General features: G+C 62.6%; 56 protein-coding genes (1 of these 56 only partly in view). 29 read left to right on the top strand and 27 right to left on the bottom strand.

What is annotated here, in order from left to right:
- Positions 1–353, top strand: partial view of a methyl-accepting chemotaxis protein gene (locus ACE04I_RS23590; RefSeq protein WP_046795480.1) — the end only. It extends 1,927 nt beyond the left edge of the window; the window shows 353 of its 2,280 coding nt (coding positions 1,928–2,280); the start codon falls outside the window, past its left edge; its stop codon occupies positions 351–353.
- Positions 354–448: 95 nt separating this feature from the next.
- Here ACE04I_RS23590 and ACE04I_RS23585 read toward each other — a convergent pair whose 3' ends face one another.
- Positions 449–2,518 (bottom strand): putative bifunctional diguanylate cyclase/phosphodiesterase, encoded by a 2,070-nt coding sequence (locus ACE04I_RS23585; RefSeq protein WP_046795481.1) that lies wholly within the window; start codon positions 2,516–2,518, stop codon positions 449–451.
- A gap of 284 nt (positions 2,519–2,802) precedes the next feature.
- On the opposite strand from ACE04I_RS23585, the gene ACE04I_RS23580 reads away from it, so the two are divergent.
- The 3 genes from ACE04I_RS23580 to pth all read left to right on the top strand — a co-directional run bounded on the left by ACE04I_RS23580 (position 2,803) and on the right by pth (position 6,842).
- Complete coding sequence (locus tag ACE04I_RS23580) at positions 2,803–3,411, top strand: 50S ribosomal protein L25/general stress protein Ctc (RefSeq protein WP_046795482.1); 609 nt, start codon at positions 2,803–2,805, stop codon at positions 3,409–3,411.
- 239 nt (positions 3,412–3,650) lie between these two features.
- On the top strand, positions 3,651–6,032 hold the full coding sequence (locus ACE04I_RS23575; protein ID WP_487207649.1) for a putative bifunctional diguanylate cyclase/phosphodiesterase: 2,382 nt from the start codon (positions 3,651–3,653) through the stop codon (positions 6,030–6,032).
- 87 nt (positions 6,033–6,119) lie between these two features.
- A complete protein-coding gene (gene pth / locus ACE04I_RS23570) occupies positions 6,120–6,842 on the top strand; it encodes an aminoacyl-tRNA hydrolase (protein ID WP_046795484.1) in 723 nt (240 codons plus the stop codon).
- A gap of 57 nt (positions 6,843–6,899) precedes the next feature.
- Here the strand turns inward: pth and clpS are convergent, their stop codons facing one another.
- The gene (gene clpS, locus ACE04I_RS23565; protein ID WP_046795485.1) at positions 6,900–7,208 is read right to left on the bottom strand and encodes an ATP-dependent Clp protease adapter ClpS; all 309 of its coding nucleotides are present in this window, start codon (positions 7,206–7,208) and stop codon (positions 6,900–6,902) included.
- 191 nt (positions 7,209–7,399) lie between these two features.
- Between clpS and ychF the strand changes: the two genes are divergently transcribed.
- The 3 genes from ychF (at position 7,400) to ACE04I_RS23550 (ending at position 9,519) form a co-directional block, all read left to right on the top strand.
- Positions 7,400–8,503 carry a redox-regulated ATPase YchF gene (ychF, locus tag ACE04I_RS23560; protein ID WP_046795486.1) on the top strand — a complete coding sequence of 368 codons (1,104 nt, stop codon included), beginning with the start codon at positions 7,400–7,402 and terminating at the stop codon, positions 8,501–8,503.
- 84 nt (positions 8,504–8,587) lie between these two features.
- Entirely contained in the window at positions 8,588–9,055 is a 468-nt protein-coding gene (locus ACE04I_RS23555; protein WP_046795487.1) for a MaoC family dehydratase, read from the top strand.
- Complete coding sequence (locus ACE04I_RS23550) at positions 9,052–9,519, top strand: MaoC family dehydratase (protein ID WP_046795488.1); 468 nt, start codon at positions 9,052–9,054, stop codon at positions 9,517–9,519. The genes ACE04I_RS23555 and ACE04I_RS23550 overlap by 4 nt, the downstream gene beginning before the upstream one ends.
- Before the next feature lie 13 nt (positions 9,520–9,532).
- Here ACE04I_RS23550 and ACE04I_RS23545 read toward each other — a convergent pair whose 3' ends face one another.
- The 4 genes from ACE04I_RS23545 to petA form a co-directional block, all read right to left on the bottom strand.
- Positions 9,533–10,069 (bottom strand): adenine phosphoribosyltransferase, encoded by a 537-nt coding sequence (locus tag ACE04I_RS23545; RefSeq protein ID WP_046795489.1) that lies wholly within the window; start codon positions 10,067–10,069, stop codon positions 9,533–9,535.
- A 114-nt stretch (positions 10,070–10,183) separates the two neighbouring features.
- Positions 10,184–11,068 (bottom strand): cytochrome c1, encoded by an 885-nt coding sequence (locus tag ACE04I_RS23540; RefSeq protein WP_046795490.1) that lies wholly within the window; start codon positions 11,066–11,068, stop codon positions 10,184–10,186.
- A 28-nt stretch (positions 11,069–11,096) separates the two neighbouring features.
- Complete coding sequence (locus tag ACE04I_RS23535) at positions 11,097–12,389, bottom strand: cytochrome b (protein ID WP_137326584.1); 1,293 nt, start codon at positions 12,387–12,389, stop codon at positions 11,097–11,099.
- Between the two features lie 7 nt (positions 12,390–12,396).
- Positions 12,397–12,975, bottom strand: coding sequence for a ubiquinol-cytochrome c reductase iron-sulfur subunit (petA, locus tag ACE04I_RS23530; RefSeq protein WP_046795492.1), 579 nt, complete (start codon positions 12,973–12,975; stop codon positions 12,397–12,399).
- 396 nt (positions 12,976–13,371) lie between these two features.
- Here petA and ACE04I_RS23525 point away from each other — a divergent pair, with 396 nt between their 5' ends.
- A complete protein-coding gene (locus ACE04I_RS23525) occupies positions 13,372–14,310 on the top strand; it encodes an endonuclease/exonuclease/phosphatase family protein (protein ID WP_487207648.1) in 939 nt (312 codons plus the stop codon).
- On the opposite strand, the gene ACE04I_RS23520 is transcribed toward ACE04I_RS23525, so the two are convergent.
- Positions 14,311–16,173, bottom strand: a complete 1,863-nt coding sequence (locus tag ACE04I_RS23520) for an ABC transporter ATP-binding protein (protein WP_046795494.1) — start codon at positions 16,171–16,173, stop codon at positions 14,311–14,313.
- Positions 16,174–16,346: 173 nt separating this feature from the next.
- Here ACE04I_RS23520 and ACE04I_RS23515 point away from each other — a divergent pair, with 173 nt between their 5' ends.
- Together ACE04I_RS23515 and ACE04I_RS23510 are read left to right on the top strand one after the other, a co-directional pair.
- On the top strand, positions 16,347–16,607 hold the full coding sequence (locus tag ACE04I_RS23515) for a CopG family ribbon-helix-helix protein (RefSeq protein ID WP_046795495.1): 261 nt from the start codon (positions 16,347–16,349) through the stop codon (positions 16,605–16,607).
- Positions 16,607–16,888 (top strand): type II toxin-antitoxin system RelE/ParE family toxin, encoded by a 282-nt coding sequence (locus ACE04I_RS23510; RefSeq protein ID WP_046795496.1) that lies wholly within the window; start codon positions 16,607–16,609, stop codon positions 16,886–16,888. The genes ACE04I_RS23515 and ACE04I_RS23510 overlap by 1 nt, the downstream gene beginning before the upstream one ends.
- Positions 16,889–16,941: 53 nt before the next feature.
- Here ACE04I_RS23510 and ACE04I_RS23505 read toward each other — a convergent pair whose 3' ends face one another.
- Positions 16,942–18,795, bottom strand: a complete 1,854-nt coding sequence (locus tag ACE04I_RS23505) for an ABC transporter ATP-binding protein (RefSeq protein WP_046795497.1) — start codon at positions 18,793–18,795, stop codon at positions 16,942–16,944.
- A 383-nt stretch (positions 18,796–19,178) separates the two neighbouring features.
- Here ACE04I_RS23505 and ACE04I_RS23500 point away from each other — a divergent pair, with 383 nt between their 5' ends.
- Positions 19,179–19,640, top strand: coding sequence for a tRNA (cytidine(34)-2'-O)-methyltransferase (locus ACE04I_RS23500; RefSeq protein WP_046795595.1), 462 nt, complete (start codon positions 19,179–19,181; stop codon positions 19,638–19,640).
- A 14-nt stretch (positions 19,641–19,654) separates the two neighbouring features.
- Here the strand turns inward: ACE04I_RS23500 and ACE04I_RS23495 are convergent, their stop codons facing one another.
- Positions 19,655–20,869, bottom strand: a complete 1,215-nt coding sequence (locus ACE04I_RS23495) for an MFS transporter (RefSeq protein ID WP_487207647.1) — start codon at positions 20,867–20,869, stop codon at positions 19,655–19,657.
- Complete coding sequence (locus ACE04I_RS23490; protein WP_046795498.1) at positions 20,869–21,438, bottom strand: NADPH-dependent FMN reductase; 570 nt, start codon at positions 21,436–21,438, stop codon at positions 20,869–20,871. The genes ACE04I_RS23495 and ACE04I_RS23490 overlap by 1 nt, the downstream gene beginning before the upstream one ends.
- A gap of 78 nt (positions 21,439–21,516) precedes the next feature.
- Between ACE04I_RS23490 and soxR the strand changes: the two genes are divergently transcribed.
- Together soxR and ACE04I_RS23480 are read left to right on the top strand one after the other, a co-directional pair.
- Positions 21,517–22,002, top strand: coding sequence for a redox-sensitive transcriptional activator SoxR (gene soxR / locus ACE04I_RS23485; RefSeq protein WP_046795499.1), 486 nt, complete (start codon positions 21,517–21,519; stop codon positions 22,000–22,002).
- 153 nt (positions 22,003–22,155) lie between these two features.
- Positions 22,156–23,808, top strand: a complete 1,653-nt coding sequence (locus ACE04I_RS23480) for a Na/Pi cotransporter family protein (RefSeq protein ID WP_046795500.1) — start codon at positions 22,156–22,158, stop codon at positions 23,806–23,808.
- Between the two features lie 16 nt (positions 23,809–23,824).
- On the opposite strand, the gene ACE04I_RS23475 is transcribed toward ACE04I_RS23480, so the two are convergent.
- Complete coding sequence (locus ACE04I_RS23475) at positions 23,825–24,082, bottom strand: hypothetical protein (protein ID WP_046795501.1); 258 nt, start codon at positions 24,080–24,082, stop codon at positions 23,825–23,827.
- A 159-nt stretch (positions 24,083–24,241) separates the two neighbouring features.
- Here ACE04I_RS23475 and hemF point away from each other — a divergent pair, with 159 nt between their 5' ends.
- From hemF to ACE04I_RS23460, 3 genes are all read left to right on the top strand, one after another.
- Positions 24,242–25,156: an oxygen-dependent coproporphyrinogen oxidase gene (gene hemF / locus ACE04I_RS23470; protein WP_046795597.1), complete on the top strand. Its 915-nt coding sequence runs from the start codon at positions 24,242–24,244 to the stop codon at positions 25,154–25,156.
- 127 nt (positions 25,157–25,283) lie between these two features.
- Positions 25,284–25,553 carry a hypothetical protein gene (locus tag ACE04I_RS23465; protein ID WP_046795502.1) on the top strand — a complete coding sequence of 90 codons (270 nt, stop codon included), beginning with the start codon at positions 25,284–25,286 and terminating at the stop codon, positions 25,551–25,553.
- A 105-nt stretch (positions 25,554–25,658) separates the two neighbouring features.
- On the top strand, positions 25,659–25,850 hold the full coding sequence (locus tag ACE04I_RS23460; protein WP_487207646.1) for a DUF1059 domain-containing protein: 192 nt from the start codon (positions 25,659–25,661) through the stop codon (positions 25,848–25,850).
- Positions 25,851–25,858: 8 nt separating this feature from the next.
- Here the strand turns inward: ACE04I_RS23460 and ACE04I_RS23455 are convergent, their stop codons facing one another.
- Genes ACE04I_RS23455 through ACE04I_RS23445 form a run of 3 tightly spaced genes read right to left on the bottom strand, consistent with a single transcriptional unit; the run spans position 25,859 to position 28,385 of the window.
- Positions 25,859–27,121, bottom strand: a complete 1,263-nt coding sequence (locus tag ACE04I_RS23455) for a CCA tRNA nucleotidyltransferase (RefSeq protein ID WP_487207645.1) — start codon at positions 27,119–27,121, stop codon at positions 25,859–25,861.
- Entirely contained in the window at positions 27,118–27,753 is a 636-nt protein-coding gene (locus ACE04I_RS23450) for a CoA pyrophosphatase (protein WP_046795505.1), read from the bottom strand. Before ACE04I_RS23450 ends, ACE04I_RS23455 begins: the two co-directional genes overlap by 4 nt.
- On the bottom strand, positions 27,750–28,385 hold the full coding sequence (locus ACE04I_RS23445; RefSeq protein WP_046795506.1) for a DUF1285 domain-containing protein: 636 nt from the start codon (positions 28,383–28,385) through the stop codon (positions 27,750–27,752). Before ACE04I_RS23445 ends, ACE04I_RS23450 begins: the two co-directional genes overlap by 4 nt.
- Before the next feature lie 172 nt (positions 28,386–28,557).
- On the opposite strand from ACE04I_RS23445, the gene ACE04I_RS23440 reads away from it, so the two are divergent.
- From ACE04I_RS23440 to ACE04I_RS23420, 5 genes are all read left to right on the top strand, one after another.
- The gene (locus ACE04I_RS23440; RefSeq protein WP_046795507.1) at positions 28,558–29,571 is read left to right on the top strand and encodes an AAA family ATPase; all 1,014 of its coding nucleotides are present in this window, start codon (positions 28,558–28,560) and stop codon (positions 29,569–29,571) included.
- Positions 29,572–29,603: 32 nt separating this feature from the next.
- On the top strand, positions 29,604–30,521 hold the full coding sequence (locus ACE04I_RS23435) for a DUF58 domain-containing protein (protein WP_046795508.1): 918 nt from the start codon (positions 29,604–29,606) through the stop codon (positions 30,519–30,521).
- Positions 30,521–33,337, top strand: a complete 2,817-nt coding sequence (locus tag ACE04I_RS23430) for a DUF4159 domain-containing protein (RefSeq protein WP_487207665.1) — start codon at positions 30,521–30,523, stop codon at positions 33,335–33,337. The genes ACE04I_RS23435 and ACE04I_RS23430 overlap by 1 nt, the downstream gene beginning before the upstream one ends.
- 13 nt (positions 33,338–33,350) lie before the next feature.
- Positions 33,351–35,417 carry a membrane protein gene (locus tag ACE04I_RS23425; RefSeq protein WP_046795510.1) on the top strand — a complete coding sequence of 689 codons (2,067 nt, stop codon included), beginning with the start codon at positions 33,351–33,353 and terminating at the stop codon, positions 35,415–35,417.
- A gap of 65 nt (positions 35,418–35,482) precedes the next feature.
- The gene (locus tag ACE04I_RS23420; RefSeq protein ID WP_046795511.1) at positions 35,483–35,905 is read left to right on the top strand and encodes a GNAT family N-acetyltransferase; all 423 of its coding nucleotides are present in this window, start codon (positions 35,483–35,485) and stop codon (positions 35,903–35,905) included.
- A 5-nt stretch (positions 35,906–35,910) separates the two neighbouring features.
- Here the strand turns inward: ACE04I_RS23420 and ACE04I_RS23415 are convergent, their stop codons facing one another.
- The gene (locus ACE04I_RS23415) at positions 35,911–36,888 is read right to left on the bottom strand and encodes a LysR family transcriptional regulator (RefSeq protein ID WP_046795598.1); all 978 of its coding nucleotides are present in this window, start codon (positions 36,886–36,888) and stop codon (positions 35,911–35,913) included.
- Between the two features lie 88 nt (positions 36,889–36,976).
- On the opposite strand from ACE04I_RS23415, the gene ACE04I_RS23410 reads away from it, so the two are divergent.
- Positions 36,977–37,951 carry an MBL fold metallo-hydrolase gene (locus tag ACE04I_RS23410; protein WP_046795512.1) on the top strand — a complete coding sequence of 325 codons (975 nt, stop codon included), beginning with the start codon at positions 36,977–36,979 and terminating at the stop codon, positions 37,949–37,951.
- Positions 37,952–38,006: 55 nt separating this feature from the next.
- On the opposite strand, the gene ACE04I_RS23405 is transcribed toward ACE04I_RS23410, so the two are convergent.
- Both ACE04I_RS23405 and ACE04I_RS23400 read right to left on the bottom strand, forming a co-directional pair.
- Positions 38,007–39,320 (bottom strand): MFS transporter, encoded by a 1,314-nt coding sequence (locus ACE04I_RS23405; protein WP_137326582.1) that lies wholly within the window; start codon positions 39,318–39,320, stop codon positions 38,007–38,009.
- Positions 39,321–39,393: 73 nt separating this feature from the next.
- A complete protein-coding gene (locus ACE04I_RS23400) occupies positions 39,394–39,894 on the bottom strand; it encodes a GNAT family N-acetyltransferase (RefSeq protein WP_046795599.1) in 501 nt (166 codons plus the stop codon).
- Between the two features lie 265 nt (positions 39,895–40,159).
- Between ACE04I_RS23400 and ACE04I_RS23395 the strand changes: the two genes are divergently transcribed.
- Positions 40,160–41,149 (top strand): glutathione S-transferase family protein, encoded by a 990-nt coding sequence (locus ACE04I_RS23395; RefSeq protein WP_046795514.1) that lies wholly within the window; start codon positions 40,160–40,162, stop codon positions 41,147–41,149.
- Positions 41,150–41,164: 15 nt separating this feature from the next.
- Here ACE04I_RS23395 and ACE04I_RS23390 read toward each other — a convergent pair whose 3' ends face one another.
- Positions 41,165–41,653 (bottom strand): NUDIX domain-containing protein, encoded by a 489-nt coding sequence (locus tag ACE04I_RS23390; RefSeq protein WP_046795515.1) that lies wholly within the window; start codon positions 41,651–41,653, stop codon positions 41,165–41,167.
- Positions 41,654–41,719: 66 nt separating this feature from the next.
- Here ACE04I_RS23390 and ACE04I_RS23385 point away from each other — a divergent pair, with 66 nt between their 5' ends.
- The 3 genes from ACE04I_RS23385 (at position 41,720) to ACE04I_RS23375 (ending at position 44,097) form a co-directional block, all read left to right on the top strand.
- The gene (locus ACE04I_RS23385; RefSeq protein WP_046795600.1) at positions 41,720–42,673 is read left to right on the top strand and encodes a metallophosphoesterase family protein; all 954 of its coding nucleotides are present in this window, start codon (positions 41,720–41,722) and stop codon (positions 42,671–42,673) included.
- Between the two features lie 117 nt (positions 42,674–42,790).
- On the top strand, positions 42,791–43,267 hold the full coding sequence (locus ACE04I_RS23380; RefSeq protein ID WP_046795516.1) for an RNA polymerase sigma factor: 477 nt from the start codon (positions 42,791–42,793) through the stop codon (positions 43,265–43,267).
- Positions 43,267–44,097, top strand: a complete 831-nt coding sequence (locus tag ACE04I_RS23375; protein ID WP_046795517.1) for an anti-sigma factor family protein — start codon at positions 43,267–43,269, stop codon at positions 44,095–44,097. Before ACE04I_RS23380 ends, ACE04I_RS23375 begins: the two co-directional genes overlap by 1 nt.
- Here the strand turns inward: ACE04I_RS23375 and ACE04I_RS23370 are convergent.
- Positions 44,094–45,041, bottom strand: a complete 948-nt coding sequence (locus ACE04I_RS23370; RefSeq protein WP_487207644.1) for a quinone oxidoreductase family protein — start codon at positions 45,039–45,041, stop codon at positions 44,094–44,096. The genes ACE04I_RS23375 and ACE04I_RS23370 overlap by 4 nt on opposite strands.
- 96 nt (positions 45,042–45,137) lie before the next feature.
- Here ACE04I_RS23370 and ACE04I_RS23365 point away from each other — a divergent pair, with 96 nt between their 5' ends.
- Positions 45,138–45,527 (top strand): winged helix-turn-helix transcriptional regulator, encoded by a 390-nt coding sequence (locus tag ACE04I_RS23365; RefSeq protein WP_046795519.1) that lies wholly within the window; start codon positions 45,138–45,140, stop codon positions 45,525–45,527.
- A gap of 12 nt (positions 45,528–45,539) precedes the next feature.
- Here the strand turns inward: ACE04I_RS23365 and leuA are convergent, their stop codons facing one another.
- The 6 genes from leuA to ACE04I_RS23335 form a co-directional block, all read right to left on the bottom strand.
- Positions 45,540–47,252 (bottom strand): 2-isopropylmalate synthase, encoded by a 1,713-nt coding sequence (leuA, locus tag ACE04I_RS23360; protein ID WP_046795520.1) that lies wholly within the window; start codon positions 47,250–47,252, stop codon positions 45,540–45,542.
- Positions 47,253–47,563: 311 nt separating this feature from the next.
- Positions 47,564–47,800 carry a type II toxin-antitoxin system BrnA family antitoxin gene (brnA, locus tag ACE04I_RS23355; protein ID WP_046795521.1) on the bottom strand — a complete coding sequence of 79 codons (237 nt, stop codon included), beginning with the start codon at positions 47,798–47,800 and terminating at the stop codon, positions 47,564–47,566.
- Entirely contained in the window at positions 47,778–48,050 is a 273-nt protein-coding gene (locus ACE04I_RS23350; protein WP_046795522.1) for a BrnT family toxin, read from the bottom strand. The genes brnA and ACE04I_RS23350 overlap by 23 nt, the downstream gene beginning before the upstream one ends.
- Before the next feature lie 38 nt (positions 48,051–48,088).
- Positions 48,089–49,267 carry a benzoate/H(+) symporter BenE family transporter gene (locus ACE04I_RS23345; RefSeq protein WP_046795523.1) on the bottom strand — a complete coding sequence of 393 codons (1,179 nt, stop codon included), beginning with the start codon at positions 49,265–49,267 and terminating at the stop codon, positions 48,089–48,091.
- Between the two features lie 116 nt (positions 49,268–49,383).
- Positions 49,384–50,436: a glycoside hydrolase family 25 protein gene (locus tag ACE04I_RS23340; protein ID WP_046795524.1), complete on the bottom strand. Its 1,053-nt coding sequence runs from the start codon at positions 50,434–50,436 to the stop codon at positions 49,384–49,386.
- A gap of 257 nt (positions 50,437–50,693) precedes the next feature.
- Complete coding sequence (locus ACE04I_RS23335; RefSeq protein WP_046795601.1) at positions 50,694–51,278, bottom strand: ATP-dependent Clp protease proteolytic subunit; 585 nt, start codon at positions 51,276–51,278, stop codon at positions 50,694–50,696.
- A 286-nt stretch (positions 51,279–51,564) separates the two neighbouring features.
- Between ACE04I_RS23335 and ACE04I_RS23330 the strand changes: the two genes are divergently transcribed.
- Both ACE04I_RS23330 and ACE04I_RS23325 read left to right on the top strand, forming a co-directional pair.
- On the top strand, positions 51,565–51,966 hold the full coding sequence (locus tag ACE04I_RS23330) for a GFA family protein (protein ID WP_046795525.1): 402 nt from the start codon (positions 51,565–51,567) through the stop codon (positions 51,964–51,966).
- A gap of 138 nt (positions 51,967–52,104) precedes the next feature.
- Positions 52,105–52,893, top strand: a complete 789-nt coding sequence (locus ACE04I_RS23325) for a DUF2076 domain-containing protein (protein WP_487207643.1) — start codon at positions 52,105–52,107, stop codon at positions 52,891–52,893.
- Between the two features lie 239 nt (positions 52,894–53,132).
- Here ACE04I_RS23325 and queF read toward each other — a convergent pair whose 3' ends face one another.
- Positions 53,133–53,597: a preQ(1) synthase gene (gene queF / locus ACE04I_RS23320; RefSeq protein WP_046797778.1), complete on the bottom strand. Its 465-nt coding sequence runs from the start codon at positions 53,595–53,597 to the stop codon at positions 53,133–53,135.
- Positions 53,594–54,517, bottom strand: coding sequence for a cation diffusion facilitator family transporter (locus ACE04I_RS23315; RefSeq protein WP_046797781.1), 924 nt, complete (start codon positions 54,515–54,517; stop codon positions 53,594–53,596). The genes queF and ACE04I_RS23315 overlap by 4 nt, the downstream gene beginning before the upstream one ends.
- Positions 54,518–54,583: the final 66 nt, after the last annotated feature.

Genomic DNA, 54,583 nt, shown 5'->3' with positions numbered 1-54,583 from the left:
TCGGCCAGCTCATCAACGCCTCGGCCAGCGACGTCGAAAACGGCGTGACCCTCGTCTTGAAGACCGGCGAAAGCCTGGAGCTCATCCAGGGCAATATCCAGTCCATCAACGAGCATATCGGCGCGATCGTCGCCTCCTCGCGGGAACAGTCCTCCCGCCTGGCCGAGATCAATTCCGCGGTCAGCGGGCTCGATCAGGTCACGCAGCAGAATGCCGCCATGGTGGAGGAAACTTCCGCTTCTGCCCATTCGCTGTCCCGCGAAGCCGAGCTTCTGAGCCAGCAGATCAGTCACTTCTCGGTCAGCGAAACCGCGGAAGCTCCTGCCCAGTCCGGCCGGCGTTACGCCGCCTGACGGGCTTCGGCATCGCGGACAGAAGACACGAAAGAAGCAAGGCGCCGGAGATCATCTCTCCGGCGCCTTGCTTTTTTGAACGTGAGGTTTTTTCTCTAGGCCACCAATGGCTCCGCAGCGCTCTCGGTCTCGATCTTCGTCTCCACCCTGCCGTTGACGATGGCCTCTATACCCTCCCGAGGTCCGGGCCTGCCGAACAGATAACCCTGCACCTGGCCGCATCCCTCGCCTCGCAGGAAGCGCATGTGCTCGTCGGTTTCGACGCCTTCCGCCAGTACCGGAATGTTCAGGCTGCCGGCGAGAATAAGCGTGGAGCGCACGATGGCCGCCGATTGCGGGTTGGTCGCAACGCCCTCGATGAAGGCCCGGTCGATCTTGATCTTGTCGAAAGGAAAGGACAGCAACGTCGAAAGCGAGGAATAGCCGGTTCCGTAGTCATCCATGGCTATCTTCACGCCCAAACCCTTCAGTTGCCCGATGATCTGCAAGGCATGCTGCTGGTCCGTGATGATACCGGTCTCGGTGATTTCCAGCTCCAGCCGCTCGGCGGCAAGGCCCGTTTCCTGGAGGATGTCCAGGACCCGCCGCGGCAGCATCGGATCGGCGAGCTGCTGGGCCGCAATGTTGACGGCGATGCCGAGTGGGTTCCTCCAGGTTGCGGCCTCCTCGCAAGCCTTGCGCAGCACCCATTCGCCAAGCTCCATGATGAAGCCGGTGCGCTCGGCGATCGGGATGAACTCCGATGGGGGTACAAGTCCCCGCACCGGGTGGTTCCAGCGCAGCAGAACCTCGAACCCGATCACCTCGCCGGTGAGCGTATCGTTCTGTCTCTGATAAAAAAGCTGGAACTCCCGCCGCTGCAGGCCGACCCGCATATCCATTGCCAAAGCATTGCGTTCACGCGCCGCCTGATCCATCGAGGAGTCGTAGAAGCAGACCATGTTCGTACCGGAAAGCTTTGAACGGTACATCGCGACATCCGCCTGCGCCACGAGGTCATCCACCGTCCGGGCATCGCCGGGATAGATGGAAACGCCGATACTCGCTCCGACCGAGAGGGTATTGCCGTTCCATTCGATGGGTTTGCAGATTTCCTCGAGCATGCGCGCAGCAAGGGCCGAGGCATCGGCCCGCTTGTAATAGTTACGGGTCAGCGCGATGAACTCGTCGCCGCCGACGCGGGCAGCGAACTCTCCTTCCCCTATGACCGTTCCCAGCCTCGATCCGATAGCGCGCAGCACCGCATCGCCGGCCGCGTGCCCATGCACGTCGTTGATCTCCTTGAAGCGGTCGAGATCGAAGGAGAGGATCGCCACGCGAGCATCGATTTCCGGCCGCTTCGCGATCGCGTCAAGCTCCTCGTTGAAAGCCGCCCGGTTCGGCAATCCCGTCAGCGGATCGTGAAGCGAGAGATGTCTGTAACGCTCCACGGCCGCCTGCGTGTTCCGTTCGTCGAGCAGATAGGTCGCCGCTGCGAGCGTCAGGAGCACGAGCATCACGCCGAGCACTCCGAAGCCCATGATCGCCGGCGAGAACAGCTCAAGCGGCATGACCTCGCCCGGATTGAGGACCGCCGTAACCGCGGCCATGGCGGTGAAATGCGTTGATGCGATCCCCAGGATGAGCGCCACGATGCCGCTGTGCACGCAATAGCGTGAAAACGGACGAGCCGTCCTGTTCGTCACCAGCGCGCCGAACAAGCCGGCAAGGAGGAGCGAGGCGACGACATAGTTCTGATCCCAGATCACCTTGCCCTGTATCTCGTAGGCCGCCATGCCCGTGTAGTGCATGGCGGCGATGCCGAGCCCGAGTATGATGCCGCCCGCTTCGACGAGAAGGCTCCTGCCGGCATAGGCGGCGATCGTCAGGCCGATCGTCGTCGTCGCGATCGCGATCACGAAGGACAGCATCGTCAGCGAAGGCTCGTATCCGGCCGGCTCGCCGGGCAGGTAGCCGAGCATGGCAAGGAAATGCGTGGTCCAGATCGCCGAACCGCCGATGAACCCGCCCATGAAGAGCCATATGGCCTTTTCGAGCCCCTCGGCTCTGCGCGCCCTGGAAAAAAGACGCACACCGAGGATCGAGCCCAGCGCGCAGATCATGACGGCACAGCCGACATATCGGAGATCGTGTTCGAAGGCGATGCAAGAAAGAATACGGTACATGGGCGTTCGGCAAGTAAAACTGATAATAACGCTCACGTTTAGGCTGAAAGAATTTGGGAAGTGTTCTCAAGCATGGTAAACGGCCCCAACGGCCTGCGGATGAAGGCCTTTCCTGCATTGGGGCCGAAGAGCTTGCTATCCCGACGTCATTATATTATAGCGCGCGGGTCCGCGCAGACACCCTTGGAGGCAACGCGGATGGAGCGTATCGGATGATGCCCTCCGGTTCGACGAAGCGATCTGCGCTTTGAAGAACTCTCCAAACAACCTCGAAAGGACATGCCATGAGCCAGGATACTTACGAGCTCAAGGCCGAGGCGCGCGAACGGGTAGGTAAGGGGTCCGCCCGTGAACTTCGCCGCAACGGTTTCATTCCCGCTGTCATCTACGGTGACAAGCAGGCCCCAATCGCTATCGCACTCTCGACCAACGAAGTGACGAAGCGCATTCATGCCGGCGGTTTCATGACCACGATCGCCACCATCGACGTCGACGGCAAGAAGATCCAGGTTCTCCCGAAGGATTACCAGCTGGATCCGGTCCGTGACTTCACGATGCACGTGGATTTTCTGCGTGTCTCCGGCAATACGCAGGTCACCGTCGAAGTACCGGTTCACTTCATCAACGAAGAGAAGTCCGGCATCAAGATCGGCGGCGTTCTGAACATCGTCCGTCATACGGTCGAGTTCAACTGCCCGGCCGATGCCATCCCGGAATTCATCACCGTTGACCTCAGCGGTGCCAAGATCGGTGACAGCATTCACATTTCGGCCGTGAAGCTTCCCGCTGGCGTAAAGCCCGTCATCGCCGATCGCGACTTCACCATCGCCACGATCGTCGCTCCGGCTGGCGGCGTCCAGGAAGATGAAGAAGCACCTGCTTCGGAAGAATAATAAGCAAAGGCAATAACTTGCCTCATGAACCCGCCTCCCGTGAGGCGGGTTTTTTGTTGCCGGTCCCTCACTTTATCCTGCTTTCCACACGCCGTTGTTACCCTTATTCTTCGCAATGCCCGAAGCTTGCATATTGGCTTCAATGAAGTTTAATGAATTGCAGGGAATTATGCGCGCTACTTAAGCATGCATCGCATTCGGCTGGGGGCCGGCGTCATGAAGAGCCATGGAAAAAGGCGATGAGACATTCCGTCGAAAGTCGCTTCATCGCCATCATTTCTGGCGCGCTTCTGGTCGTCGTCGTGCCGCTCTTCACCCTCTTTCTTGCTCTTTCTTCGCAGCAGGTCGCCAGGGGGCTGAGCGAATATGTCGACATGCTGCTGACCACGAATTCCCAGGCGCTCGGCAAGCCGCTCCGGGAGCTCGACCACGATACCCTTCACCAGATCGCGGCGACGCTGGTAGCCGATACGTCCATCCAGGCCGTCCAGATTTCCGATAGCATCGGCAAACTCAGCATTTCCAAGGTCGATGCCGAAAATCCCGCGGATTTTCGCGGCCTCGAATCCTTTTCCCGGCAGATCTACCATCGATCGCCCAGCGGGGCCGTTGGGGTCGGCTCGGTTACGGTCTACGTCCCGAGAATGGGCTGGCTCTCGGCGATCAACCAGATGGAACTGGCGCTGATCTCGATCTTCATCGTCGCCATCCTGACGGTTTTCGGCGCGGCGATCCTCGGCAATCGCCTCATGGTCATCAAACCGCTGATGCGCCTTGCGGCGGCAATCGAGGCGACGCGCCGCCTCGGCTCCCGCCACCATGTCGACTGGCGTTCCAACGATGAGATGGGCGGGCTGGCACGCTCTTTCAACGAGATGCAGAGCCTGCTGGAACGCGAGGAGCGCGAGTTGAAGCGCGCGCACCGGCAGACGACCGAGATCTACAATCTGACACCCGCAATGCTCTTCTCGCTGACCCCGGACGATCTCATCGCCGCCGTCAGCGACTATTGGCTGCTTGCGACCGGCTATCGCCGCGAAGACGTGATCGGCAGGCTCTTCGCCGATCTCATTGCCCCCTCGGACAGGGAGCTCTATTCGCAGCGCAAGACGCGGGTCAAAACGGCGGGCCTGGCAACCGAGGTCACCGTCCGGTTCCTTTGCCGCGACGGCCGCGTGATGGATGTCCTGATCGCCGAGACTGAACTCAACGCCGCGGCAATCGATCAGCAGGGCTCGCTCAGCGTGATGACGGACGTCACCGAGCTGAAGCAATCGGAACTGCGCAACCACAAGCAGGCGATATCGGACCATTTGACGGGGCTGCTAAATCGCCAGGGCTTCGAAGCCATCCTCGATCGCAAGATCGGCGAAGCCGACCACGCCCGGACACCCGTGGCTTGCCTCTTCGTGGATCTCGACCGTTTCAAGTCGATCAACGACAATCTCGGACATGCGGCCGGCGATGCCGTGCTCTGCCAGTTCGTCGAGCGCCTGCTGCCGCTGCTGCGCGAGAGCGATACCGCCTCTCGCCTGGGAGGAGACGAATTCGCGATCATCGTCGGCGGCGACGATGCCGAGCAGCGCGCCTCGGAATTGTGCCGGAAGATCGTCGAGATGTTCGATGCGCCCTTCCCTGTGGCGAATACCGGCGTTCGCCTCAGCGCCAGCATAGGTTTCGCTCTTTATCCGAACCATGCGGCGAATGCGGCCGAATTGCTCCAGAAGTCTGATATGGCCATGTACGCCCGCAAGCGCGACGGCAAGAATGGCGCACAGGTCTATGATCCCGCCATCCTCGATCAGACCCGCGAACGCGCCGAACTCGAACGCGATATGGAAATCGGTATTGCCGCAAACTGGTTCGAGGCGCATTTTCAGCCGATCGTCAGGATCGATTCCGGCGCGATCGCCGGCTTCGAGGCGCTGATGCGCATGCGCCATCCCCGCAAAGGCCTGATTCCGCCGTCGGGCATCATTGACATCGCCGAGGAGAACGGATCGATCAGCCAGATCGGCAATTTCATCCTGGAAGACGCCGTCAGCAATCTCGCCCGCATCTCCCGTCTGCCCGGCATGGCCGACAGCTATGTCGCCGTCAACTTCTCGCCGCTGCAGTTCGAGCCGGGCCTCCCTGCCCGCCTCGCCACCCTGCTTGGTCGCTACAATCTCCAGCCGAACCGTCTCGTGGTGGAAATCACCGAAGCAGTTCTGATGCACGACGATCCCGAAATCCGCACGATACTCGACGAAATCCATGGTTTCGGATGCCTGATCGCGCTTGACGATTTCGGCACCGGCTATTCGTCGCTGAGCTATATGAGCCGCTTCCCGGTCGATATCGTGAAGATAGACCAGTCGTTCATCCGTTCGATCACCGAGCCGGCGGACGATATCGGCCGCAAGAACAAGATGCTGGTGGAAGGCATCAGCGCCATATCCCACAAGATGAACTGCAGGGTCATCGCAGAAGGCGTCGAGACCGAGGCGCAGCGCTTGGCGCTCCGGGGCATGGGCGTCGATTATGCCCAGGGATACCTCTTCTCGAAGCCTCGAGAGATCAACGATCTTCTGGCCAGCCTCGGCGGGACGCATGCGGTGCGCGAGGAGATGGCAAGCTAGCGTGAGACCGGTTTATCCTGAAACCGGTTGACTTTGTCGGCGTTTCGCGTTGGTGAAACAATGACAGCGCAACGACGGAAGACAGTCATGCTCATCATCGCGGGGCTCGGCAATCCCGGCTCCAAATATGCCAGCAACCGCCACAATATCGGCTTCATGGCCGTGGATGCGATCCAGCGCCGCCCTGGTTTCTCGCCCTGGTCGAAGAAATTCAGGGCCGAAGTTTCCGAAGGCGAGCTCGCCGGCGAAAAGGTCCTGCTGATGAAGCCGCAGACTTTCATGAACCTTTCCGGCGAAGCGGTCGGCGAGGCCATGCGCTTCTTCAAGCTGGCGCCCCAGAACATCCTCGCGATCTACGACGAGCTTGATCTGTCGCCCAGCAAGGCGCGCATCAAGACCGGTGGCGGACATGGCGGCCACAATGGCGTGAAATCGCTGGATGCCCATTGCGGCAAGGAGTATCGGCGGCTGCGCCTCGGCATCGGCCATCCCGGCGCCAAGGAGCTCGTGCACAACCATGTGCTCGGAGATTTCGCCAAGGCGGACCACGCATGGCTCGATCCGCTGCTCGATGCCGTCGCGGACAATGCCGAGATGCTGGCGCGCAACGAGGATTCGCAATTCCTGAACAAGCTGGCGCTTGCCGTCGGCGGAAAGCCGGACGAGGAAAAACCGAAGCAGCAAAAACCGCCGGCCAAGGCGACCGGCCAGTCGCACATCCACCAGGCTCGAAGCGGCAAGCCAAATCTCCCGGCAACCGGCCCCATGGCGGATATGCTGAAGAAGATGTTCGGCGGCAAGGGAGACTGAACGGTCTGTCGTGCAGTCCGGCCGCCGCCTCGGCGTGTCCAGTACTCTGCCTGGCCGCTATTCTTCCGGCTCGGTCGTGAACATCAGCGGGAAACCTGCCCCCTTGGCAAGATCGGTCGCCTCCTTGGCCTTGGTCTCTGCAATGTCCTTGGCGCAGACGACCACGACGGATGTCCCCATCCGGTGCGCGGTCAGCATCACCCGATAGCCGGCTTCCTCGCTCATGCGGAAGACCGCCTTCAGCACCATGACGACGAACTCGCGCGGCGTGTAGTCGTCGTTGACGAGAATGACCTTGTAGAGCTTCGGCCGATCGAGCTTCGGCTTGGTCGTGTTTTTCGGCTTGAGGATTGTATCTTGGCTCATGGCGTCCCGCCTCCCGAGACGGGGTTCGACACTGGGCTTCCTGATATATTGCAGCGCAACGGAGGATAATTCAAGCGATGGCCTCCCACCTTCAAGTCTCATCCACGCCAGCAACTCGCAAGTCTTGACCCTTGCGGCGCTTTCCCCCATAGCCTCAGCAACAGTTTTTTTAGATACGGGTTCCTTCACCGATGGGCTTCAAATGCGGTATCGTCGGACTGCCGAATGTCGGCAAGTCCACTCTCTTCAACGCGCTCACCAAGACCGCTGCGGCGCAGGCGGCGAATTATCCGTTCTGCACGATCGAGCCGAATACCGGCGAAGTCGCGGTGCCGGATCCGCGCATGCAGCAACTGGCAACTATCGCCGGTTCAAAGGAAATCATTCCGACGCGCATCTCCTTTGTCGACATCGCCGGTCTCGTGCGCGGCGCATCGAAGGGTGAAGGCCTCGGCAACAAGTTCCTCGCAAACATCCGCGAAGTCGACGCCGTCGTGCACGTGCTGCGCTGCTTCGAAGATGACGACATCACTCATGTCGAAGGCCGCATCAATCCGGTCGGCGACGCCGAGACGATCGAGACCGAGCTGATGCTCGCCGACCTCGAAAGCCTGGAACGGCGCGTCGACCAGACGCGCAAGCGTGCTACCGGCAAGGACAAGGAGTCGCTTGCGCAGCTTCCGGTCATGGAAGCCGTGATCAAGCTGCTGCAGGACGGCAAGCCGGCGCGTCTGCTGCTTCAGACGCTCGGCGCCGACGAGATTGCCATTCTCAAGGGCCTCAACCTCCTGACCTCGCATCCGGTCCTCTATGTGTGCAACGTAGCCGAAGGCGACGCCGTCGACGGCAACGAGCATACCAAGGCGGTCGCCGAAATGGCGAAAGCGCAGGGCGCGGAATGCGTGATCATTTCGGCCGCCATCGAAGCCGAAGTCGCGCAGCTGCCGGAAGACGAGGCCAAGGAATTCCTCGCGGCGCTGGGCTTGGAGGAAGCCGGCCTCGACCGGCTGATCCGCGCGGGCTATCACCTGCTCGACCTGATTACCTATTTCACCGTTGGTCCTAAGGAAACCCGCGCCTGGACGATCGTGCGTGGAACCAAGGCGCCGCAGGCGGCCGGCGTTATCCACACCGATTTCGAACGCGGCTTCATCCGCGCCTTCACCATCGCTTATGACGATTACATCGCTTTCAAGGGTGAAGTCGGCGCCAAGGAAGCGGGCAAAGGGCGCGACGAAGGCAAGGAATATGTGGTGCAGGACGGCGACGTGATCCACTTCCGCTTCAACACCTGAGCCATCGAGGTCGCGCACGAGTGCGCGCAAGCGAGAACTTGAAAGCGTGGCGCATCGCGCCGCGTTGTGGCGGGAGGCCGCAGCATGGAAGCAAGATATTTCTTCGAGGACTTCGTGCCCGGAGGGGTTTTCCCGCTGGCGCCCAAGCAGGTGACTGCGGAAGAGATCATAGAGTTCGCGCAGGAGTTTGATCCGCAGCCCATGCATCTTGACGAGGCGGCGGGCAAGGCCAGCATTCTCGGGGGCCTTTCCGCCTCCGGTTGGCATACCGCAAGCATGTTCATGCGGATGATGTTCGACGGCTGGCTGTCGCAATCCTCTTCCGAAGGCTCACCCGGCGTCGACGCCATGGAATGGAGGAAGCCGGTGCTCGCCGGCGATACGCTTTCCGGCCGATCGACGGTGCTGGAATCCAGGGCGCTTCGCTCCCGGCCAGGCATCGGCATCGTCAAGTTCCTGCATGAAGTGGAAAATCAGCGCGGCGACGTCGTCATGCGCGGGGAGAACCCGATCATGATCCGGATGAGGGCCGCGCCGGAGGCTGCCGAATGAAGCTCATCGAACTCTCGCCGCCCGGCAAGAAGGTCATCACCGGGACACTCACCTTCACGTCCGAGGATATCATCCGCTTCGCCCGCAAGTTCGATCCCCAGCCATTCCACGTCGATGCGGAAGCGGCCAGGAACTATGTCTTCGGCGATCTCTGCGCCTCCGGCTGGCATACCTGCGCGGGTTGGATGAAGGTGTTCATGAGCTATTGGATGACGGAATATGCCCGGCTGAAACAGGAGGGTGTGGAACCGCCGAAGCTCGGCCCCTCCGCAGGGTTCCGCAAGCTGCAATGGCTGAAGCCCGTCTATGTCGGCGACACCATCACCTATTCCACCACGCTCCTCGAAAGCCGCCCGCTCGCCTCACGCCCCGGCACCTGGATCAACACCACCCTCAATGACGGCGTCAATCAGCACGGCGAGGCCGTGATGCGGTACGAAGGCACCGTGCTCGAATTCGAGTGAGGCTCTACCCGGCTCAGTGACCGGAAAACTCCATAAGCGTCCGCACTTCGACGCCGAGCGCCTCAAGCTTCCGGCGTCCGCCGATATCCGGCAGATCGATGACGAAGCAGGCAGACACGATCTCGGCCCCGAGCTGCCTGAGCAGCTTCACCGCGCCTTCCGCCGTTCCTCCCGTCGCGATCAGATCGTCCGTAAGGATGACCTTCTCGCCCGGCTTTACCGCGTCCTTGTGCATCTCCATCTCGTCCACGCCGTATTCCAGGCTGTAGGCGATGCGCACCGTCTCATGCGGCAGCTTGCCCTTCTTGCGGATCGGCACGAAGCCGGCGGAAAGCTGGTGCGCCAGCGCACCGCCTAAAATGAAGCCCCGCGCCTCGATGCCCGCGATCTTATGGACGCCAAGCCCCGTATAAGGCCGCACGAGCTCATCGACAGCCTGGCGGAAAGCAACCGCATCGCCGAGCAGCGTGGTGATGTCGCGGAAGATGATGCCGGGTTTCGGATAGTCCTGAATGGAACGGACGGTGGAAGCGAGATCGATCGTGGACATGATTTCCCGGGCTGGTCAGAGAATGATGACAGGAACTTCTACCAAGGCGGAACCCTTCCTCCCAATAAAAAAGGCGGCACCGGGCCGCCTTTTTTATTGTTCGGGCATTTCGCCTCAGTGTTCCTTGCTGGCGTAGACCGACTTCTTCGTGAGGTAGAGAAGGCCGGTGAAGATCACCAGGAACACCATGACCATGAAGCCGGTGCGCTTGCGGTCTTCGAGATGCGGCTCTGCAGCCCACATAAGGAAGGCAGAAACGTCCTTGGCATACTGATCCACCGTCTGCGGCGCGCCGTCGTCGTAGGTCACCTGATCGTTGCTGATCGGCGGAGCCATGGCGAGCGATGCTGCTGCTACGAAATACGGGTTGTAATGCGTGCCCGTCGGAACCTCGACGCCGGCCGGCGCATCCTGATAACCGGTGAGCAGCGAGTAGATGTAGTCCGGGCCGCCTTCCTGATACTGGGTGAAGATATCGAAGATGAACTGCGGGAAGCCGCGGGTGACGCCGCGCGCCTTGGCAAGCAGCGACATGTCCGGCGGAGCCGCGCCGTTATTGGATGCGGCGGCGGCCTGCGTGTTCGGATAGGGCGACGGAAAGTAATCCGACGGAACGGCGGCACGGTTGAACATCTCGCCGTCGTCGTTCGGGCCGTCCTGCACCTCGTAGTTCGCCGCAAAGGCCTTCACCTGCGCTTCGGAATAGCCGAGGCCCTCCAGCGTGCGGAACGAGACGAGCCGCATGGAGTGACAGGCCGAACAGACTTCCGTGTAGACCTTCAGGCCGCGCTGGAGCTGTCCCTTGTCATAGTGGCCGAAGGGACCGGCAAAGCTCCAGTCCACATGCTTCGGATGCTGCATCGGATAGTGCGGCGTGCCGCCTTCCGCATGGGCCTCTCCGCCGGCGGCCGCACCGTGATCGTCCTGCGCTACCGCGGAAGCGACGCCGATGCCTGCCACGAAGGCCAGCGACAGGATGCTTGCAACAAGCTTTTTCATAGTCTTATTCCCTCTCGGTCGCAGGCGATCAGGCGCTGGCTTCGCCAGGCTTGAGCTTTTCCATGTCGGACTTGTTCTTCTTTTCGAGAACCGCTTCCGTGATCGAGTTCGGAATGCGCCGCGGCGTTTCGAACAGGCCGAGCAGCGGCATGATCACCAGGAAGAAGCCGAAATAGTAGAGCGTGCCGAGCTGCGACAGGATGACGTAGATGCCTTCCGCCGGCATGGCGCCGAGCCATCCGAGCATGATCGCGTTGGCCACGAACAGCCAGAAGAACAGCTTGTACCACGGACGGTAGACCGCCGAACGGACCTTCGAGGTATCGAGCCAGGGCAGGAAGAACAGGATGATGATCGAGCCGAACATCACGAGCACGCCGCCCAGCTTGGAGTCGATCGGGCCGATGTTGAAGGTGATCGCGCGCAGCATGGCGTAGAACGGCAGGTAGTACCATTCGGGAACGATGTGCGCCGGGGTCTTCAGCGGGTCGGCCGGGATATAGTTGTCCGGATGGCCGAGATAGTTCGGCATGTAGAAGACGAACCAGGCATAGGCGATCAGGAAGACCGATACGCCGAGCGCGTCCTTGAGCGTCGCATAGGGGGTGAAGGCGACGGTATCCGTCTTGGTCTTCACTTCCACACCGGTCGGGTTCGTCTGGCCGGTCACGTGCAGCGCCCAGATGTGCAGGATAACAACACCCGCGATCATGAACGGCAGCAGGTAGTGCAGCGAGAAGAAGCGGTTCAGCGTCGGCTGGTCGACGGCGAAGCCGCCGAGCAGGAACTGCTGGATCCACTCGCCGACGAGCGGGAAAGCCGAAAAGAAGCCGGTGATGACGGTCGCGCCCCAGAAGGACATCTGACCCCAGGGAAGCACGTAGCCCATGAAGCCGGTCGCCATCATCAGGAGGTAGATGACCACGCCGAGAATCCAGAGGATTTCGCGCGGCGCCTTGTAGGAGCCGTAATAGAGGCCGCGGGCGATGTGCAGATAGACCGCGATGAAGAAGAAGGACGCACCGTTGGCATGCATGTAGCGCAGGAGCCAGCCGTGGTTGACGTCGCGCATGATCTTCTCGACCGAGTCGAAGGCGACGCCGGTGGAAGCCGCGTAATGCATGGCCAGCACGACGCCGGTCAGGATCTGAACGATCAGCATCACCGCCAGCATGGCGCCGAACGTGTAGGCGTAATTCAGATTGCGGGGAACGGGATAGGCGACGAAGCTGTCATAGATCATCCGTGGCAGAGGAAGCCGTGAATCGATCCATTTCTCGATGCCGGTCGATGGCTGGTATGTGGAATGGCCGCTCATTATGTGCCCCTTACCCGATCCTGATCACTGTATCGCTTGCGAATGAGAACGTCGGAATGGCGAGGTTCTGCGGCGCCGGACCTTTGCGAATTCGGCCCGCCGTATCGTAGTGCGAGCCATGGCAGGGACAGAACCACCCATTGAAATCGCCGGCCTGGCCGAGCGGCACGCAGCCGAGATGGGTGCACGAACCGATCATGACGATCCAGTTCTCCTTGCCCTCGCCCGCCGAGCGGTCGATATCCGTTGCCTGCGCATCCGCCGGCAGGTTGGCGTTGCGGGCGACCGGATCCTTGAGGTCGCCGAGCGCAACGGCATTGGCCTCTTCGAGCTCCTGCGGGGTGCGGTTGCGGATGAAGACCGGCTTGCCGCGCCATTTCACGGTCAGCGACATGCCCGGCTCGAGCGCCGAAACATCCACCTCGATCGAGGCAAGGGCGAGCGTCGAGGCGTCCGGCCGCATCTGGTCGATAAACGGCCAGGCCACAGCGGCGGCGCCGACGGCACCGGCCATGCCGGTGGTCAGATAAAGGAAATCACGGCGAGTGGGCTCGCCCGCTGTTCCGCTATGGGTCTCGTGTTCGCTCACGGCTCAACCATCCTTCTCACGCAAATTCTCGCGAAAAATCCCATTTCCCCCAATACCGGACAATCTCTAACAGGCACAATTGGTGCATAGATTCCCCGGCAATTTGGCGCGTTCTATGCTTGATCGCAAAATATGTCCAGTCTTGGCAAGTGCCGATCCGCCAGAATGTCGCCATAATGTCACGCCCGTCCCCAACCCTTTTACGGGCCGCTGGGCCGGGGGCTCCGGCCATCAAAAGACGGTTAGATTTTGCTAATCAATTCAGCGTTCTACAGGCTGAACTTCAATTTCCGCCGAGGGCATCGTTAACCGCCTTTCGGGCTCTCGCATTGCAACATTCGAACTCCCATGTTACCCGAACCGGCGCATCCAAGGCGGCCGCTCGGGCGAATCCAGATGAGAGAGACACTATCGGTTGCCATCTGCGTCATCGTGTCGCTCATCCTTTTTGCGATTGCCACGCGCTACGTCACCGAAATCTGGGTTTTCGCGGCGTTTCATAACCTGCAGCTGCATCTCTCGATTGCCTGTGCCGCCGCCCTCCTCTTCGCGCTTCTACTGAAACGCAGCCTTGCCGCTATGGTCCTTCTTTGCCTCTCACTGCTGCTCGGCGGCCATGCGGTCGTCATGAGCCGACAGTTCGCGGCCGTCCCCAGCGAAGCGGAGAAGCAAGCGCCCGGCTTTCGGCTGCTGTCCTTCAATATTCTTCGGGAGAATTATGCCAATGGCGAGGCGATCACCCAGCTCATCCTGAACTCCGGGGCCGAGATCGTAAACGTCATGGAGGCCCAGCCGCTTCGCGGCCATCTCGCGGAACTTTCGAAGGTCTATCCGTATCGGCTCGGCTGCGGCGCGGAAACGGATGGTTGCGACCTGATGATACTCTCCAGGCAACCCTTGCGCTCACCGGTGATCCGCAGCCTCAGCGATCTGTTCGCGGAACGCTTCATGATGGCGGAAGTCACGCTTGCCGGCAGGAATGTCCATGTCGGCGCCATTCACACCACCAAGCCCTATTTCGACGAATTCCACACGATGGAGCTTGTGCGGGCAGCGCTTGCCATCACCGATACGGAAGGTCCGCTTGTGCTCTCCGGAGACTTCAATGCCGCGAGCATCGCCCCGGACATGCGCATGTTTCTGCGCTGGACGGGATTGACGACGGCGGAATACGAACCCGCGACCTGGCCGGTGCGGCTCGGCTTGCTTGGGCTTCCGATCGATCACGTCTATGTCCGCTCGCCCTTGAAGATCAGATCGCTCACGCGACTGCCGGACCCTCTGGGATCGAACCATTTCGGCCTGGTCGCCGAGATCGCCATCATTGGCAACTGATTATTGCGCGGCATCGGCGGCCAGAAAGCCGCCCGATTGACGTGCCCAGAGTTCCGAATAGAGCCCACCACCGGCAATCAACTGTGAGTGCGTCCCCTCCTCGATGATCCGGCCCTTGTCCATGACGATCAGGCGGTCGAGCGCCGCGATCGTGGAAAGCCGATGAGCGATCGCCAGAACGGTCTTGCCCTGCATCAGCCGTTCGAGGTTCGACTGGATTGCGGCCTCCACTTCCGAATCCAGGGCAGAGGTCGCCTCATCCAGGACCAGGATCGGCGCATCCTTGAGCATTACGCGGGCGATCGCGATACGCTGGCGCTGACCGCCCGATAGTTTCACGCCTCGCTCGCCCACATGGGCGTTGAAACCCTTGCGGCCTCGCTGGTCTTCGAGCGTGGCGATGAACCGGTCGGCCTCCGCCCGCCGCGCCGAGGCCAGAAGCTGTTCGTCGGTCGCGTCCGGACGTCCGAAGAGAACATTGTCGCGGATCGAGCGATGCAGCAGCGACGTGTCCTGCGTGACCATGCCGATCTGCGCCCGCAGCGATTCTTGGGTTACCCTGGCTATGTCCTGCCCGTCGATCAGTATCCGGCCGCCTTCCAGATCGTAGAAGCGCAGGAGCAGGTTCACCAGCGTCGACTTGCCCGCGCCAGACCTTCCGACGATGCCGATCCTTTCGCCCGCCTGGACGGTGAGCGAGAGCGCGTTGATCACCCCCTTCTCGCCGCCGTAACGGAAGCTCACGTTCTCGAAGCGGATTTCCGGCTTGCGGACCACGAGCTCGGTTGCATCCGGCGCATCCACCAGCCCGATCGGCTGGGAGATCAACTCGGCGGAGTTCTGGATCGTGCCGATATTGCGCATGATGCCGTTCAATTGCGTCATCAGCCTTCCAAGCAGGAAATTGAGCCTCAGCATCAGCGCAAGCGTGAAGGCGACCGCGCCCGAGCTGATCCTTCCGCCGAGCCATAGATGCACGCTGAGCGCCGCCATCGTCACGATCATGACGCCCGAGAGAAAAGCCATCGATGCCCGGACGCCGGTGAGCAGGCGGGTAAAGCCCAGAATGGTGGCCTGGAACCTCTCGAATCCCTGGCGCATATAGCTGTCGTTCGCCTCGTCCCGGCCGAACAGGCGCAGCGTCTGGATGTTCGAATAGGCATCCACCATGCGGCCGCTGATCATCGACCCTGCCTCGGCCGATTGCTTGGAATGCTCGCGAATGCGGGGAACATAATATCGGGCAAGAACCGCGAAGATGGCGAGCCAGGCGAGCACCACCGCTGCCAGCCGCCAGTCGAGCTGCGCCACCAGCGCCACCGTGGAGACGGAATAGATCGCAACGAACCAGATGCTTTCCATGAAAGCCGTCAGCACGTCGCCCGTCGCCTGGCCGGCCGACCAGACCTTGGTGACGATGCGGCCGGAAAAATCGTTCTGGAAGAAGCTCAGCGACTGGCGCGAGACATGGATATAGGATTGCCAGCGCACCAGATTGTAAAAGCCGGGCGTGATGATCTGCTGGTCGACCAGTGCCGTGAAGAGGCCGATCAGGAAGCGCCCTACCCCGACGACAAGCGCCATGGTAACGAGTTCGGCGCCATGATCGGCAAGAAGGCCGGACCAGCCCGCCGAAGGTTGCGCGGTCTCCAGGATATCGACCAGCCTGCCGACATACCAGAACATCGCCGCCTCGACCCCGGCGGCAAGTCCGCCAAGCACCAGCATGGCGATGAAGGGAAACTTCGCCTGCCGCACATAGAACCAGACGAAGCCGAGCAGTCCTTCCGGCGGCTTCAGGTCGTCCCGCCTTGCGAAAGGTTTGATCCAGTTTTCGAAAGTGCGGAACAAGAAATTGGCCATGCCGCCCGATATAGGCGGATTCCCGCGGGCGGCAAAGGAAAAGCCATCGAAGCCAGGCTTACATTTCTTAAATGCCGGCTGTCGGAACGCTTTCGGCTGGCCGTTGGCGGGTCTTTTGAAATCTGGTATAAGCCAATCGTTCTTAATCAATACGATTAACGGGAAACGCTCCAATGAATAACCGCGTTCTCACGGCACATGTACCGCATGATCTCGCCGAGAAGGTCGATGAAATGGCGAGCCGATTGGAGCGGTCCCGAGGCTGGATCGTCAAACAGGCTTTGACGAATTGGATCGCGCTCGAAGAGGAGCGTCAGCAGCTGACGTTGGATGCCATGGCCGATGTCGATGCCGGCAATGTCGTCGATCACGACGAAGTGGAGAAATGGATCGCTAGCCTCGACGGCGACAAACCTCTGCCTCGCCCACTCTAATGCGCATCCAATGGACCGCGAAGGCGGTTTCCGATCTCGACCGCCTTCATGAGTTTCTGGCGGCGGTCAATCCGCCCGCGGCCGCGCGGGTGTTGAATGCACTGGTATCCGCTCCGAAAAGACTGATCGGGCATCCGCGGCTCGGCGAAAAGCTGGAGGAGTTCTCTCCCCGCGAGGTCAGGCGTCTTCTGATTGCGGATTACGAGCTTCGATATGAGATCCAGCAGGACATAATCTTCCTGCTGCGTATCTGGCATACCCGGGAAAATCGTAATCAATAAGAAATCCGCTCAACGAACGGGAGGCGCTCCCCGCGAACGGGGAGCACCCTTTTTCATTCCGCCGCAACCTCTTCGGCTTCGTGGTCGGCGAGGAAGCCGCCGGACTGGCGGGTCCACAGGTCGGCATAGATGCCGCCGGAAGCCACCAGTTCCTGATGGGTGCCGGTCTCGATCATACGGCCCTTGTCGAGCACGATCAGCCGGTCCATCTCGGTCAGCGTCGAGAGGCGGTGGGCGATCGCGATCACCGTCTTGCCCTGCATGAGGGCAAAGAGGTTTTCCTGGATCGCCGCCTCGACTTCGCTGTCGAGCGCCGAGGTCGCCTCGTCCAGCACCAGGATCGGCGCGTCCTTGAGGAAGACACGGGCGATCGCGATACGCTGGCGCTGGCCGCCGGAGAGCTTCACGCCGCGCTCGCCGACATGCGCGTCGAGACCCTTTCGGCCCTGCATGTCGGAAAGCCCTTCGACGAAATCCCAGGCATTGGCGCGCTTGGCCGCCTGGATGATCTCCTCATCGGTCGCGTCCGGCCGGCCATAGGCGATGTTGTCGCGGATGGACCGGTGCAGGAGCGAGGTGTCCTGCGTGACGACGCCGATCAGCGACCGTAGGCTATCCTGCGAGACCGTCGAGATATCCTGCCCGTCGATGGTGATGCGACCGCCTTCGAGGTCGTAGAACCTCAGGAGCAGGTTCATCAGGGTCGTCTTGCCGGCGCCCGAACGTCCGACCAGGCCCACCTTCTCACCAGCCTCGATGTCCAGGTTGAGGCCCTCGATGATGCCTTTCGACTTGCCGTAGTGGAAGCGGACATTCTCGTAGCGGATATGCCCCTTCTTTGCGGCGAGCGCGGTCGCAGCCGGCTTGTCCACCACGTCATGCGGCTTGGTCATCATTTCCATGCCGTCATAGACCGTGCCGATATTCTCGAACAGCGCCGAGACTTCCCACATGATCCACTGCGACATGCCGTTGATGCGCATGGCAAGACCGATGGCGATGGCGATCGCGCCGATCGAGATCGCGCTTTCCAGCCAGAACCAGATGGACATGGTGGCGACGACGAAGAGCACCACGCAGTTGATGAGGTAGACCAGAACCTGGAAATTGGTCACCTTGCGCATCTGCCGGTGCACGGTTTCCAGGAAAGCGTTCATCGCATCCTGGGCGTAAGCCTCTTCACGGCCGGCATGGGAGAACAGCTTCACCGTGGCGATGTTGGTATAGCTGTCGACCACGCGGCCGGTCATCATCGAGCGCGCATCCGCCTGATCGGCCGAGATCTTCTTCAGCCGCGGCACGTAATAGGTGACGATCGCCGCATAGAGGATCATCCAGACGACCAGCGGAATGACCAGCCGCCAATCCGCAGCCGCAACGACCGCGATCATCGAGATGAAATAGACCGCGACGTAGACGAAGACGTCGAGCACCTTCATCACCGTCTCGCGGATCGCGAGCGAAGTCTGCATCACCTTCGTCGAAACCCGGCCGGCGAACTCGTTGGCGAAGAAGGTCATCGAGTGCCGGAGCAGGAAGCGGTGCATCTGCCAGCGGGCGATCATCGGGAAATTGCCCATCAGGATCTGGTGCATGATGAGCGCATTAAGCCCTGCGACGACCGGCAGGCCGATCAGCACGACAAACGCCATCAACGCCAGCCGCGGCCATTCCGTTTGAAGGAATGTCTCGCGATCGGCATGGGATAGCCAGTCGACGATATCGCCGAGGAACTGGAAAAGCGCCACTTCCCCCACGGCAATCAGCGTCGTGAGGATGGACATCAGCACCAGCCAGGGCGCCGCCGGCTTCGTATAATGCCAGCAGAAGGCCATGAGCCCTTTGGGCGGCAAGGTCGGCGCATCGACCGGATAAGGGTTCAAACGCCGTTCAAACCAGGAGAACATTGACTGCTCCATCAATCGAATCGCCGTTGCTGGACCGCAAAACACGGCCGCGGGACGAACGGCGGAAATCAGAATATCGAGGCCGTACAACGGCCACGTAACGAATTAGGGAAGAGAAGGTTTGCGGGAAACCGCGAACGACCTACGCCAAAACCAGGATCGCAACGATCTGGGGACGGAGGCGCGAGAGCACGGTCATATCCATGTGGGCCTCCTTGAGTTGGCGTTGAGAACGATGCGCTTTTACCCGTTCGACCGTCAAATGGGAAGAGCAAATCGGCAATTATAGGTGACAAAGTCTTGTCTGTTGCGTGGACGTCACAGCTAGACCGTGTAGCGGAATTCTCTTGAGCAGCGGCCGTGATTTCCATTATGCGGCTTTCATGACCCAGTTGCGCATCGCTCTCTACCAGCCCGATATTCCCGGCAATACCGGCACGATCCTGCGGCTTGCCGCCTGCCTCGGCCTTGGCGTCGACGTGATCGAACCCGCCGGATTCGATCTTTCCGATCGCAACCTGAAGCGGGCCGGCATGGATTATCTCGCAAACGTTACCCTGACGCGGCATGTGAACTGGCAGGCCTTCGAGGATTGGCGGGCGGCAAGCGGCCGCCGTCTCGTGCTTGCCTCCACCAAGGCGGCCTTGCCCTATACCCAGCTCACCTATCGCCCCGACGACATTCTGCTTTTCGGCCGGGAAAGCGCCGGCGTCCCCGACCATGTGCACGAGAAGGCGGAGGAGCGGGTCCTCATCCCCATGGTCGCGGGTCAGCGTTCCATCAACGTCGCGATGTCGGCGGCGATGATTGCCGGAGAAGCGCTCCGGCAAACGGGTTTCGGCTGAGGCAGCAGTAGGCATCACCCTCCCCCTTCCCTCGCCGTAGTCATCGTCCCGGCCGTCAGCCGCGCCGCCAGCGCACCGAAGGCGACGGTCACCGCTGCCAATCCCGCCAGTCCATAAGCAGCTGCATAGCCGCTTGCCGCGATCACCGGCTGAGAGACCAGTGGCGAGAGGAACTGGCCGAGGAAGATGCTCGATACCAGCAAACCGGAAATCCGTCCGCGCGATTGCGGCGGCGCGAGCATCATGGCGGCTGCCGCGAAGTTCGGCATGATCGTTCCCATGCCGATCCCCGAGATCGCCATGCCGACGAGAACGCCCGCATAGTGCTCCGAGATGGAGAACATCAGGAAGGCCGAGCCGATCGAGCCGAAGGCGAGCGCGAAGACCCCCATGATGCCAAGCACGCGCCGGAAGCGGGCAAAGACCAGGGCGCTGACGACTCCGATCGCCACGCCCGCAAGGCTGGGTGCCGCAACCCCGATATCCTTCAGGAAGAAGGGAAGCTGTGTGGGGATCATGTAGAAGATGATCATGTTGAAGACTGCGGCGGCAAACAGCATCGCCAGGAGGATGATGCCCCTTGCCCCGAGCCGGCCCGCCTGTCCCTTCACGGTGGCGGTCGCCACCCGCACCGGCTCGGATATGAACAACAGCACGGCAGGCAGCACCAAAAAGGCAAGCGCATAGATGAGGAAGGGCGCGCGCCAATGCATTTCCGCAAGGAAGCCGCCGCCCGTCAGGAAGATCGTTCCGCCGACGCCGACGAAAGCCTGCTGCAGGCCCATATAGCGGTCGCGCGCCGGCCCGGTGAAGAAATCACCGACCAGCGCGGTGCTGACGGTCATGATGCCGCCGACGGCAAGCCCGAGCACGGCGCGGCCGATCAGCAATCCGGTGAGCGTCTGGGCGAAGAGACCGGAGCAGCCGGCTATCGCAAAGAGCGAAAGTGCTGCGACCAGCAGCGGCTTGCGCCCGAAACGGTCGATCACCAGGCCGGCGATAGGCGAGAAGGCAGCGATGAAGATCGCCGGCAGCGTCAGCACGAGACGGCTCAACAGCGCCACGTTCGGCACGTCCGCGAACCGCGTCTCGATGCCGGGAAGCGAGGCCGAGATGGTCGCTCCGGACATGATCGTCAGCGTGCTTAACGAAAGCAGCGTGGCATTGCGGTAGCTTTCCGGCACCAGCCTTACAGGCGATGTTTGCAAAGTGGCGGGTCTGTTCAGCATCAGACAGCCTCCTCGACGACGAGCGCCTCGCGGCCGGCCTTCAGCGTCGAAGCCCACCATGTGAGCTGCCTCGCCAGTTTTTCGAGCTGCCGGGCAGCCCGCTGCGGCTCATACAGGTTTCCGGCGTCGTCGAATTTCTCATGGGCATGGGCGAAGCTGACGCTTTCGCGGATCGCCACTGTGCCGAGCTCGGCAAAGACCTGGCGCAACTGCTCCACCGCGCGAAGGCCTCCCGATACGCCGCCATAGGAGACGAAGCCGACAGGCTTGCCCCACCAGGGCTCATAGAACATGTCGATGAGCTCCTTGAGCGCCGCCGTATAGCCGTGATTGTACTCCGGCGTGACGACCAGGAAGGCATCGGCACGGGCAAGATCGCGCGCAATCCTGGCCTGCATGTCCGCCTTCGCATTGCGCGTCTCGGCGGCCAGGTCAGCGGGATCGACGATCACGATATCCGCCGCCATCATCTCGGGCAGGTGCGTCAGCACCCAATCGGCGACGACATCGCAGAAACGGCCAGGCCTCGCGCTGCCATAGATCAGCGCCACGGTGATTTTTGTTTTCATCGGAGATTGCTCCCGGGCTTTCGGTTCATGGGAGCACCTGCTATAAAACCTCAAGTAATATTGAGGTCAATAGCAGCGATGAAGAAAACTCCGGACCGGCGCATCCCCCTTGAACTGACCGTGGGCGAAGTGGCTGAGCGCAGCGGCGTCGCGGTCTCGACGCTGCATTTTTACGAAACCAAGGGATTGATAAAAAGCTGGCGCAACCGCGGCAACCAGCGGCGTTACCCCCGCGTCGTGTTACGTCGGGTCGCCGTCATCAAGGTGGCGCAGCGAACAGGCATCCCGCTCGCCGATATCGCCGAGGCGCTGTCCGTCCTGCCGCACGATCGGCCATTGACCGCCAAGGACTGGCAGCGGCTTTCCGAAACGTGGAAACGGCAGCTTGACGCGCGCATCGAGAGCCTCACCGCGCTCCGGAACCATTTGACCGACTGCATCGGCTGCGGCTGTCTCTCGATGCACGAATGCCCGCTGCGCAATCCTGATGACGTTCTTTCGGAACAAGGCGCAGGCCCACGACTTCTACCCTTGGAGGATTTTACAGAACCTTCCGCCGGCTAGCGCATTCTACCCGGAAATGTCCGACGTCGTGTCTGTCGAATTCTTTTCGGAAACCCTCGCCGAAAGCATTGTAAGGATTGGCCGGCCGGCGTTATCATCCTTAGCCGGCAAACCGGATTCCGGCATTTCCGGTTCGGCCATCTGGGGAGCCGCATGGAATCCACCATCGTCATCGTGAACCTGCTGGGCGCCGTCGCCCTTCTGCTGTTCGGCCTCGCGCAGGTGAAGGATGGGGTCTCGCGCGCCTTCGGCCCGAAACTCCGCACCGGCCTCGCGACCGGAACCCGCAATGGTCCGCGTTCCTTCCTCTCCGGCTTCGTGGCAACGGTCGCGCTGCAAAGCTCCACCGCCACCGCCCTCACCGTCGCCTCCTTCGTGGAGCGCGATCTCATCCGGCCGCGCATGGCGCAGATCGTGCTGCTCGGCGCCAATGTGGGAACGGCCGTCACGGCCTGGATCGTGGCGACCGGCATCGAATGGCTCTCGCCGCTCGTCATCCTGGCCGGCCTCATCCTCCATCGCAGCGGATCGAGCGCCCGCCAGGGCGGCGGCGCCGCGCTGATCGGCGTAGGTCTGATGCTGCTTTCGCTGCATCTTCTGTCGGCCGCAACCGAACCGATGCGGAGTTCGCCGGCGCTTGCCGCCTTCATCGGCCTTCTCGACAATGCCTGGCCCGTGGCGCTGCTTCTCTCCGCCGGTCTCGCCTTCGTGTCCTCTTCCAGCCTTGCGATGGTGGTGCTGATCCTGTCGCTTGCCTCGACCGGCATCCTTTCGGCCGGGCTGGTCATCGTGCTGATCCTCGGCGCCAATCTGGGCGGAGCCGTGCCGCCCGTCATCGCCACCCTTTCCGGCCCCGCGGCCGCCCGCCGCATCACGCTCGGCAATCTGACCGTTCGCGCCATCGGCTGCCTTATCGCGCTGCCGCTCGCCGGCTACGGCGCCGAGTTCCTGCAGACGCTGCCGCTTTCGCCGCAGAAGCTGCCGGTCGACGCCCATCTGATCTTCAACGTCCTGCTTGCCGCACTCGCCTGGCCCTTCTCCGGCTTGATCTCGGACCTGATGACCCGGCTCGTCCCCACGGAGGAAAGCGCGGAAACCGGTCCGCGCTTCCTCGATCCCGATGCGCTCGAAACGCCGGTCGTGGCGCTTGCCAATGCCACGCGGGAGGTGCTCGGCGTCGGCGATCTCATCGAGCGGATGCTGATCCGCACCGAAAACGCTTTCAAGCACAATGATCTGGCTCCATTGCAGGAGATCGAAACGCTCGAAAAGCGCGTCGACCTGATCCAGCAGGAGGTGAAACTTTATCTTTCGAAGCTTGGGCGCGGGGGATTGGATGACGAGAATGCGAGGCGCTCGATCGCCATCATCGATTATGTCATCAATCTGGAGCATATCGGCGACATCGTCGAGAAGGGCCTCTGCGGCGAGGTCAGGAAGAAGATCGACAACGGCCTGAAATTCTCCGACGACGGCTATCGGGAGCTGGAAAACCTGTTCAATCTCACGGTCGATAACCTGCGCGTCGCCCAGACCATCTTCGTCACCGGCGATTTCGATCTCGCCCGCCAGCTTATGGAGATCAAGGTCAATGTGCGCCACATGGAGAAACAGTCAGCCGAGCGGCATCTGGAACGCCTGCGCGACGGCAAGCTGGAAAGCCTGCAGACAAGCTCGCTGCACCTCGACCTGCTGCGCGACCTGAAGCGTATCAATGCGCATATTGTCTCCGTCGCCCATCCGATCCTGGACGATAGCGGCGTGCTCGTTGAAAGCCGTCTGAGACAGGCCGAACCGCGTTCGTGAGATATGGAAACCCGGCCTAATCGGCCGAAGGCAGCCGCCGCATGGTGAATTCGATCCGGTCGCCCTCGAGTTGGCGCCAGCTTTCCACCTCGGTCCAGTATGCGGCTTTCGGAAAGGCGTCGAACCATTCGCGCGCCTTCTCGCGCGCTTCCTCGCGTGAAAGCAGGAAGGTTTCGCGAACGAACATGCCCGACGGCTTGCCGGCCTTCTCCTGCCGATGCCGGTCGATCCTGCGCTTCAGGCCGTCAAGTGGCGGCGGTGTCTGTTTCGCCATGCACTTCACCTCTATGGAGGCAAGATAATGCGCCGTCAGATTCTTTGCGAGTCCGATTTTTCAGGCGTATGACGGCGCGTCAGTCTGGCGAATGGCTCGGGAAAGCCATTGCTGCTAATGACGCTTTCAGAAAGACGAATCGCACCATGGGGTGAGACGATGGAACGGCCGGTACTGCCGAAGGGGCTGCACGCGGATATCGAGGAGAAGAAGGCCACCGCCAAGGCCTGGTTCGAGAGCTTGCGCGATACCATCTGCGCATCCTTCGAAACCCTGGAGGACGAGCTGGCCGGCCCCCTCTCCGACCAGCAGCCCGGCCGCTTCGTAGCCAAGGACTGGCTACGTGACGACGGCGCGGGCGGCGGCGGCAGGATGTCGATGATGGAAGGCCGCGTCTTCGAGAAGGTCGGCGTCCACACCTCCACCGTTTACGGTGAATTTTCTGCCGATTTCCGCAGCCAGATCCCCGGCGCCGAGGAAGACCCGCGTTTCTGGGCCTCCGGCATTTCGCTGATCGCCCATCCGATCAATCCCAATGTGCCGGCCGTTCACATGAACACCCGCATGGTGGTGACGACCAGCCAATGGTTCGGCGGTGGCGCCGACCTGACGCCGGTTCTGGACCGTCGCCGCGAGCAGACCGATCCCGACAGCCTGCTTTTCCATCGCGCCATGGAAATCACCTGCGGCCGCCACGCCACCGTCGCGGATTACGGCCGCTACAAGCAATGGTGCGACGAATATTTCTTCCTGAAGCACCGCAACGAGCCGCGCGGCATCGGCGGCATCTTTTTCGACTGGCTGCATTCGGAAGAAGAAAAGGGCGGCTGGGACGCCGATTTCGCCTTCGTGCAGGATGTAGGTCGGGCCTTCAGCCTCGTCTATCCCAAGATCGTCCGCTCCAACTTCAACCAGCCCTGGACGGAAGATGACCGCGACGAGCAACTCATCCGTCGCGGCCGTTATGTGGAGTTCAATCTCCTCTACGACCGCGGCACCATTTTCGGTCTGAAGACGGGCGGGAATGTCGAATCCATCCTGTCTTCGCTGCCTCCGGTGGTGCGCTGGCCTTGAGCGCTTCGCATAGCGAGCACCATGGGGCCGGCGGAGGCAAATCGACACATTTTCGTTAACGAATTTGATACCCAGAACCGCCTGTCGGTGTTAACCTTCGCGCTGGTAGCACCGGAGGAGGATCGCCATGACAGCGAACAAGCCAGTGCCTAATCTCTCCGAGAGCCGGACCGGCATCCCCGCTCTCGCCAATCCCGAGACGATCGATCGTCTCGCGACGGAAATGCGGGCCCGCAGCGGCAGCGAATTGCCCTATTCCTTCTGCGTCGAACAGGTGAAACGCCAGCTTTCCCTCAGGATGGCCGGCGCCACGGCGGCCAATGATTCAAGGCCGCCGGTGGTCGCGGATGAAGACAGGGCAGCCGCGGTCTTCCGCGCCTGGGCACTGTCCGAATGAAGGCGGGCCTGGAACGGGTTCGTAATTGACGAGTTATCCCGGACACCGTGGCGCGGAAGGAGACGCGCCGCGGCAGGTATTCGTTTGATAACAGGAGGAAAAGGGATGAGACTGTTCGAATGCGGCACGCTCGTGCCCGGCTGCCAATGGCACACCCGAGCCGATCAAGATGCCGAAGTCGTGCGCCGGGCCGTGGAGCATCTGCGCACCGATCACGGCGAGGACATCATCCGCGAGAACATGGTCGAGAATATCAAGGCCCGCATACGCGACGAAACTAAACCGGACGCGGCCTGAACCGCCGATTACGGCTGGTCACGCAGCATTTCCTCAAGTCGGGCGGCAAGCGCCGCCCGGTCGGGCACGAAATTGCGCTCCATCCAGAATTTCTCCAGCGCGGCGAGGATCTCGCCCACCCTTTTTCCCGCCGGCACGCCTGCCGCCAGCACGTCCGCACCGCTTAACGGGAAGACGGGCTTGCTATAATTCCCTGCCCTGTCGAGCAGCACGGAAAACCGTGCGGATTTCCGCATCGCCACCGGATCGCCTTCCGCGCCGGAACGCGCGGCCGCAAGCGCCAGCTTGAGGCACATGAGGATGCCTTCCTTGCCGTGCCGGTAGAGCAAACGGTCGAAGCCGATATCCGTCACCTCGTCCGGCAGGTTTGGCGCGGCCGCCCAGGCGGCAAGTTTCGCAGCCTCCGCATTCGACATTCTCAGCCGCTTCGAAAGAACCTCGATACGCTCCGCGTCGGGCGGTACGATGGCGGCGAGCCGCAGTAGCGGATCGGGCGCCCAGCCGAGACCCTGCTCGCAAGCGACAAGTCCGTGAATGCCGTCTATGCCCCATTTCTCGGTTTCCGGCAGAATTTCCGTCAGCACGCCCGTCTGGCGCATCCAGAGAAGCGCACGCGAGGGATCATGGGCCGAAAGCAGCTTCTTCGTCTCGGCCCATACCCGTTCGGCCGAGAGCATCGAGAGCCTGTCCTTGGCGCGCGCACAGGCCCGCAGGCCATCGGCATCGGGCCGCCCCGAACCGTAATGGGCGAAGAACCGGAAGAAGCGCAGGATGCGCAGATGATCCTCGGCAATCCGCGTCGCCGCATCGCCGATGAAGCGGACGGTGCGGCTTTCGATATCCGCAAGTCCGCCGACAAGGTCCACCACCTCACCCTTGCCATCCGCATAAAGCGCGTTGATCGTCAGGTCACGGCGCTCCGCATCCGCCTGCCAGTCGGTGCCGAAAGCGACCTGCGCATGGCGGCCATCGGTTGCGACATCGCGGCGCAACGTCGTCACCTCGTAGCCATGGCCATCCGCAACCAGCGTCACCGTGCCGTGGTCGATTCCCGTCGGCACGGCCTTGACGCCTTCCGCCCTGGCCCGTTCAACCACAATTTCCGGGAGCAGCGTGGTCGCGATGTCGATGTCGCCGACCGGCAGCCTCATCAGCGTGTTGCGCACCGCGCCGCCGACCACGCGCGCTTCCCCGCCATCGGCATTGAGCAGGGAAAGAATCCTCTGCAAGGCCGGATCGCGGAACCAGTCTTCGTCGGCAATGCTCGTCATGCATAGAGCCTTTCATAGAGCGTGCGCAGGATTCCGGCCGTGATACCCCAGATTTTCCGCTCGCCATAGGGCATCAGGTAGAAATGCCGCTCGACCCCGTTCCATACGCGGCTGCCGCGCTGATGGTTCGCCTCAGTCATCAGAAAAGATAGCGGAACTTCAAATATTTCGTCCACTTCCTTCGGATTCGGCCTCAACTCGAAGCCTCGCCGCACGACCGAAAGCACGGGCGTGATGCGGAAGCCCGTCGCGGCGAAATAGGTGGGCAGCCGCGCCAGCGGTTCCACGAAGGAGCGGTCGAGACCGATCTCCTCTTCCGTTTCCCTCAGCGCCGCCTGTTCGGGTGAAATGTCGGTGGGATCGATCGCGCCTCCCGGGAAGGCGATCTGCCCCGAATGCTTTCTGAGGCTCGCCGTCCGTTGCGTGAGGATGACCTTCGCCTCCTCGCCATCGTCTATCACCGGCACGAGCACCGCCGCATCACGCAGTTTCAGGCCTTCCACCTGCGTCACGATATCCGGATTGAGCAGATGATCGCCATGGTCCCGCCATGCATGATCGATCGGGCCGCCGTTCTGGTGAAGGGCGCGATGGCGGAATTCATCGGCTGAATAAAGGGGGAATTCACTCATCTGGAAAGGGCGTCGAGTTCGGCTTCCGGCATCACCGGAAAGACCTGGTTTCCAGAGCGTATGGCGAACATGGGAACACCGTCGATCTCGACCGCCTCGCCGAGCTCGACCAGGTCGTACATCACGGCCCTGGAAACCAGCGCCTCCAGCCGCCCGCGCACCAGAAGATAGGGTTTTAGCTCCCGGTTCTCGCCATGCACGACGAAACGCAGCGGGTGCTCCTCGCCCGCCTCCACCACGTCGCCCACATTGGTGCGGAAGGTGAGCACCTGCCTGCCCTCACGTTCGGTAACGTTCATCTCGACTGCCAGGAAGGGCGCGTCCACGACGCGGATGCCCACCTTTTCGACGGGCGTCACCAGATAGGTCTTCCCGTCCTCGTCCCTGCGCAGCACGGTGGAGAAGAGCCGCACCAGCGGAGCCCGCCCGATCGGCGTGCCCATGTAGAACCAGGTGCCGTCCGCGCGGATTTCCATGTCGAGATCGCCGCAGAAGGGCGGGTTCCACTTTTCGACGGGAGGGAGCCCGCGCTTTTCCTTTCCGGCCTGCCCCCCAACCTGCTCCGCGGCGCGCGAGATCATCGCCGCAAGGCCGGCGGCATCCGATGCGGAACTGATCGTTTCCCTCGCCATCTTTCAGTCTCGGTTCCCGCGTAAGCAATTGTTCCTCACGAGATAGTCATTCGAAACGCGCTTGTCAGCCACATTTCGGGTAATAAGTTTGTTTGGATGAAGCGTGTGCTGCACCGCAGCGATTCGTCGAACCCGCGCATAAGGCAGCGGGGAAAGGCCTGAGGAGAACGACATGGGCATGATGAATTCCACCGAAACCGTTCTCGACGAGAAGGCCATTATCGCCGCTGCGGAAAACGCCCTTTCGGATATCGCCGCGATCCGCGCCGAGGTGGCCAAGGTCATCTTCGGCCAGGAGAACGTGGTGGAAAACACCTTGCTGGCCGTGCTTTCCGGCGGCCATGCGCTTCTCGTCGGCGTTCCGGGTCTGGCCAAGACCAAGCTCGTTACCACCCTCGGTGCCGTTCTCGGCCTCGACGCCAACCGCATCCAGTTCACGCCTGACCTGATGCCCTCGGATATCCTGGGATCGGAAGTCATGGATCAGGACGAGAGCGGCCGGCGCTCCTTCCGTTTCGTCAAGGGTCCGGTCTTCGCCCAGCTTCTGATGGCCGACGAGATCAACCGCGCCTCGCCGCGCACCCAGTCCGCGCTCCTGCAGTCCATGCAGGAATATCACATCACCGTCGCCGGCCAGCGATATGACCTGCCCGCCCCCTTCCATGTGCTCGCCACCCAGAACCCGCTGGAGCAGGAAGGCACCTACCCGCTTCCGGAAGCCCAGCTCGACCGCTTCCTGCTGCAGGTGGACGTGCTCTATCCGGAACTTGACGCCGAACGGCAGATCCTCTTGGAAACCACCGGACTTTCGGAAACCAAGCCTCGCGGCATCATCGACGCGGCGCGGCTCCAGGAAATTCAGACCCTGATCCGCCAGATGCCGGTGAGCGACAAGGTGGTCGATGCGATCCTCAATCTCGTCCGCTCCGCCCGCCCCGGCCACGGCAATGCCGCGACGGACAAGCACGTCGCCTGGGGCCCGGGCCCCCGCGCCGGCCAGTCGCTGATGCTGACGGCCCGCGCTCGCGCGCTCTACGAAGGCCGGCTCGCCCCTTCGCTCGACGATGTCTATGCGCTTGCCGAACCCGTGCTCGAACACCGGATGGCGCTTAATTTCGCGGCGCGCGCCGAAGGCATGTCGGTGCGCGACGTCATCGCCAATCTGGTCAGGGAAGCCCGGGGCTGACGTCCCTCATGCGGGCTTAGAAAGGACAGCGCGTGGCATCTATCGGCCAGATCGTCGAGCAGACACCGAGCAGCGAAGTCCTTTCCCGTGCCCAGGCGCGGGCGGTGCTCGTGCCCGATTGCATGGTGGAGGCCAAGCGCATCGCCAATACGGTGATCGCCGGCTGGCACGGCCGCCGCAAACGCGGCATCGGCGAGAATTTCTGGCAGTTCCGGCCGTATGCCGAGGGCGAGAGCCTGTCGCGCATCGACTGGCGTCGCTCCGCCCGCGACGACCATACCTATGTCCGCGACCGAGAATGGGAAGCCGCCCACACGATCTGGCTCTGGGCCGACATGTCGCCCTCCATGATGTACAAGTCCACCTTCGGCACGGTCTCCAAGGAAAGCCGGGCGCTGGTGCTGATGCTGGCGCTCGCGGAAATCCTCGCCCGCTCCGGCGAGCGGATCGGCTGCCCCGGCATCATGGAGCCGATCTCGGCGCGCAACGCCGCCGAACGCCTGGCGACCGCCATCATCCACGCGCCGCTGACGACCGGGCTTCCCGAAACCGGCATGATCCGCGGCCACAGCGATATCGTCCTGATCGGCGATTTCCTGGATGATGCAGACCGGGTGATGGAACGGATCGCACCGCTCGGCCGCCGTGGGCTGCGCGGCCATCTGGTCGAGATAGCCGATCCGGCGGAGGAGATTTTCCCGTATAACGGCCGCACGGAATTCACCGACCCGGAGACCGGCGAGAAGCTTGTGTCCGGCCGCGCCGAGACGATCCGGGATGAATATCGGCGTGCCTATCTCGCCCGGCGTGAAAATTTGGGCCTGTCGCTTCGCAACCTTGGTTGGAGTTTCGTGTTCCATCGGACGGATCACCTTGCATCCGAAGCCCTGGTTGCCGTGCATAGCTATCTCTCCGGCTTGCCGGCGCAAAAGCCGATCGGAGGACGATGATGGGCGCTCTCGCCTTTGCCTATCCGGCCATCCTGCTGGGCCTTCTGTCCCTGCCGGTCATCTGGTGGCTGCTGCGGCTCACCCCGCCACGCCCCAAGACCGAGGTTTTTCCGCCGCTGAAGATCCTGGCGAGCGTGTTGAAGCGCGAGGAGACGCCGTCCAAGAGCCCCTGGTGGCTGACGCTGCTGCGCATGCTGCTCGCCACCGCCGTCATCCTTGCCATCGCCGATCCGGTCCTGAACCCGCGCGCCGGCTCGCTCAACGACTCCGGCCCGCTCGTGCTGGTCATCGACAACGGCTGGGCGAGCGCCACGGACTGGGAACGCCGCGTCGAAACCGCAAGCACGCTGATCGACGACGCCGAAAGCGCCGATCTGCCCGTCTCGATCACCTTCACCGCCGATACCAGCCATGACGCCACCCCCGGCAGCGCCATCGCCGCCCGCGACAAGCTCGGCGCGGCAAGGCCGCAGCCGCTCGTGCCGGACAGGGCGCGCACCGCGGAGGCGATAAGCGGAGCGATGAACGGTACCCGCCCCGGCACGCTGGTCCTGCTTTCCGACGGCGTCGCCGTTGCGGGAGATGAAGAGGCCATGTCGGCCCTGGCAGGTATGACGCCCACGGAAATGCGCGTCATAGAGGGTGATGGACAGGGCGCGGTTGCCCTTACCGGCGCCGTCAACAACGCCGGCGCGATGACGGTCACGGGAACCCGGCTCTCCACCGCAGCCTCGCGGAGCCTTACCGTGAACGCGCTGGATACCCAGCGCCGGGCGCTTGCTTCCGGTACGCTCGAATTCTCGGCCGGCTCGGCAACCGCCACGGCAGAAATCGACGCCCCCTTCGAGCTGCGCAACGATTTTGCCCGCCTCGGCATCGAGGGGCTGGCGACCGCCGGCTCCGCTCACCTTCTGGACGACGGCTTCAAGCGCCGCCGCGTGGCACTGCTCGCCGGCGAGAGCGGCAGCGACTTTCAGCCGCTCCTGCAGCCGCTCTACTATATCAGCCGGGCGCTTTCGCCCTATGCGGATGTCATCCAGCCCAATACCGCCGATCTGTCCGTCTCCATCCCGCAGATCCTGGAAGGCAATCCGTCAGCCATCATCATGGCCGATGTCGGCCGTCTGCCTGCCGAGACCTACGAACCGTTGCAGCAATGGATTTCGCGCGGCGGCACGCTGATCCGTTTCGCCGGCCCGCGGCTGGCCGCAGCCCCGGCGGACGATCCGCTCGTCCCCGTCATCCTGCGCCAGGGCGAGCGCGCGCTCGGCGGCGCCATGTCCTGGTCGGAACCGCAGCCGCTCGCGGATTTCCCGTCGTTCGGCCCCTTCGCCGGCATGCCGCGCGCCGCCGATATCACCGTCACCCGGCAGGTCCTTGCCGAGCCGACGCCAGACCTTGCGGAACGGACCTGGGCAAGCCTTGCCGACGGCACCCCGCTCGTCACCACCCGTGATGTGGAGGCCGGCCGCATCGTGCTCTTCCACACCAGCGCCGAGGCGACCTGGTCGAACCTGCCGCTCTCCGGCAACTTCGTCGAAATGCTGCGCCGGGTCGTCCAGATCTCGCGCGCCGGCGGCGCTTCGACCTCCGGCGGAACGGCGGATGCCGCCGCGACCTTGCCGCCCTATCGCCTGCTCAATGCGGATGGCATCCTGACCACCGAAACCGGCACGGCACGGCCGATCGCCATCTCCGCCGGTCAGACCCCGGTCGCGAGCTTCGATCATCCGCCCGGCCTCTACGGCACGGAGGACGGCTTCTCGGCGGTCAACCTGCTTGCTCCGGGCACGGTCCTTTCACCGTTCGATCCGGCGGCGGGCGGCGTTCCAGTCGTTCGCGAAGGTTTGATCGGCGGAGAAGCGCTGTCGCTTCGCCCTGCCCTCTTCGCGCTGGCCTTCGCTCTGCTCATCCTCGACAGCATCGTCGTGCTCTTCATGAACGGCGTCTTCTCGCGGTTGCCTCGCGTCCCGCGCGCCGGCCGTACGACGGCGACGATCGTCGCGTTTGCTGCCGCCCTCCTCGCCTTCCAGCCCGGCGAGCTCCGCGCGCAGGATGCCAAGCCAGGCGACGAGCAGATCCTGGAACGTCTCGATACCACCCATCTTGCCTATGTCGTCACCGGCGAGGCGGACGTGGACCGCATTTCCGAACAGGGGCTGGAGGGTCTGAACCAGTTCCTCACCTATCGCACGACCCTGGAACCCGGCGCTCCAGTGGGCCTCGATATCGCCCAGGACGAGCTTTCCTTTTACCCCATCATCTACTGGCCGATCTCGGCCTCCGCCCCCATGCCTTCGCAGGCCGCGATCTCGCGCATCGACGCCTATATGCGCAACGGCGGAACCGTGCTCTTCGATACAAGGGACCAGTATTCGGCGCTCGACGGCGGCGGAACCACCCCGAACGGCGAGCGGCTGCAGGCGATCCTTGCCAATATCGACATCCCGCCCCTGGAGCCGACCCCGGAAGACCATGTCCTGACGCGGTCCTTCTATCTGCTCACCAATTTCCCCGGCCGCTATACCGGCAGCCCGCTATGGGTCGAGGCCCGGCAGGAAGCCCGCAATACCGGCTCGCAGCTTTCCTCCTCCGGGGACGGGGTGACGCCGCTCCTCATTACCGGCAACGACCTTGCCGGCGCCTGGGCCGTTGATAGCCAAGGCATAGCCGTGCTGCCGACCGTGCCGCCGGACGAAATGCAGCGCGAATACGCCTACCGCGCCGGCGTCAACATCATGATGTACATGCTGACCGGCAACTACAAGGCAGACCAGGTGCACGTGCCGGCGCTGCTTGAACGGCTGGGCCAGTGAGGGAGAAGCGGACATGACCCTCGAATTCGCCCCCTTCTTCTCCTGGTCGATCCTCGCCGGCCTCGCCGTGCTTGCCGCGATCCTCGCTGCGCTGGCCTTCTGGCGTGGCGTGCGCGGCGCGACGCTGCGCGCGCTGGCGCTCGCCTTCCTGCTGCTCGCACTCGCCAATCCCTTCCTGGCGCAGGAGGACCGCGAGCAGCTCTCGACCATCGTGCCGATCATCGTCGACCGCTCCCAGAGCCAGGAGACGGCGGAGCGGCGGCCCCAGACCGACGCGGCACTCGCCAGCCTGCAGGAGCGCTTCTCCCGCTTCCCGCGTATCGAGACGCGCATCGTCGAAGTGGCCGACGACGCGGATTCCGATACGCCATCGACGCGGCTTTTCTCCGCCCTCTCCTCCGCGGTTTCCGACGTGCCCCCGGCCCGCATCGGCGGCGCGGTCTTCCTGACGGACGGCCAGATCCACGACCTGCCGGGCATCAATCAGAACCTCGGCTTCAACGCGCCTGTCCATGGCCTCATCACCGGCCATGAGGAAGAGTTCGACCGCCGCATCGAAGTAGTGCGCGCGCCGCGTTTCGGCATTGTTGGCGAAGAGCAGGAACTGACCTTCCGCGTCTTCGATGATGGGCGTGGCGGCGGCGGCACGGCCGAAGTCAACATCCGGATGAACGGCCAGCAGATCGCTACGCTTCAGGCCGCGCCCGGTGCGGAAACGCCCTTTTCCTTCACCGTGCCGCGCGGCGGCAACAATGTGATGGAATTCTCCGTCGCCGAACTGCCGGGCGAAGTGACGGCCGCCAACAACCGCGCCATTCATGTCATCGATGGCATCCGCCAGAACCTGCGCGTCCTCCTCGTGTCTGGCGAGCCGCATGCCGGCGAACGCGCCTGGCGCAACCTGTTGAAGTCCGACGCCTCCGTCGACCTCGTCCATTTCACCATCCTGCGTCCGCCGGAAAAACAGGATGGCACGCCGATCAACGAGCTGTCGCTGATCGCCTTCCCGACCCGCGAGCTCTTCGTCGAGAAGATCCAGGATTTCGACCTCATCATCTTCGATCGCTACAAGCATCGCGGCGTGCTGCCGATCCTCTATTACGATTACATCGCCCAGTATGTGCAGAACGGCGGCGCGCTGCTGATCGCCGCGGGGCCCGAACATGCGGGCGAGGATTCGATCGCCAGCACACCGCTGGAACAGGTCCTGCCTGCCTCTCCGACCGGCGAGATTCATAACGCTGGCTTCTATCCGCATCTTTCACCGGAGGGGCAGAAGCATCCTGTCACCCGCGGTCTCGACGGCTCGAACCAGAACCCGCCCGCATGGGGGCGCTGGTTCCGCACCATCGATGTCGGTACCCCGCAGGGGCAGATAGTCATGCAGGGCGATGGCGACCGGCCGCTCCTCGTACTGAACCGCGAGGGTGAAGGCCGCGTGGCCATGCTGCTTTCCGATCAGGGCTGGCTCTGGGCGCGCGGCTTCGAGGGCGGCGGACCGCATGTCTCGCTCTATCGCCGCATCGCCCACTGGCTGATGAAGGAGCCGGAACTCGAGGAAGAAGCGCTGACCGCCCGCGCCGTCGGCCGTACGCTGGAAGCGACGCGCCAGACGATCGGCGACGATCCCGGTCCCGCGACCATCCGTTATCCCTCCGGCCGCACCGAAACCGTGCCGATGACGGAAGCCACTCCCGGCCAGTATCGGCTGGAGCGGCGCATGGAGGAAACCGGCCTCTTCGAAATCACCAATGGAGACCTCTCCACGCTCGTTCATGTCGGCACGGTCAACGCGCCCGAATTCAAGGCGATGATTTCCACCACCGAAACGCTTGCGCCCTATGCCCAGAAAACCCGCGGCCTCGTCGCGCGCGTGGCAGATGGAGACGGCGTGACGCTGCCGGATATCTTGCCGGTGCGCGGCGAGGTTCGCATCAGCGATTCCGACCGCATGGTGATCCGCCTCACCGACGAGACCGTGCTCAAGGGTATCAATACCCTGCCGTTGTTCGCGGGCTTTGCCGGTCTCTCGGCGCTGCTCTTCGCCGTCGCTGCCATGTGGTGGCGCGAAGGACGGTAAATCCGCCTCTTTTTGCCGCGTGTTCAGTCTGGTATCCGTTGCCTGACCCACACAGCGGATATTGCATGTCGCAAGAACTAAGACTTCTCGAAGGCCTGCCACCTGAAGACGAACAGGCGATCCTTGATCTGCTGAGGGCATACAATGTCGCGAATTTTGGAGAGAGGGACCGAAGAGACCTGGCGATCCCGATATACGATGACAGCAACGAAGTCATCGGGGGCCTGGTTGGCTATACCGGGCGTGGCTGGCTCTATGTTCAGATGCTGTTCATTCCGGAAAACATGCGCGGTCAGGGTATTGCAGGCCGGCTCTTAAGGATGGCCGAGGATGAAGCACAGGCTCGCGGTTGCATCGGCGCTTATATCGACAGCATGAACCCCGATGCTGTGAAAGCCTATCAGAAATACGGCTACGAGATCGCCGGCCACGTCGGCCCCCTCACGGCGGGCAATCATGTGACATGGCTGTCGAAACGCTTCCGGTAGTTCGCCTAAGCCATCGCGACTGCCGCTGCCTGCGGCGTGGAGGCCCCACTTTCACCCGCAGCGCTGCCGACAAAACTGTCGCGTATCTGCTGACGCAGCCACACATTCGCGGGGTCGTTGTCCGTGTGGCTCGCCCAGACCATCCTCACCGGCGGGAAGGTCAGCGAAACCGGCACCGGACTGACCTCAAGCCCGAGCAGCGGGCCGTAACGGTCAGCAATGCGTCTGGAGACGGTCGCGACGACCGGGCTGGCCTTGGCGGCGGCAAGAACGGACATGAAGCCTGGTGCTGCGGCAACCACATTCAGTTCGAGACCGGCTATTTCCAAGGCCTCCTTGATGCAGCCCTGCAGGGCCTCGTTCTGAGAAATCACCGCATGCTCGACAGATAGGAAAGTTTCCATATCCAGCGGATTTTGCAATGCCAGCAGAGCCGGATTGTAGCAGCACGCAAGCTCGACCTCGTAGAGCGTCTCGAATGAACGCCTGCTCGTCCTCGAATAGGTACACCCCACGGCCAGGTCCGCGCCGCCATCCTCCAGCGACGGTTCCACCGCGTCATCGGGGAAGACCCGCGCCAGTATCTTGATGCCAGGCGCGAGCCGCTGCAGCCGGGCGGTCAGGTCCGGCACCAGCAGGAGTTCGACTTCCGGCGACATCGCGATACGGAACGTCCGCTCCTCCGTTGCGGGATCGAAGGCCTCTCCACCCGTCAGCGCCAGTTGCGCCTGCCTCAGCGCCTGGCGCACAGGAACCGCAAGGCTGTGGGCTCGCGCCGTCGGCTGCATGATCTGGCCGACGCGGATGAACAATTCGTCCTGCAGGAGAACCCTCAGCGTCGAGAGCGAATGGCTCATCGCCGGCTGCTGGATCTTGAGGCGCCGCGCCGCCTTGGTAACGCTTCCCTCGCTCATCAGCGCATCGAATGCGACGAGAAGATTGAGATCGAACGAACGCAGATTGAAATGATCGATAGTTGTCATGAGCCGCATCGATTTGTTTGCTGATACACCGATACATACGTGCGCTCCAGGTCGTTTCCAAGACCGCAACCAGCACCTGGAGTCCTTCATGCAAACCCGACGCTCCCTTCTGAAGAATACCGCCGGCATGGCATTCGCCGCGGGCGCCATCGCCAGCCTGCCCGCCGCCGCACTCGCCAAGGCGCCGATCGTCGGCCGGCAGGCCGCCGGCTACTATCGGCTGAGGCTCGGCGACTACGAAGTCACCGCGCTTTCGGACGGCACGGTGCCGCTGCCCTTGCCCAAGCTCTACGAAAACATCGAGGAGAGCGAGGCCGAAGCCATTCTTGCCGGTTATTTCCAGCCAAACCCGGCGCAAACCTCGGTGAATGCCTATCTGATCAATACCGGCGACAGGCTGGTCCTCATCGATGCCGGCACCGGAACCCTGATGGGTCCGGTTCTCGGCAAGCTCGTCGCCAGCATCGAGGCATCCGGCTACAAGGCGGCCCAGATCGATGACGTCATCCTGACCCATATCCATGCCGATCATTCCGGCGGGCTTACCGTGAACGGAAAGCGCGTGTTCGAAAACGCGGTGGTGCGCGTGAACCGACGGGAAGCCGAGTTCTGGCTGAAGGCCGATGCCGCCGCCAAGGCCGATCCCGTGCTGGGGCCGCAGATCGCCCAGGCCGAGCAATGCGTCGGTCCCTATGTCGAGGCCGGCCTGTTCGAAACCTTCGAGGACAATGCAGCACCCATTCCGGGCTTCGGCTCCGTCCTGCGGGCGGGCCATACTCCGGGGCACAGCGCCATCGTGGTCGGAAGCAAGGGCGAGAAAATCATGTTCTGGGGGGATATCGCCCATGGCGATGTCCTGCAGTTCGATCGGCCGGAGGTCACCATAGAGTTCGATGTCGATCAGAAGCAGGCGGCCGCGACGCGCGCCATGGCCTTTGCCGAGGCCGCGGATCAGAAATATCTCGTCGCCGGCGCGCACCACGCTTTCCCCGGCATCGGACATGTCCGCAGAGATGAAACCAATTATCAGTGGGTGCCGGTGCTTTATACCGCGACCTTCTGAGAGGCGCTCAGGCGCCGTCATTCACGACGGTGCCTGACAATTCCGCCCGGCCGTGTCAGGCGAGCGAAGCCTGTTTCGTCTCCGCATCGATCATCGTCGCCGCGATGGCCGCGACCACGAGCAGACCTGCGAAAAGGCCGATCGCGATACCGATCCCTTGCGCGACGACCAGCCCCACCAGCGAGGGCGCGAGCAGGCCGCCGAGGCGCGCCATCGCGCCTGCCGCACCCATGCCCGTCGCGCGCGAGGCTGTCGGGTAGAGTTCCGGCGTATAGGCATAGAGCGCACCCCAGGTGCCGAGCAGCGCGAAGCTCATGATCAGCAGCGCCGCGCCGACCATGAAGCCATTGCCGGCCACGACGAAGAGCAGGCAGCCCAGCGCCGAAAGCAGGCAGAAACCGATCAGCGTCGGCCGCCTGCCCCACGCCTCCACACCATAGGCCGCCAGCGCATAGCCCGGAAGCTGCGCGAGCGCCACGAGCACCAAGAAGCCATAGCCGCGCACGAAACCGAACCCGCCGCTCGCAAGCTGCGGCGGCATCCAGGTGAAGACGCCGTAATAGGAAACCGAAACGAGGAACCAGATCGCCAGGATCATCAGGCTGCGGCGGCGAAGCTCGCCGGAAAAGATGGCCGTGTCGCGCGGCTGCGGCTGGGTGGCCAGCCTCGTCTCGGCGGAAAGCGGCTCCCTGCCGTTGATCGCCAGCATCCTGCCGAGGATTGCCTTGGCCTCCGGCTCCCGCCCCGATCGCATCAGGTAAAGCGGCGATTCAGGCACCAGGAAGCGCAAGCCGATCCCGATCAGCGCCGGCACGGCGGTGACCGCGAAAATATAGCGCCACGCGTCCGCAACCCCGTAGACGCTGGCAGCCCAGGCGGCGAGCGCCACGATCAGCGTGCCGACCGCCCAGAACCCTTCGAGGATCACCAACCAGCGGCCGCGGTTCTTCGCGGGCAGGAACTCCGCCATCATCGCATAATCGACCGGCAGCGTGCCGCCGACGGCAGCCCCGGTGAGGAAACGCAGTATGAGAAGGCTGGTGAAATCCGGGGCAAACACCGAGAGCAGGCCGAAAACGGCATCGCAGGCAACCGTCACGATCAGCACGCGGCGGCGTCCCACCTTATCGGCGAGCTTTCCGAAGCCCATCGCGCCGATGAGCATGCCGAGGAAGAAGAGCGTGCCGGTCTGTAGTGCCTGCGGCACCGTAAGCCCGAAGGTCGCCGCGATCGAGGCCGCCGTAAAGCCGACCGCCAGCACCTGCATCGCATCCGCGGCCCAAACCAGGCCGAATATGCCCATCAGACGCCGCTGATAGGGACCCGTTCCGGCGCGGTCGAGCGCCTCGTCCATCGTGATTGCCGTCATTCCACCCACTCCCCTGAGCCCGCAGGCGCTCAGCTCCCGCGGTAGCATGTATGGGATGCTTAGTGGAATTGCCCTATCCGCGCCAGCCGATTGTTCCCTTGAGTCGCGGGTGGACGCCTTCCGCCATCGGCACGACCAGAACCCTGCCCGGATCAACCGGTCCGGGGAACTTCAGTGCGTCGTAGGCGACCTTTTCGAAGCCGAGCGGCATGTAATACGGCGGATCGCCGACCAGGATCACCGCTTCCGACCCATGGCGCCTGGCTGCCTCCACCGCGATCCGCACCAGCTCGCGCCCGATGCCTCGGTTCTTGTGCGACGGCCGGACCGCGAGCGGCCCCAGCAGATGCCCCTTCACCTCGCCGGCATGAACCGGCGTCATCCGCACCGAGGCGATGGTCTCGCCATCGTCGGCGCAGACGAAGGAAAGCGAACGATCATGCGGCCCCTGCTCGCGGATGCGGGCCGCCGCCTTGGCGAACCGGCCGGGACCGAAAGCTTCCGCGTTGATGAGTTCGATGACGGCATCATGGGACGCGTCCTCGGTGAGGTAGACAAGATCGTGCTTGAGCATCTGCATGGAGGGACCGAAGCCTTGAAAAGTGACGGGCATGACGAATGATCTCGGCGACGCTTCCGTGAGCGTCGTGTTCGCAAGATCAGCGTCGTCGCAGTGCCCGTACTTCGGTCATGGAGGAGATGTTCCCAAATTTGCGAAAAGGCACCTAGCAGGAAATTCCGCCCGCGTCCAATGCAAAAACGCAGCGTTCATCAAATCGCGGCTCCCAATCCTGCACCGTTGCCGTATGTATCTCGAACTACAGCAAACGGAGATCGCCATGGGCAGGCTCGTGAATGGAAAATGGCAGGACGTCTGGTACGACACCAAGGAAACCAGGGGTCATTTCAAGCGCTCCGAATCGCAGTTCCGCAACTGGCTGACGGCGGACGGCTCGCCTGGCCCATCGGGCAACAGCGGCTTCAAGGCCGAAGCCGGGCGCTATCATCTCTACGTTTCCTATGCCTGCCCCTGGGCTCACCGCACGCTGATCTTCCGCAAGCTGAAGAAGCTCGAAGACCTCGTCTCCTTTTCCGTGGTGGATTACCTCATGCTGGAGAACGGCTGGGAATTCCGGCAGCGCGAGGGTGCTACCGGCGACCAGCTCTACGGCTCGGACTTCCTCTACCGGATCTACCTGAAGGCCGATCCGGACTATACCGGCCGTGTTACCGTGCCGGTGCTCTGGGACAAGCGGCAGGAAACCATCGTCTCGAACGAGAGCGCCGAGATCATCCGCATGTTCAACAGCGCCTTCGACGGCCTGACCGGCTCGACCGCCGATTACTATCCGGCCGACCTGCGCGCCGAGATCGACGAACTCAATGCCGTCGTCTACGACACGGTCAACAATGGCGTCTACAAGGCGGGCTTCGCGACCACGCAGGAGGCCTATGACGAGGCCGTCACGCGCCTCTTCGAAACCCTGGACATGCTGGAAAGCCGCCTTTCGAAAACCCGCTACCTGTTCGGCGACCGGCAGACGGAGGCGGACTGGCGGCTCTTCACCACTCTGCTGCGCTTCGATCCGGTCTATGTCGGCCATTTCAAGTGCAATATCCGCCGCATCGCGGATTATCCTAATCTGTCAGGTTACCTGCGGGATCTTTACCAGCATCCGGGCGTGGCCGAGACCTGCAACCTGCATCACATCAGGAACCATTATTACCAGAGCCACCGGAACATCAATCCGACCGGCATCGTACCGGCCGGACCGGCGTTCGATCTCGATGCGCCGCATGGGCGGGAAGGATTGGGAAGGTCCACGTAGTGATGGATCGACCACTCACCAATAATCCGAGCGGTCCACCTCCCCGCTCAACTCCTTCAGCCGCCGCAGCGTCGCTGCCGTTACATCCGCCGGCAGGTCGTCGAGCACGAAGAAGCCGCTGGCCACGATCTCCCTGTCGGGCTGCTTCGGCGCGGTCTGCTCCACCTCCACCCGGTAGAACAGCACATGGTCGCGCCTGCTTGCATTGCGATTGTGATAGATGTGGAAAAGCTGCGGCTCGCCGATCATCGTGAGATTGCCCTCCTCGCGCAATTCCTTGGCAAGCGCGCCAAGCGCCGTCTCGTTGCGCTCGACGCCGCCGCCCGGCATGTACCAGCCGGGCACATAGGAATGGCGCACGAGAAAGACGCGCCCCTCGCGGTCGAAGCAGGCTGCCCTGACCCCGAGCGTCATGCCGCGCGAGAGAATGAAAAAACGATGCAGCAGCCACACGACGATGCGCGTGCCGAGGCCGCGGATTTCCGGGACACCCTCACCCTTCATTCATAACTCCGCGAGAAGGCCACAAAATCGATAACGATTTCTCCGCCGATGCGTTATGTCTGCGCCATGTTCAAGTTCGCCCATATTTCCGATATCCATCTCGGGCCTCTTCCGCGCCTCTCGCTTCGCGAGCTGTGTTCCAAGCGCATTACCGGCTTTGTGAACTGGCACCGAAAGCGGCGCAAGCACCTTTTCGTCAACACGCTGGACCTGCTGCTCAGCGACCTCAAGACCCGCGAGCCCGACCATCTGGTCGTCACCGGCGATCTGGTCAATCTCGCGACCGATATCGAGATCCGCCTTTCGGCCGAATGGCTGAACACGATCGGCGATCCCCTCCACACCACCGTCGTTCCCGGCAATCATGACGCCTATGTTCCCGGCGCCCACGACAAATCCGTCAAGGCCTGGTATCCCTTCATCGCGAGCGACGACGACCCGGCCGCGTGGCCGAAGGACGAGCATGTCTTCCCGACGCTCCGCCGGCGTGGGCCGCTCGCCATCATCGGCTGCTCCACCTCCAATGCCACCCCGCCGTTTTCCGCCTCCGGCTATTTCGGGCAGAGGCAGGCGCGCGAAACAGTGAACCTGCTGAGAAAGGCCGGCGAGGAAGGCTTGTTCCGCGTCGTCCTGATCCACCATCCGCCGATCCGCGGCGCGACATCCGCCCACAAGCGCATGCTCGGCATCCGCCGCTTCGCCGCCGCCATCTCCACCGGTGGCGCCGAGCTCGTGCTGCACGGGCACACCCACCTCAATACGGTCTATTGGCTGCGCAGCCATCATGGCCCGGTGCCGGTCGTGGGCATCGCCTCCGCCTCGCAGGGACCTGGGGGACACAAGCCGCCGGCCGCCTACAACCTGTTTTCGCTGTCGGGCCGGCCCGGCGCATGGAACCTGGTCTGCGAGCGTTACGGCCTCACGCCGCAGGGCGATGGCGTCGCCCTGGAGAACAGCCACGTGTTCTACGGCGAGAATCTCTCGCCCCTTTCCACCGTGGAAGCGGAAAAAATACTTTAGCCACCCAAGAATATTTGTTGAAACTTGCGGAATCGCCACATTGGATTCATATCTGGCTGCTTACAGGACTATCCGCAACGCCTACAATCAACCTTCCGAAAGCACGCCGGACACTTTATGAATCAACCGTCCGCCCCGAATGATATCAGACGCGATCTCGTCGCCCTCCTGCCGAAGATGCGCCGGTTTGCGCTGGCGCTCGCCGGTGCGGCGGCAGAGGCGGATGATCTGGTGCGCGAGGCCTGCGCCCGCGCCATCCAGAAAAGCCATCACTGGAAGGGCGAAGGCCGGCTCGAGAGCTGGCTCTACAGCATGGTTCGCAGCCTTTGGACCGATGAGGCGAAGAAGCGCAAGGGTATGAGGGACGCGGCGGCTGAACCCGGCGACGATGCCTTCGGCAAGCCCGCAGCCATGCTTGTCGGCATGCCGGAAGGACTCGCCGCCAGCTTCCTTCTCGTGGATGTGGAAGGCTTCACCTATGCCGAAGCCGCCGATATTCTCGGCATTCCGGTGCGTGTCCTGACCTCCCGCCTCTGTGCCGCCCGATTGCGGCTGGCAGCCATCGGCGTCGAAGCCACCGAGCGGAGAGCCTGATGACCGAGACTTCCAAGGAAATCGACATCCGCCTCTCCACCTTCATCGACGGGGAGATCGGCGAGGAAGAGCGGCATGAGGTCGAGGCGCTGCTCGTCAACGATCCGCAGGCGCGAGCCAGCCAGGACGCGTTGAAGCGAGGCCGCGATTTCGGGCGCCACGCCTTCGATGAAATGCTGAAGGAGCCCGTGCCGCTCGATCTGGTGCGTGCGATCAAGACGGCTCCCCAGCCGCGCCGGGCGGTGCGGCTGCCGCAGGCGTCGCGCCCCAATTTTTCGATGAAGCCGACCGGCAGACAGGCGCTTGCCTGCGGCCTCCTCCTCTTCGTGGTCGGCGGCGCCTTTGGCTACATGCTCGGTGCGCCGCCGCTTGCCGCCCCCTCGCCCGACGCGCTGGCATCCGTTTCGGAAAACCGCGACTGGCTGGAGGATGTCGCCGCCCATTACCGGCTCTATTCCAGACAGGGCCCCCATCTGGCCGAGCTTCCCGCCGGGAAACCCGCCGATATCCTGGATTGGCTGACGACCAATACCGGCGTCGCCTTCCGCATTCCCGATCTCGGGGAAAGCGGGCTCGCCTTCCAGGGAGCGCGGCTGTTCTCCGCAGCCGGAATTCCGGCCGGACAATTGTTCTACAAAAGCGCGGAGGGCGAGGTGATCGCCATCGTCTTCACCAAGTCCCGGCCGACCGTCAATCCTGCCACCGAGAGCATCCGCGACGATATCGGTGTGGTATCCTGGTCGACACCGCTCGCGACCTACGCCATCGTCGGCCCGTCCTCCAATCCTTCGCTGGACGAGATCGCCGCCAAGGCTGCGGGGCTGATCTAACCCCATGGTGCCAGAACGATCTTTCCCACGGTGGCGCGGCTTTCGAGCGCACCATGGGCTTGCGCCGCCTCGGCGAGAGAAAATCGCCCGCCTGAGATCACCTTGAGTTCGCCGCAATGCGCCCGATCGAAAAGCTCGGCCAGATCGCTCCATAATGTCTCGCCGATCAGCGGCAGCAGGGAAAATCCTTGCAGGGACTGGTTCGCTTCCAGCATCCGGCTGATATCCGCCGGCTCCAGGCCGAAACGCCCCATCGCAGCCAGCACCAACCGACCGCCGGGCTTCAGGGCATCGATAAGGTCCCGCGTCAGCTCACCACCGGCCAGATCGAAGACGATATCGGCTTCGATACCGCTCATCTCATACCCGATGGCCCGATCCACGCCGAGCGAAAGCGCGAGCGCTCGCTTTTGCTGGCTTCCGGCTGCCGCGATGACCTTGGCCGCTCCGGCCTGCTTCAGGAGCTGGACAAGCAGCGAGCCGACGCCTCCACCCGCCGCCGTGACGAGCACGGTCTTTCCAGCGGGCGGATTCTGCCGCACGAGATGCAGCGCCGTTAGTCCCTGCACCATCAATGCAACTGCCGTCTCGAAGGAGAGCCCTTCCGGCAGTCGCGCAAGCGAGCCGGCATCGGCGATGATATATTCCGCATAGCCGCCCGAGCCCCGCCCAATCGCAAAGAGCGGCACCGCGACGCGCGCGCCGATGAGAGGTTCGGCTCCCTCGCCCGCTGCCTCGACGACACCGGCGACCTCGACACCTGACACCATGGGCAGCGAGGGCGTCACCGCATAGCGGTCGGCCCGCATCAGCACCTCGAAGAAATTCACGCCCGCCGCCATCACCCGGATCAGCACTTCGCCGCGTGCGGGCGCGGGCTTCGGCACTTCGATGACTTCGAGAACTTCGGGAGAACCGAAACGGGAGAACTGGACGACCTTCATCGGAAACCTCATCTATGGAAAGACGAGGGCGGCTTAGCAGCGCGCGGGGCCGCCGGGATACACACTCTTTTGCGCCCTACCCACCAGGAGGTGACCATGGCAGCCCTTTTGAAGAACCTGCCGAAACTGCCCATCGAGCGGGCATTGAAGGTGATTTCCGGCCGCTGGAAACCGGTCATCCTCTATCACGCCTTTTCCGGACCCAAGCGCCTCTCCGAGCTCCAGCGCATGGTGCCCGGCATCACCCAGAAAGTGCTGATCCAGCAGTTACGGGAAATGGAGGAGCATGGGCTCATCCGTCGCGAAGTCTTCGCGGAAGTGCCGGCGCGTGTTGAATACAGCGCCACGGAACTCGGTCTCGGCCTGGAACCCATTCTCTACGCGCTCTGCCAATGGGGCCAGCACCATGCGGAAGCGCGCGGCGAAAGCGGCGCGCTTCTCGATTGCATCGTCAGGCCGCGTGAGGCCAAGGCCGCCGCGGCCTGAACTCGGCCCCGATCAGCCCTTGCGCTCTTCAAGCACGCGGTTCGCGGCCGACACGATCGCCTCCAGCGAAGCCGCCACGATATTCGTGTTGATGCCGGCGCCGAACAGCTTGCCTCCCGGATGTTCCATCTCCACATAGGCGATGGCCGAGGCGTTCGAGCCGTGCTGCAGCGAATGCTCGGAGTAATCGGCAACCGAGAGGTCGATTCCCAGATAGGTCGAGAGCGCGTTGATGAAGCCGTCGATCGGCCCTGTTCCCTTGCCCTCGATCCGCTTCGTCTCACCACGATCGGTGATCTCGGCCGCCACGATGCGCACGCCCTTCTGGTCCGAGCCGGCCGGATAGGTATGGTGGTCGATGAATTTCAGCCGCGCGCCGGGCTGTTCCACGTAACGCTCCATGAAGCTCTCATGGATGCGCTTCGAGGGAAGCTCCTTGCCCTCTTCGTCGGTGATGCGTTGAATGTCTTCGCGGAATTCCACCTGCAGGTTGCGCGGCAGGTTGATGCCGTAATCGGCCTGCAGGATATAGGCGATGCCGCCCTTGCCCGACTGCGAGTTGATGCGGATGATCGCCTCGTAGGAACGACCGACGTCCTGCGGGTCGATCGGCAGGTAAGGCACTTCCCACACCGGATGGTTGGCGACCTTGATCGCCTTCATGCCCTTGTTGATCGCATCCTGATGCGAGCCCGAGAAGGCGGTATAGACCAGCTCTCCCACGTAAGGATGGCGTTCCGGGATGACCATTTCGTTGGAATATTCGTAGACCGCCTTGATGCGCTCGATATCGGAGCAATCCAGCTCCGGATCGACGCCCTGCGTGTACATGTTGAGAGCCAGCGTCACCACATCCACATTGCCGGTGCGCTCGCCATTGCCGAAGAGCGTTCCCTCCACACGGTCGGCGCCCGCCATCAGGCCGAGTTCGGTCGCGGCGATCCCCGTGCCCCGGTCGTTATGCGGATGCAGCGAGATGATGATGTTTTCGCGATTGTCGATCTGGCGGCACATCCACTCGATCTGGTCGGCATAAATGTTCGGCGTTGCCATCTCGACGGTAGACGGCAGGTTGATGATGAACTTGTTGTCGGCGGTCGGCTTCACCACGTCGATCACGGCATTGCAGATATCCAAGGCCACGTCGAGTTCAGTGCCGGTGAAGCTTTCCGGCGAATACTGGAAGCGGTAACCGCCGCCCGCCTTCGCCGCCATATCGGTGATCATCTTCGCGGCATCGACTGCGATCTGCTTGATGCCGTTGACGTCCTTGGCGAACACCACGCGGCGCTGCAATTCGCTGGTGGAATTATAGAAATGGATGATCGGCTTGTGGGCGCCTTCCAAGGATTCGAAGGTGCGGGTAATCAGCTCCGGCCGGCACTGCACCAGCACCTGCATGGAGACATCCTCCGGCACGCCGCCTTCCTCCACGCACCAGCGGGCGAAGTCGAAGTCGGTCTGCGAGGCCGACGGGAAACCGATTTCGATTTCCTTGAAGCCCATGTCGAGCAGCAGCTTGAACATGCGCGCCTTGCGGTCGTGCCCCATCGGGTTGACCAGCGATTGGTTGCCGTCGCGCAAGTCCACCGAACACCAGATCGGCGCCTTGGTGATGGTCTTCAAAGGCCAGGTGCGGTCCGCAATGTCGATCTGCGGATAGGGCCGGTATTTCATCGCGGCCTGCGGCATGCCGCGCTTGGGGGAATAGGTCTTGGCGTCCATTGTCTTCGTCTCTCTTCACGCATCGTGCCATCCAGGGGATCGGCATGATCGATGCGGACCTTACGCGGTCTTTTCTCTATCGGTCTTGAATGTTCGTGAGAGGAGCACTTACGCCGGCAGGGCTTTCGGCCGCCGGGCGCTCCTCAACGGACCCGGCAACCGCGCGTAAGGTCGAGGCTAAGAAGCGAGGAAAGCGCAAGAACCGGCGCCCCGGCCGCGGTGCGGCAGGTCGGCTGACGGTCGGACATGATTGCGCCTGTCATGGTCATGGCGGGATGTATAGCTGCAGACGACAGGGGTTGGCAAGTGGGCTATTTGCCTTGACGGCCGGCTTCGAGCCGCTCGGCGATCCACATTTTCACCAGCGCCTGTCTGGTAACTCCGAGGCGTTGCGCCTCCTGGTCGAGCCCGTTCACCACCCAGGTCGGAAAATCGATATTGACCCGCTTGGGTTCGAGATTCGGACGAAACCCCTTGGAGACATCGAAATATTCAAGGACGTCTTCTTCGCCCTTGTCGAAGATTTCATCGAGCTTGCTGGCTTTCATAGACCTCTACCTCGAGCATGCGTGATCGCCGAACCGAAATAATTCTGATTCCTTGGCCGCGAGAAACGCAGATGGCGGACCAAAACTTGTTGTCGATCTTTCCTATCGCCATGAAACGCGGCTCCTCTGCGTCGCGAGCTGGCATGACAAATAATTTCTCATCCGCCCACAACGCCTGCGCTTCCACGAAATCAATGCCGTGTTTGTCCTTGTTGGTAGCGCTCTTGGCCGGATCGAATTCGAATAGCATCGCTAATATAGGATAAAAACTATACCATTTCCAATCATTCAAGCATGTCTGACCAGGCGCTGCAACGCCATCACCACTCCGCCCGCGACAAGCCCCCAGAAGGCGCCGGAAATGCCCGCGAAGGAAGTTCCCGACGCCGTCACCAGGAAGGTGATCGCCGCCGCCTCGCGCGTGTGCGGTTCGCGATAGGCGGCGAAGGCGGAATTCGAGAATGCCGCGATCAGCGCAAGCCCCGCAACCGCCTGCAGCAGGATAGGCGGCGACAGCGAGACGAAAGCGATAAGCCCACCCGCCATCAGCCCGAACACGATATACCCGAAGCCGGCGATCACGGCCGCCCAATAGCGCCGCGCCGGATCGGGATGGGCGTCCTCCCCGGCGCACATTGCCGCCGTGATCGCCGCCATGTTGACCGGCACGCCGCCGAAAATACCGCAGATGATCGAGAAGATACCCGTTCCGGCAAACAGCGGACCGGGTGCGGGCTGGTAGTGGTGCACCTTCAGGACCGCGATGCCCGGAATGTTCTGCGAGGCCATGGTGACGATGAAGAGCGGCACGGCGACCGAAATAAAGCCGTGCCAGGTGAAGGTGGGCGTCACTGCGATGAGTTCCGGATGGATCGCCGCCCCCACCTGGGCCAGCGCATCCTCCGGCAGGTCCACGCCGAAGAGAAGCACGAGCACGAAAGCCCCGAGTGCCGCCGGCACGGCCCAGAGCCGCTTCCATGCGGAAACGACCATCCAGGTGAGAACGATCGGCAGGCCGAGCGCCGCGTTAAAAGCAACCGCCTTCACCGGCGCGAGGCAGAGGCCAAGCAGGATGCCGGCGAGCATCGCATTGGCAAGCGGCGCGGGAATGAGCTGAATCGCCCGCCCGAGCGGCCGAAACAGGCCGGAAAGCGCGATGAGCACACCGCAAAGCACGAAAGCGCCGACAGCCGCCGGAAAGCCGCCCTGGATTGCCCCGATACCCGAAAGCAGGGCCGCCCCGGGCGTCGACCAGGCGATGCTGATCGGCATGCGGTGCCAGAACGAGAAGCCGATCGCCAGAACGCCCATGGCGACCGAAAGCGCCAGCAACGCCGAGGCGATTTCACCCGGCGTCGCCCCCATGGCGGAAAGCCCCTGCATGATGACGGCAAACGAACTGATGAAGCCGACGAAAGCGGTCAAAAGCCCCATCATCAGGGCCGGAACGGAAAAATCTTTGAGCATGCGGCGGGACTCGGGGACGGTGCGAAAACCGCATGGAGCCTCAGCCCACCGGCAAACACAAGCCGGGTTCGGACGAAAAGCGTACGGGTCTCGGTTCAGTGGCCGTTTGGCTTACCTCAGCTCGTGACCCGTCCCAGCCAGCGGTGCCAGTTTTCCTCGCTGCCGTTGAAGACGTTGAGATCGATCTTGCCGTCCACGCCGTGCGAAAGGCCGGACCCGGAATACTGCCAGAACAGCCACTTGCGGCCCGGATAGACCTTAGAGGGATGCTGGGCGACCGCGCGCAGCCAGAAGGGATAGTTGGTGAATGCGCCCTGCAGGTTGTCCTTGTAGAAATCCGGCGCGGTGTAGATGACCGGACGCTTGCCGTAATGCTTCTCCAGCATGTCCATGAAGACCTGCATCTTTTCCAGAACCCGCTCGCGGGACGGACGCCTCTTGCAGCTCGAGTCGCCGTTCCACTCCACGTCGATGACGGGCGGCAGCGCGTCCGGATCCCGCGGAACGTTGCGGATGAACCATTCGGCCTGCTCGCTGGCCACACGGCACCAGTAGAAGAAGTGATAGGCACCGCGCTTGAGGCCGGCCTCCTTGGCCCGCCGCCAGTTCGTCTTGAACATCGGGTCGAGGTGGTCGCCGCCATCGGTCGCCTTGATATAGGCGAAGTTGGCGCCCTGTGTCCGGAGCTTCACCCAATCGATCTCACCCTGCCAGCGCGAGACATCGACGCCGTGCACGGCATAGTCCTTCGGCGTGACGCGGCCGAAATTGATCGGCTTGGCGTCACGGAAGCGATGACGGTAGACCTGCGCGCGGCTGCGCGGCCCGCGCTCGGCCGTCGGATTTTCAGGCGCCAGGAATGCGACCGGCCTTTCGATCGGCACCGGCATGCCGACCGTGGTCGGCATCGGCGCGAAGGCCTGCGGCTCGGGGATCGGTCCGGCAAGTGCTGCAACTTCCTGCGCCGGCGGGCTCACCGGTGCGGGCGGGCTTGCGATCGCCATCCTCTCCCCCACGTCGGCAACAGGAACAGGCGCGACGGGCGTCGTGGAATTGGTCACTTCCCGCGACGGCAGACCGACCATCAGGCTTTCCGGGCCGGAACTGGAGGAGCAGCCCGAAAGGGTCAGGCAAGCGAGAAGAAGTGCTGGCACAGCCGATGAACGCATGAGACCCCGTACGCAAGACAAACCGAGTTATGGAACCCCGAGTCGTCGGGGACCGCCATGAGGAATTGCTAACGGGAAATTACCAAGAAATGCTGAATCCAATCTTTACGTTCGAAAATGATGCGCCGTCACCGCAATGAAACAGTCGCAGCGGCGGCCGGGCAAACGTCGAGACGAGATCATTTTTCGAGAAAGACAAGAATCGAAAACGCCGCCGGGTTTTCCGGCGGCGTTTCTCATGGAGGCTTAGAATAAGCTCAGATTTCCGCCTGCGATTTCACGATCCGCGAAACCAGGCCGTATTCCTTGGCCTCTTCGGCCGAGAGCCAGTAGTCGCGATCGGTGTCCTTGGTGATCTTCTCGATCGGCTGGCCGGTAGCTTCCGCGAAGATCCGGTTCAGCCGCTCGTTCATCTTGATGATCTCGCGGGCCTGGATCTCGATGTCGGACGCCATGCCGCGCGTGCCGCCGGAGGGTTGGTGCAAGAGGAAGCGCGTGTTCGGCAGGGCGATGCGGCGCTCCTTGGGAGCTGCGACATAGATCAGCGCACCGGCGGAAGCGACCCAGCCCGTGCCGATCATCCACACCTTCGGCTTGATGAACTTCACCATGTCGTGGACCGAATCGCCCGATTCCACGTGCCCGCCCGGCGAGTTCACATAGATTCGGATGTCGTCGTCGCTGGCGGCGGCAAGCGCCACCAGTTGCGTATTGACCTTCTGCGCCAGTTCCTGCGTGATCGGGCCATAGATGAAGATCGAACGCGACTTGAAAAGGTTCGCCTCCGTTTCCTTGCCGAGCGGCAGTTCCTTCGTCTTGTCGTCTTCGTTCTCGTCGTTCATCACGGTCAGCGTCTCCTGCATGGAAATCATGTACGGGACATAATGCCTTCTCAGCCGTAAAACAATGGAGCGCGATAGCCAAGCCCGCAGCTTCCTTAGAGTAAGGTGAATGACGCGGTGGCCGGACCCCGCGCCGCCGAATCTCTCATTGCCGGAATGCGGAATTCGGCGGCAATGCCACCAGCGTTTGAGGCGGGCAATGACATCGATTTTGCGCAATTGCGGTCATCGCGTGATTGGGGCAGGATGCCGTCGTTGACGATTGGGCAGGATCGAACCTACGCTCATGCTGACGGGCTCATGTCATTGCGGCAAAACAGGCTGGACGCTCAAAGGTGATCCCGGCTCGATCACCGCGTGCAACTGCACGCTCTGCCGGCGCTACGGCGCTCTGTGGGCCTATGATTACGAAGGAGAACGTATCGCGATCAGAGGCGAGACCGCCTCCTACACCCGCGCCGGCAGGGACAAATCCTCTCTCGAGATACTGTTCTGCCCAACCTGCGCCTGTGTATTGAGCTGGCGCGGTTTGCGGCTTCAAGCGGATGGCCGCCGCCGCATGGCTGTAAACCTGCGGCTTGCACCGCCAGACCTCGTTCAGGATCTGCCCATCGATCATTTCGACGGCTTGGACAGTTTCGACGACCTTCCTTCCAAAGGGCGCTGCGTGCGCGATCTTTGGTTTTAACAGCGCGCTACCTGTCCGCGTTGGGCCGAAGTGCTTTGGTGCTGCGCAAGCTTACCAAAATGTAAGGGAGCCCAGCTTTGAAATGCCGGAATTGCCGCCTACCTCCTTGACCATGGCAACGCCCTCAAGGAGGCAACAATGTCACCGGAAGAACGCCAGCTCCTCACCTCGCTTTTTGACCGCATCCGCACCGCCGCCGCCACGCCCCGCGACGCGCAGGCCGAAAGCCTGATCGATCAGGCGACCTGCGAACAGCCCTATGCCGCCTATTATCTGGCTCAGGCCGTCATCGTGCAGGAAAAGGGGCTCGAAGCCGCGGCAAACCATATCAAGGAGCTCGAGGAGCGCATTCGCCAGATCGAGGCCCAGGATAGCGAGCACCACCGCGCCGAACAGGGCGGCGGTTTCTTAAGCTCCATCTTCGGCTCCAGCCAGCCGCGCGATTCCGTTCCCCAGCCGGGCCCCTGGGACAGCAGCTCCCGCCAGGACCTCCGTTCCAGTCGCGAACAGGAGAACGCCTACCGCCAGCCCCAGCCCATAGCCCCCCAGCCCACTGGCCCCCAACCCACCGGCCCGTGGAACCCGCAGGCCTCAGCGCCCTCGGCGGGCGGCAGTTTCCTGCGCGGCGCGCTCGGCACCGCGGCCGGCGTGGCGGGCGGCATGCTGCTCGCCAACTCGCTTTCAGGTATATTTTCGAGCCACATAAATTCCCTCGGCTGGGGCTCGCCTCTTGCCGGCGGAAGTCCCTTCGGCAATGGCCCGGCCGAGGAAACCGTCGTCAACAACTATTACGGCGATGACGCAGTCCGGCAGGCGGCCGATGACGGCAATACGGATGACGGCTTGCAGCAGGCCGATGACGACAACGACGACCAGTCCGACTTCGACGCTGATAACTCCGGCGGCGACGACACGATGGACGTGTGATCGGGGGTCCACCCTCCCCTTGAGGAAGAGGGTCGGAGCGAAGCTCCGGGGTGGAGTGAAGTGGATGACAGCCTGACGCCGATCGCGAGGTTCGTTATCCCCTTCACCACCTCGTCCCCTCCCTGAGGGGACGAGGTGGGAATATGCCTCGCCGTCTCCCGCGCTTCGCTTTGGCTCAGCGCGTTCGTCGCTGCAATCGATTCACCGGATCGATTGCTCCGGCTTCGCCGAACCGCTCCTCACCCCCGCCCGCGATAGGTCGGCACGCCCTGCTCCGGCAGCCACACGCCGGCCGGCGCCTCGCCCGTCTGCCAGAACACGTCGATCGGAATGCCGCCGCGCGGATACCAGTAGGCGCCGATCCGGAGCCACTTCGGCTGAAGCAAATCGACGATCCGCTTGGCGATATAGACCGAGCAATCCTCATGGAACGCACCATGGTTGCGGAAGGAATGCAGGAAGAGCTTCAGCGACTTCGACTCCACCAGGAAACCGTCCGGAATGTAGTCGATGACGATATGCGCGAAATCCGGCTGGCCCGTCATCGGGCAGAGCGAAGTGAACTCCGGTGCGGTGAAGCGCACCACGTAATCCGTTCCCTGGTTGCCGTTCGGCACTTTTTCCAGCACCGCCGCCTCAGGGCTCTGCGGCGTTTCCACTTTCGAACCGAGCTGGGAAAGGCTCGATACGTCCGTCGTCGTCATGATGGTGTTCCTTCCACTTTTACCTTCTGTCCATGGGCGCGCTCGCCTTCGGGCTCCACATGGATCGCCAATGTGGCGCCGGGAATAACCGCTTTGATCGCATCTTCCAAGCGGTCGCAGATGTCGTGGGCATCACCGACGCTCATGCCGGCCGGCACGACCAGATGGAAATCGATGAAGGCCGCCGCCCCTGCCCGCCTGCTCTTCAGGTCATGCACGCCGAGCGCACCCTGCGAATGGGCGGTGATCGTCTCGCGCACAGCCGCTTCCTCCTCCGGCTCCAACGCCTTGTCCATCAGCCCGCCGAGCGAATGGGAGATCACCTTGTAGCCCTGCCACAGGATGTTGAACGCGACGAGGATTGCCAGCAGCGGGTCGAGGATCGCGTAGCCGGTGAAGACGGCGAGGATGAGGCCGACGAAGACGCCTGCCGAGGTCACGACGTCCGACATGATGTGGTGCCCGTCCGCTGTCAGCGCCGGTGATCGCTGCGCCTTGCCGGCCCGGATAAGCATCGTTGCCCACACCGCATTGATGACCGCGGCAAGCGCGTTGATCGCAAGCCCCAGGACCGGCGCGTCCGGAAGCTTCGGCGCGAAAAGCGCCCCCCAGGCCTCCTGGATGATCATCAGCGCCGCGACCACGATCAGCACGCCCTCGACCACCGCCGAGATATATTCCGCCTTGTGATGGCCGAACTGATGGTCGTGATCGGCGGGCCGCTGTGCATAGCGGATGATGAAATAGGCAAGGAGAGCCGCAACCACGTTGACGAAGGATTCCAGCCCGTCCGAAAGCAGCGCGACCGAACCGGTCACCCACCAGGCGAACATCTTCAGGCCCATCACCCCGATCGAGACCGGAATGCTACACAACGCCAGCCGTTCGACGATTTTCGTGTCCCTTGCCACGGTTTTCATCCTTATGCGCATGCGAATGATTTGCAGGACCGAAGCCCCGAAACGGCGAAACCGCCGGAGCGAGAT

Source organism: Rhizobium moroccans, assembly GCF_057559155.1.
Note: the sequence above shows the minus strand (reverse complement) of the source record. Positions and strands in the feature narration are given on the sequence as shown.

What these genes read in the sequence shown, in the direction of transcription:
- ACE04I_RS23585 (WP_046795481.1), bottom strand. Translation starts at nt 2,518, where the DNA reads ATGTACCGTATTCTTTCTTGCATCGCCTTCGAACACGATCTCCGATAT.
- ACE04I_RS23580 (WP_046795482.1), top strand. Translation starts at nt 2,803, where the DNA reads ATGAGCCAGGATACTTACGAGCTCAAGGCCGAGGCGCGCGAACGGGTA.
- ACE04I_RS23575 (WP_487207649.1), top strand. Translation starts at nt 3,651, where the DNA reads ATGAGACATTCCGTCGAAAGTCGCTTCATCGCCATCATTTCTGGCGCG.
- pth (WP_046795484.1), top strand. Translation starts at nt 6,120, where the DNA reads ATGCTCATCATCGCGGGGCTCGGCAATCCCGGCTCCAAATATGCCAGC.
- clpS (WP_046795485.1), bottom strand. Translation starts at nt 7,208, where the DNA reads ATGAGCCAAGATACAATCCTCAAGCCGAAAAACACGACCAAGCCGAAG.
- ychF (WP_046795486.1), top strand. Translation starts at nt 7,400, where the DNA reads ATGGGCTTCAAATGCGGTATCGTCGGACTGCCGAATGTCGGCAAGTCC.
- ACE04I_RS23555 (WP_046795487.1), top strand. Translation starts at nt 8,588, where the DNA reads ATGGAAGCAAGATATTTCTTCGAGGACTTCGTGCCCGGAGGGGTTTTC.
- ACE04I_RS23550 (WP_046795488.1), top strand. Translation starts at nt 9,052, where the DNA reads ATGAAGCTCATCGAACTCTCGCCGCCCGGCAAGAAGGTCATCACCGGG.
- ACE04I_RS23545 (WP_046795489.1), bottom strand. Translation starts at nt 10,069, where the DNA reads ATGTCCACGATCGATCTCGCTTCCACCGTCCGTTCCATTCAGGACTAT.
- ACE04I_RS23540 (WP_046795490.1), bottom strand. Translation starts at nt 11,068, where the DNA reads ATGAAAAAGCTTGTTGCAAGCATCCTGTCGCTGGCCTTCGTGGCAGGC.
- ACE04I_RS23525 (WP_487207648.1), top strand. Translation starts at nt 13,372, where the DNA reads ATGAGAGAGACACTATCGGTTGCCATCTGCGTCATCGTGTCGCTCATC.
- ACE04I_RS23520 (WP_046795494.1), bottom strand. Translation starts at nt 16,173, where the DNA reads ATGGCCAATTTCTTGTTCCGCACTTTCGAAAACTGGATCAAACCTTTC.
- ACE04I_RS23515 (WP_046795495.1), top strand. Translation starts at nt 16,347, where the DNA reads ATGAATAACCGCGTTCTCACGGCACATGTACCGCATGATCTCGCCGAG.
- ACE04I_RS23510 (WP_046795496.1), top strand. Translation starts at nt 16,607, where the DNA reads ATGCGCATCCAATGGACCGCGAAGGCGGTTTCCGATCTCGACCGCCTT.
- ACE04I_RS23505 (WP_046795497.1), bottom strand. Translation starts at nt 18,795, where the DNA reads ATGTTCTCCTGGTTTGAACGGCGTTTGAACCCTTATCCGGTCGATGCG.
- ACE04I_RS23500 (WP_046795595.1), top strand. Translation starts at nt 19,179, where the DNA reads ATGACCCAGTTGCGCATCGCTCTCTACCAGCCCGATATTCCCGGCAAT.
- ACE04I_RS23495 (WP_487207647.1), bottom strand. Translation starts at nt 20,869, where the DNA reads ATGCTGAACAGACCCGCCACTTTGCAAACATCGCCTGTAAGGCTGGTG.
- ACE04I_RS23490 (WP_046795498.1), bottom strand. Translation starts at nt 21,438, where the DNA reads ATGAAAACAAAAATCACCGTGGCGCTGATCTATGGCAGCGCGAGGCCT.
- soxR (WP_046795499.1), top strand. Translation starts at nt 21,517, where the DNA reads ATGAAGAAAACTCCGGACCGGCGCATCCCCCTTGAACTGACCGTGGGC.
- ACE04I_RS23480 (WP_046795500.1), top strand. Translation starts at nt 22,156, where the DNA reads ATGGAATCCACCATCGTCATCGTGAACCTGCTGGGCGCCGTCGCCCTT.
- ACE04I_RS23475 (WP_046795501.1), bottom strand. Translation starts at nt 24,082, where the DNA reads ATGGCGAAACAGACACCGCCGCCACTTGACGGCCTGAAGCGCAGGATC.
- hemF (WP_046795597.1), top strand. Translation starts at nt 24,242, where the DNA reads ATGGAACGGCCGGTACTGCCGAAGGGGCTGCACGCGGATATCGAGGAG.
- ACE04I_RS23465 (WP_046795502.1), top strand. Translation starts at nt 25,284, where the DNA reads ATGACAGCGAACAAGCCAGTGCCTAATCTCTCCGAGAGCCGGACCGGC.
- ACE04I_RS23460 (WP_487207646.1), top strand. Translation starts at nt 25,659, where the DNA reads ATGAGACTGTTCGAATGCGGCACGCTCGTGCCCGGCTGCCAATGGCAC.
- ACE04I_RS23455 (WP_487207645.1), bottom strand. Translation starts at nt 27,121, where the DNA reads ATGACGAGCATTGCCGACGAAGACTGGTTCCGCGATCCGGCCTTGCAG.
- ACE04I_RS23450 (WP_046795505.1), bottom strand. Translation starts at nt 27,753, where the DNA reads ATGAGTGAATTCCCCCTTTATTCAGCCGATGAATTCCGCCATCGCGCC.
- ACE04I_RS23445 (WP_046795506.1), bottom strand. Translation starts at nt 28,385, where the DNA reads ATGGCGAGGGAAACGATCAGTTCCGCATCGGATGCCGCCGGCCTTGCG.
- ACE04I_RS23440 (WP_046795507.1), top strand. Translation starts at nt 28,558, where the DNA reads ATGGGCATGATGAATTCCACCGAAACCGTTCTCGACGAGAAGGCCATT.
- ACE04I_RS23430 (WP_487207665.1), top strand. Translation starts at nt 30,521, where the DNA reads ATGGGCGCTCTCGCCTTTGCCTATCCGGCCATCCTGCTGGGCCTTCTG.
- ACE04I_RS23425 (WP_046795510.1), top strand. Translation starts at nt 33,351, where the DNA reads ATGACCCTCGAATTCGCCCCCTTCTTCTCCTGGTCGATCCTCGCCGGC.
- ACE04I_RS23420 (WP_046795511.1), top strand. Translation starts at nt 35,483, where the DNA reads ATGTCGCAAGAACTAAGACTTCTCGAAGGCCTGCCACCTGAAGACGAA.
- ACE04I_RS23415 (WP_046795598.1), bottom strand. Translation starts at nt 36,888, where the DNA reads ATGACAACTATCGATCATTTCAATCTGCGTTCGTTCGATCTCAATCTT.
- ACE04I_RS23410 (WP_046795512.1), top strand. Translation starts at nt 36,977, where the DNA reads ATGCAAACCCGACGCTCCCTTCTGAAGAATACCGCCGGCATGGCATTC.
- ACE04I_RS23405 (WP_137326582.1), bottom strand. Translation starts at nt 39,320, where the DNA reads ATGACGGCAATCACGATGGACGAGGCGCTCGACCGCGCCGGAACGGGT.
- ACE04I_RS23400 (WP_046795599.1), bottom strand. Translation starts at nt 39,894, where the DNA reads ATGCTCAAGCACGATCTTGTCTACCTCACCGAGGACGCGTCCCATGAT.
- ACE04I_RS23395 (WP_046795514.1), top strand. Translation starts at nt 40,160, where the DNA reads ATGGGCAGGCTCGTGAATGGAAAATGGCAGGACGTCTGGTACGACACC.
- ACE04I_RS23390 (WP_046795515.1), bottom strand. Translation starts at nt 41,653, where the DNA reads ATGAAGGGTGAGGGTGTCCCGGAAATCCGCGGCCTCGGCACGCGCATC.
- ACE04I_RS23385 (WP_046795600.1), top strand. Translation starts at nt 41,720, where the DNA reads ATGTTCAAGTTCGCCCATATTTCCGATATCCATCTCGGGCCTCTTCCG.
- ACE04I_RS23380 (WP_046795516.1), top strand. Translation starts at nt 42,791, where the DNA reads ATGAATCAACCGTCCGCCCCGAATGATATCAGACGCGATCTCGTCGCC.
- ACE04I_RS23375 (WP_046795517.1), top strand. Translation starts at nt 43,267, where the DNA reads ATGACCGAGACTTCCAAGGAAATCGACATCCGCCTCTCCACCTTCATC.
- ACE04I_RS23370 (WP_487207644.1), bottom strand. Translation starts at nt 45,041, where the DNA reads ATGAAGGTCGTCCAGTTCTCCCGTTTCGGTTCTCCCGAAGTTCTCGAA.
- ACE04I_RS23365 (WP_046795519.1), top strand. Translation starts at nt 45,138, where the DNA reads ATGGCAGCCCTTTTGAAGAACCTGCCGAAACTGCCCATCGAGCGGGCA.
- leuA (WP_046795520.1), bottom strand. Translation starts at nt 47,252, where the DNA reads ATGGACGCCAAGACCTATTCCCCCAAGCGCGGCATGCCGCAGGCCGCG.
- brnA (WP_046795521.1), bottom strand. Translation starts at nt 47,800, where the DNA reads ATGAAAGCCAGCAAGCTCGATGAAATCTTCGACAAGGGCGAAGAAGAC.
- ACE04I_RS23350 (WP_046795522.1), bottom strand. Translation starts at nt 48,050, where the DNA reads ATGCTATTCGAATTCGATCCGGCCAAGAGCGCTACCAACAAGGACAAA.
- ACE04I_RS23345 (WP_046795523.1), bottom strand. Translation starts at nt 49,267, where the DNA reads ATGCTCAAAGATTTTTCCGTTCCGGCCCTGATGATGGGGCTTTTGACC.
- ACE04I_RS23340 (WP_046795524.1), bottom strand. Translation starts at nt 50,436, where the DNA reads ATGCGTTCATCGGCTGTGCCAGCACTTCTTCTCGCTTGCCTGACCCTT.
- ACE04I_RS23335 (WP_046795601.1), bottom strand. Translation starts at nt 51,278, where the DNA reads ATGAACGACGAGAACGAAGACGACAAGACGAAGGAACTGCCGCTCGGC.
- ACE04I_RS23330 (WP_046795525.1), top strand. Translation starts at nt 51,565, where the DNA reads ATGCTGACGGGCTCATGTCATTGCGGCAAAACAGGCTGGACGCTCAAA.
- ACE04I_RS23325 (WP_487207643.1), top strand. Translation starts at nt 52,105, where the DNA reads ATGTCACCGGAAGAACGCCAGCTCCTCACCTCGCTTTTTGACCGCATC.
- queF (WP_046797778.1), bottom strand. Translation starts at nt 53,597, where the DNA reads ATGACGACGACGGACGTATCGAGCCTTTCCCAGCTCGGTTCGAAAGTG.
- ACE04I_RS23315 (WP_046797781.1), bottom strand. Translation starts at nt 54,517, where the DNA reads ATGAAAACCGTGGCAAGGGACACGAAAATCGTCGAACGGCTGGCGTTG.